Below are 54,500 nucleotides of genomic sequence, written 5' to 3'. Positions count from 1 at the left end.
ACATCGCGCGCAAACTGCGGATGTACGGACAACTGCTGCGGATCGGCTTCAAGGAGATCGAGGTCGGCTTTCCGGCGGCGTCGCAGGTGGAGTTCGATTTCGTGCGCCACCTGATCGACAAGGGCATGATTCCCGAGGATGTGACCATCCAGGTGATGACCCCAGCCAAGGAACCTTTGATACGCCGCACGATGGAGGCGGTGGCGGGTGCAAAGCGCGTCATCGTGCACCTCTACAACGCCACCTCGCCCTTGATGCGCGAAGTGGTCCTGGGCATGGATCCGGACCAGATCGTGGAGTTGGCCACCAGCCACGCGCGGCTGATCCAGGATCTGGCGCGTACCCAGCCCGACACCCAGTGGACTTTCCAGTATTCGCCCGAGCATTTCTCCGGCACCGAATTGGCGTTTTCCAGGCGCGTGGTCGATGCGGTCACCGAGGTATGGCAGCCCACGGCAGAACGTCCCTGCATCATCAACCTGCCGACCACGGTGGAGCATTCGACCCCCAACGTGTTCGCCGACATGATCGAGTGGATGCACCGCCACATTGCCAGGCGCGACGCGGTGGTGCTGTCGGTGCACCCGCACAATGATCGCGGGACCGGTGTGGCGGCGGCGGAGCTGGCCTTGATGGCCGGCGCGCAGCGGGTCGAAGGCTGCCTGTTTGGCAACGGTGAACGCACCGGCAACCTCGATATCGTCAATGTGGCACTCAACCTGTACACCCAGGGCGTGGCACCGAACCTTGACTTCTCCAACATCGACGAAATTCGCCGCACTGTGGAGCATTGCAACCAGTTGCCGGTGCACCCGCGCCATCCTTACGTCGGGGAATTGGTCTATACCTCGTTCTCCGGCACGCACCAGGATGCCATCAAGAAAGCCTTCGCCGTTCAACAAGAAGGCGCTGCCTGGGCCGTTCCCTACCTGCCCATCGACCCGAAAGACCTGGGACGCAGCTATGAGGCCGTGATTCGCGTCAACAGCCAGTCGGGCAAGGGCGGCATCGCGTATTTGCTGGAGAGCGAATACGGCCTTGAATTGCCGCGCCGGCTGCAGATCGAATTCAGCCAGGCGGTGCAGTCAGTGATGGACAGCGAAGGCAAGGAACTGACGGCGCAAGACCTGTGGCAGCTGTTTCAGGACGAATACGGCATGGCCGGCACCGCGGCGCCGCAGGTCCAGCAAAGCGTCTCGACGGACGGCGTGGCTTTGATGGCCCAGGTGCAAATCGCCGGCCAGACGTGGCAGATTGCGGGGCAGGGCGCCGGGCCTATCGAGGCCTTCGTCAACGGCTTGAACGCCGCACTGGGCACCACGGTGYGCGTGCTGGACTACCATGAACACGCCCTGGGCTCCGGCGCCGATGCCCGCGCCGTGGCCTACCTGGAATTGCGCGTCGACGAACGGCATACGGTGTTTGGCGTCGGCATGGACGCGAATATCGTCTCGGCGTCCTTGAAGGCCATCCTGTCAGGATGGCAGCGCGCGCAAATGCGCAAGGCTTCCGGCGAAAATACGTCTTGCGCCGATTTGGCCCCGTCTCACTAAGAATTCTTCAGGAGTCCCACCATGACCGACAAACTCATTATTTTCGACACCACCTTGCGCGACGGCGAGCAGTCGCCCGGCGCCTCCATGACCCGGGACGAAAAGCTGCGCATCGCCCGCCAGCTGGAACGCCTGAAGGTCGACGTGATCGAGGCCGGCTTTGCCGCCAGTTCCAACGGCGACTTCGAGTGCGTCAAGGCGATCGCGGAGGTCGTCAAGGACTCCACGGTCTGCTCGCTGGCGCGTGCCAACGACAGGGATATCTCCCGCGCCGCCGAGGCCTTGAAGCCGGCCGCCTCCGGTCGACTGCACCTGTTTCTGGCGACCAGTCCCCTGCATATGGAAAAGAAGCTGCGCATGACACCCGACCAGGTGTTCGAGCAAGCCAAACTCTCGGTGCGTTTTGCCAAGAACCTGATGGGCGACATCGAGTTCAGCCCCGAAGACGGTTATCGCTCTGAGCCTGACTTCCTCTGCCGTGTGCTGGAAGCCGTGATCAAGGAGGGTGCGACCACCATCAACGTGCCCGACACCGTGGGCTACGCCATCCCCGAGCTCTACGGCAACTTCATCAAGAACCTGCGCGAGCGCATTCCCAACAGCGACAAGGCCGTCTGGTCGGTCCACTGCCACAACGACCTGGGCATGGCGGTCGCCAATTCGCTCGCCGGCGTGAAAATCGGCGGCGCGCGGCAGGTGGAATGCACGATCAACGGCCTGGGCGAGCGCGCCGGCAATTGTTCGCTGGAAGAAGTGGTGATGGCCGTCAAGACCCGCAGGGATTATTTCGGCCTGGACCTGGGCATAGACACGCAGCACATTCTTGCGGCCAGCCGCATGGTGAGCCAGACCACCGGTTTTGTGGTGCAGCCGAACAAGGCGGTCGTCGGCGCCAACGCGTTTGCGCACGCTTCCGGCATCCACCAGGACGGCGTGCTCAAGGCGCGCGACACCTATGAAATCATGCGTGCCGAAGACGTGGGCTGGAGCGCCAACAAGATCGTGCTGGGCAAGCTGAGCGGGCGCAACGCCTTTAAGCAGCGCCTGCTCGAGCTCGGCGTTGCCATGGAGAGCGAAGCGGAGATCAACAACGCCTTTGCCAAATTCAAGGAACTCGCCGACCGCAAGAGTGAAATTTTCGACGAAGACATCCTGGCGCTGGCCAGCGATGAAAGCGCTTCCCACGACAACGAGCAGTACGGCTTTGTGTCCCTGTCGCAGCACAGTGAAACCGGCGAACGCCCCCAGGCCAGCGTCGTGTTCACGGTGGCCGGCAAGGAAGTCAAAGGCGAGTCGGACGGCAACGGCCCCGTGGACGCTTCCCTCAAGGCCATCGAATCACACGTCAAAAGCGGTGCCGAGATGGTGCTTTACTCCGTGAACGCCATCAGCGGGTCGACGGAAAGCCAGGGGGAAGTCACGGTGCGCTTGCAGAACAGCGGACGGGTTGTCAATGGGGTGGGCGCCGACCCGGACATCGTGGTGGCCTCGGCCAAGGCTTATCTGAGCGCCTTGAACAAACTCCAAAGTAAAGCTGACCGGGTGGCCGCGCAGGGTTGATGTAACAATTGGGAAAATAAAGTCGTTTAAATTCAACGACTTGGCGCGAAGTCTGGGTGCAAACCGGGAGGCGAAGCGGAAAAATCGCACGAATTGAGTGTATTTTTAGGAAAGTCACGCAAGTTTTTGATATTGCGTGACTTTTTCTATTTGTATACACTCCAGCCATCCCATCATTGCAATCCCACGCAGGCAATATTCACCATGTCTCATCAGATTTTCAATCGCGCATTAAAAATCGTTGGATTCGTGGCTCTGATAGCCGCCTTTGCAGTGCCCGCCGCCAATGCGGCGACCGCCAAAAATACCATTGTCAAAAAGCAGCACGCTTCTTCGAAGGCGTCGGCTTCCAAAAAAGTTGTCTCCACGCGCAAGAGCGTACGTTTTGTTGCAGGTACCAAGCGCCGCAGCATCATCCGCGCCTCGGTGCCGGCCAAACCGTCTTTCGGCCAGATCGCCGGCCTGCACAGCGCGCAGGATCCGCTGGAACTCAAGTCCAGCGTGGCGCTGGTGATTGACCAGGACACGCGCGAAGTGCTGTTCAGCAAGAACGACCATGCGGTGCTGCCTATCGCGTCCCTCACCAAGCTGATGACCGGTGTCATCATCAGCGGTGCCAAGCTGCCCATGGACGAGATGATCACCGTGACGCAGGATGACGTGGACACAGAAAAGGGCAGCAGCTCGCGCCTGAAGGTCGGCACCACACTGACTCGCGGCGAACTGCTGCACCTGGCCCTGATGTCCAGCGAAAACCGCGCGGCGCACGCGCTGGGCCGCACCTATCCCGGCGGTATGGCAACCTTCGTGAGCCTGATGAATGCCAAAGCCAAGATGCTGGGCATGACCGACACCAGCTATGTGGAGCCCACGGGCCTGTCCAGCCGCAACCAGTCAAGCGCGCAAGACCTCGCGACGCTGGTCAATGCCGCCCACGGCGATCCCATGCTGCGTGAACTGTCCACGTCCACCGGTTACCAGGTGGCAGTCGGCAGCCGCACGCTGCAGTACAACAACACCAACCGCCTCGTGAAGAACCCCGAGTGGGACATAGGCCTGCAGAAAACCGGCTACATCTCTGAAGCCGGCCAGTGCCTGGTCATGCAGACCAAAATTGCGGGCCGCAAGCTGATCATGGTGTTCCTGGATTCCGCCGGCAAGCTGAGCCGCCTGGGTGACGCCGAGCGCGTGCGCCGCTGGGTGGAGTCCAACCCGGTGACCGAGCCCAAGGTCAACGTCAGCGCTTCCGCCAAGCAAGCCAACGGCTGATTCAGCCATTGCTTGCGGCAGCTGGCACGGAAGGCCAGCGCCCCTTCTTCCTTTTTTTCTTCTTATTTCGGCCTGTAGCCCAGCGCCGCTGAAATTTCATTGGCCGTTGCCTGCAGCTTGGGCAGCCAATGTTCATCAAGCCGGTCCGCCGGCGCCGAAATCGACAAGCCCGCCACCAGCTTGTTCTGGTCGTCGTAAATGCCGGCGGCCATGCAGCGCACTCCCAGTTCCAGCTCCTCGTTGTCGCGCGCGATGCCGTACTGGCGCGCCTTGGAGAGCTCGCGCTCGAGCACCGGCAACTGGGTGATGCTGTTGCGCGTCTGCCCCGACAGCCCGGTGCGCGTCGCATAGGTGCGCAGGCGCTGGGGATCGTCAAAAGCCAGGAACAGCTTGCCCACGGAAGTCAGATGCAGCGGCGCGCGGCCGCCAATGGCACGAACCACCTGCATGCCGGAGCGCTCGCTGTAGGCGCGTTCCACGTACACGATTTCGTCGCCCTGGCGCATGCTCAGGTTCACCGGTTGCTGGGTGATCTTGTGCAGTTCTCGCATGGGGGTCAGTGCCGCCTCGCGCACATCCAGGCGGGCCTTCACGAGATTGCCCAGCTCCAGCAGCCGCATGCCCAACCGGTAGCTGCCCGCCGCGGGGCGGTCGACAAAACGCCCGGTGGCCAGGTCGTTCAGGATGCGGTGGGCCGTGGACGGGTGCAGGCCCGATTTTTCGCTGATTTCCTTGAGCGACAAGGCCTCTTCGCGGTTCGCCAGGATTTCAAGCAGCGTGAACATTCTCTCGAGGACCTGGACGGTCGGTGTGGCGGAAGGGGCGGAGTCGGGCTTTTTCATGTGCAGGCTTTCTGCTGCAAATTTTACCCTGTGAAATGCAAATGCGTCTGCTGATGCAGGCTGAGAGGGGGTCAAGCCGGGTCTGAAAGACTGTTGGAGCCGGCGCCGGAGACAGAAGGCTTTGCGGAAAGAACCCATCTGCCATCCAGCAGCACTTCATTGGGGCTGAATCCAGCCTTGTAATTCATCTTCGGGCTCTCGGCTATCCAGTAACCCAGGTAGACATAAGGCAGCTCCAGGCGCCGCGCCTGCTCGATCTGCCAGAGTACGCTGTAGTTGCCGTAGCTGGCACGGGTGTCCGGCTCATAGAAGGTGTACACCGCCGAAATGCCGTCCTCCAGCACGTCAAGGATGGAGACCATCTTGAGCGCTCCCGGTTCACCATTGGGAAGGGTTTCACGGAACTCCACCAGCCGTGAGTTGACGCGGCTTTGCAGCAGGAACTGGGTGTACTGGTCGATGCTGTCGTGGTCCATTCCGCCGCCCGCGTGGCGGCCGTTCTGGTAGCGCAGGTAGAGCTGGTAGTGCTCCGGCATGAAGCAGAGCTTGAGAATGCGGGCGTGCAGGGTGCGATGCCGGTTCCAGGCGCGGCGCTGGCTGCGGTCCGGCCTGAAAAGTTCGACCGGCACCCGCAGCGGCACGCAAGCCTGGCAGCCGTCGCAGTAGGGGCGGTAGGTGAACATGCCGCTGCGGCGAAAGCCGTTGGTCACCAGCTCCGAATAGGCGTCGTTGTGGATCAGATGGCTGGGCGTTGCGACCTGCGAGCGGGCCTGCTTTCCCGGCAGGTAGCTGCAGGGGTAGGGTGCCGTTGCATAGAACTGCAAGGTTTGCAGGGGCAGGTCTTTGAGGTGCGTCACGGTAGGTCTGTCATTCCCGTCGTCAGAAGCTGATTCCAGTATACGGGTTTGAATTCCCAGAGGGGTGCGGTTTTGTTCACGTTTGCGGCGAGATGAGAGACAAATTGCGCGCGGGTGATTTCACCGGCCCCCAGCGATGCCAGATGCCGTGTGTTTTGCTGGCAGTCGATCATGGCCATTTCGTGTGCGCGGCAAAAAGCCACCAGCGCCGCCAGCGCGATCTTCGAGGCGTCGCTCTGGTGGGCGAACATCGATTCACCGAACACCATGCGGCCCAGGTTGACGCAGTACAGGCCGCCAACCAGTTCGCCATCTACCCAGGTTTCCACGCTATGGGCATGGCCGGCCCGGTGCAGGCTGGTGTAGGCCTGCACCATGTCCGGAACAATCCATGTGCCCGGCTGGCCCGCGCGCGGCTTGTCGGCGCAGGCATTGATGACGCGCTCGAAGGCGCTGTCGAAGCGGAGTTCACAACCGGGCTTAGCCTGGAAATGAGCCAGGGTTTTGCGCAGCGAACGGTGCAGCTTGAAATCATGCGTCTGCAAAACCATGCGCGGATCGGGGCTCCACCACAGCGGTGGCTGGCCCAGGCTGAACCATGGAAAAATCCCGCGCGAATAAGCCAAAACCAGCGTGGGCACATCCAGTGCTGCGCCGGCTGCGAGCAACCCCGGGGCAGGGTCGTGATGACTCCAGGCTTCTTCAAGCGGCGGAAAGCTCTCGCCGGCGGCAAGCCAGGGAACAGGGCGGGGAAGTTTTCCCATGCTTAAAAGCGCATCGGCATGAAACGGTGAGAGCGATGAAAGCGGCAAGCCGGGGAGGGCATGCACACATGGTAGCCGAGTGGATTCATTGACGGATTAAGTCATAGTGTTCGATGACCTTGGCAGGGGCGCTATGGATTTGATAGCTGCATGCATCTGTCGAGCGAGGGGTTTAGCGTACCGCTCTCAGCGTGACGTATTTGGTGAAGCCGCCTCCCTGGTCCCGTCCGCGGAAAACTGCCCAATGAAATTCGGCGAGCTTAAAAAGTGCAGAAATTGACGCTATAATCTAAGGCTGTATTCCTCAATAGCTCAGTTGGTAGAGCGCCGGACTGTTAATCCGTAGGTCCCTGGTTCGAGCCCAGGTTGAGGAGCCAAGAACAAGCCGAAAGGCAATCAAAGCCCGCTACCTGATTCAGGTTGCGGGCTTTTTTTTCGGGTGCGTCTTATGCTGGAGTCCCCGGCTGGCCGCGAGCGTGTTTCGCAATAGTCGATCGATGATCTTCGTCACCGAGACCCCGACTAACGCAGTGTTGTCCGCAACCGTTTGCCGAATTGTGCATTCAACCTGGTGATCATGGCCTCCGCACGCTGGGCTATGTGGGACACTGCCGAAGGTATGGGGGAAACGAATGTCCGATCAAGATTTTGACCACGAATATCCCCGCGTGCTGAGCATCGCGGGTTCCGACAGCGGTGGCGGGGCCGGCATCCAGGCCGACCTCAAAACCTTCGCCGCGCTGGGCTGCTACGGCATGACGGCCATCACCGCGCTGACGGCGCAGAACACGCGTGGGGTACGCGCCATCCACGGCGTGCCGCCGCAGATGCTGCGCGACCAGATTGACGCCGTGATCGAAGACATGGGCACGGACGCGGTGAAGATAGGCATGCTGCACGCACCCGACATCGTGCAGACCGTGGCCCAGGCGATTGACCGCCACGCGCTGCGCAACGTGGTGCTGGATCCTGTCATGGTTGCTACCAGCGGCGCGGTGCTGATCGACAACCCCGCCATCGCGATACTGGTGAGCGAGCTGTTTCCGCGCGCCATCCTGGTCACGCCCAACCTCGACGAGGCCTCGCTGCTGGTCGGCCGGCCGCTGGCCGACGAAGAAGCCATGCAGGCCGCCGCAGAGGAGCTTCTGGCCAAAGGCGCTCGCGCCGTGCTGCTCAAGGGCGGGCATCTGCCCGGCGACGTGGTGAGCGACCTGCTGGCCACCCAAGGCGGCGAGTTGCACTGGATGCGCGGGCCGCGCATTGCCAGCCCCAACACCCACGGGACCGGTTGCACCTTGTCGTCCGCGATCGCGGCACATCTGGCCCTGGGCCAACCCTTGCTGGCGGCGGTGCAGCTGGCGCGCGGCTATGTGCGCGGCGCGCTGCAGGCCGGCGCCCGGGTGCGTACGGGCGAGGGTAGCGGGCCGCTGAACCACGGCCACGCGCCCCTTGCGATGCGGCTCAGGCCGCTGCGCTGAGGGGCTGGCGGCCGGGGCGAGTCAGGCGCGCCAGCACAAAGGTCAAGGCCAGCGTCGGCAACGCCGCGCCCCAGTCGGGCGCGAGCTTGGCACACAGGTGGTAGCAGGCAATGCCCAGCAGCCAGACGGCGACGGCGCTCGGGTTTACCTTGCGTGCGGCCACCAGCGAAGCGATATGGGGCGTGCCGGCCAGCCGCGCCAGGATCACACCGTACAAGGGCACAAACACCGAACTGAGCATCAGCAAAAACGGCTCCAGGCTGTGCATGGGCAGCACCAGCGCCAGCGCGGTGCACAGCAGGGTCAGGCCCACGCCCCAGCGGCGCACGCTCCAGGCCGGCTTCAGGCTGTGGCCGGCCACCGAGCCCGAATAGAGGTCGCCGTAGGCGTTGTCGACCTCGTCGATCAGGATCAACCCCAACGCGATCAGCCCGCCCTGCGCCAGCAGCAGCGCGGCGACCAGGTCGGTGCTGGGTGTTGTGATGGCGACCAGCACACCCAGCGCGTAGCACCAGATATTGGCCACCGCATAGCCCAGCCATGTGCCGCGCAAAGCGCTGTTGCCGTCACGCCCGTGGCGCGCGAAATCGGCCACCAGCGGCAGCCAGGAAACCGGCATGGCGATCACCAGGTCCAGCGCCGACAGCGTGCTCATGCCGCCTTCACCGGGGCGGTTCCACAGCGCGGCCAGGCCCTGGCTGTTGGCCTTGGCCAGGAACTGCCAGGTCAACCACAGCAGCGAGGCGATGACCAGCGGCAAGCCGTAGCGTCCTATGAATTTGCGCACCAGCCTGACCATGGAACCCGACAGCAGTGCCAGCAGCACCGCGCCCCAGAGCAGCGTGGCCAGCAAGGGCCACATAGCGCCCGCAAAGCCCCCAGACTGGCGCGCGATGGCAACAGTGCCGTCGCGCATCACCACCAGCTCGAAGGTGGTCCAGCCTATCAGTTGCACGATGTTCAGCAGCACGGGCAGGCGTGCGAAGCCGCTGCCATAGGTCGCATGCATCAGCCCAGCGCTCGAAAGCCCGCTGTCGCAGCCGATCTTGGCCGTCCAGGCCAGCAGGCCCGCGCCCAGGATGGAGCCGCAGACGATCACCGCCAACGCCGTTTGTGTGCCCAGGGCCGGCACCAGGTAGGCGCCTATCTGCATGACCAGCAGGCCCACGCCCAGGCTAAGCCAGAGCGCGGCATGGTCGCTCCAGCCGAACAGGCGCTCGCCCGCGGGCAGTGGTGTGAGAGCCGTGTTGCCGGCGGCGGAGGTTGAGGGCGTGGTCATCAGCAGTTCCGATCTTCAATGCCAGGTCGGCCTGCCTGAAGCCCGCAAGAACAGCGGACCTGTGGAACATGCTTCCCTGCGCGAGGATTACCTCAAATCAGGTTCAAAGGGACTTTCTCAGCCGCCGCCGTTCGGAATCACGAACCGCGGCAACACCCCCAGCGAAAGCGCCCTTGCGGGCACTGCACAAATTGTAGGGTGGATTCAGGCTTGATTCGAGCCGCAGCAAAAAGCCCGCGCATGGCGGGCTTTTGAAAAGAGCGGGGCCTGCGCCGGCTAGTCGTCAAACACCGGCGACTCGACGCCCAGCACCTTGTGCAGTTTCGGGCTGGTCGTGGTGTATTGCAGGTGAATTTTCTTGTCGGGGAAGATGAAGGGTGCAGCGCCAAAGGCGGCCAGCGCGCATTCATGGAAACCGCTGAGGATCAGCTTCTTCTTGCCCGGGTAGGTGTTGATGTCACCCACCGCGAAGATGCCGGGGACATTGGTGGAGAATTTTTCGGTGTCCACCTTGAGTTGCTTGCGCTCGATGTCCAGGCCCCAATCGGCGATCGGCCCCAGCTTGGGTGACAGGCCGAAGAACACCAGCAGCACGTCCAGCGGCACCACGCGCGTGATGCCATCAGATCCGGTGACCTTGGCACCCGTCAGCCGGCCTTGTTTTTCCTCGTAGCCGGTGACCTGGCCCACGACGAACTGCATCTCGTAGGCATCGCAGAGCTCACGCATTTTGGCCACGCTGGCGGGCGCCGCCTGGAAGCCGTCGCGCCGGTGGACCAGGATCACGCTTTCGGCCTTGTTCGGGCCCTCGGCTGCGAAGTTCAGCGCCCAGTCGAGCGCGGAGTCGCCGCCGCCTACGATCACCAGGTTTTTGCCGGCAAAGTCGGCCGGGTTTTTCACGCGGTAGAACAGCTGGCTGTCGTCGAATTGCTCCAGGCCGTCGACGCGCAGCAGCTTGGGCTGGAAAGCGCCTACGCCCGCCGCGATAAAAATCGTCTTGGTCAGGAAGCGCGTGCCCTTGGAAGTTTCGACAAAAAAGCGGCCGTCCTGCTGCCGTTCGACCGTGCTGACTTCCTGGCCGAAATGAAAGGTCGCGCCGAAAGGCTCGATCTGCCTGAGCAAGTTGTCGGTCAGTTCTTTGCCGGTGCACATGGGCACGGCGGGAATGTCGTAAATCGGCTTGTCGGGGTAGAGCTCTATGCACTGGCCGCCCGGATAGGCCAGCGAGTCGATCACATGCGCCTTGATCTCCAGCAGGCCCAGCTCGAACACCTGGAACAGTCCCACAGGCCCGGCGCCGACGATCACCGCATCGGTTTCGATGGGGCCGTCGTGCTCGGCTGCGGTGTTGATCACTTCTTGGTTCAGTTGGGGTTCCATGGTTCCTGGGGCGCCGGGCGGCCGCAAGGGCCTGGGGCCGGCGGCCCCGGGTCAGCTTAGCGGATCAATTCGGACAGTTTGCCCGTCTTGTCTTTCCATTCCTCGGCRTCGGGCAAAGCATCCTTGCGCTTGGTGATGCTTTTCCAGCCCTCGGCACGGCTCAATTCCACATTGAGCTTGATGAAGGCAATCTGGTCGGCCGGCACGTCTTCCTCGGCATAGATGGCGTTCACGGGGCATTCCGGAATGCAGACGGCGCAGTCAATGCACTCGTCCGGATCGATCACCAGCATGTTGGGGCCTTCGCGGAAGCAGTCCACGGGGCAGACATCCACACAGTCGGTGTATTTGCAGCGGATGCAGGATTCGGAGACGATGTGGGTCATGTTTTTTCTAGGCTGGTCGGTGGAAACCCTTGATTTTAAGAGGTTTCCGCCAACAGGGTTATCAAAGACGCAAAGCGCTGTGCGCCTCGCGTGAAGGCCGGCTTAAAGGACCAGCGCCGCACCTGAGGTTCTGTGCGAGGCCGTATCCACCAGCACCAGCGAGCCCAGSATGCGCGAACGCGCATAGGGCAGGGTGGCCAACGGCTCCTGCAGGCTCAGCTCGATATGGCCGATGGCATTGGGCGGCAGCTCGCTGGCGTCTTCCTCGGCCAGGGTGTTCACGTCGAGCTTGTGCACGATGCGCTTGACCTTGGCCTTGACCCAGCGGTGGCCGTGCAGCGTCCAGTAGACGCGGCCGGCGACCAGCGGCTCGTCGTCCATCCACGCCACGGTGGCCGAGATTTCGCGTGAGGGCTCGAAGCTGTCCACGGCCAGCAGCCAGTCGCCGCGCGACACGTCGACTTCGCGGTCCAGCACGATGCCCGCACTGTGGCCGGCCAATATGGTCTTGGGCTGGCGGATGTGATCAAGCACCTGGGCCACCACCGCAGTCTTGCCGCTGGGCAGGATGGTCACGCTCTGGCCCGGCTGTACACCGCCGGTAGCGACACGCCCCCAGAAGACGCGGCGGCCTTGCGAAGTGTCGGACGATGACGAGAATTTTTCGACCCACTGCACCGGAAATGCAAACGCTTCGGTGCTCTCCGCGGCCGTCACGGGCAGGTGCTCCAGCAACTGCAGCAGCGACAGGCCTTCATACCCGCACCAGCCGGGCTTGCCGTCGACCACGTTGTAGCCCTTGAGGGCCGACACCGGTACCGTCGCCTTCACAGGGATGCGCGCGGCCTTGGCGAAGGCGGCCAGCGCCGCGTCAATATTCTTGAACGCAAGCGCCGGGTCTTCTACCGCGTCGAGTTTGTTGACAGCGAACACGATGGACGGCACGCGCAGCAGGTTGACCAGCAGCGAATGGCGGCGGGTTTGCTGCAGCAGTTCCAGCGATGGGTTTTTCCAGTCGAGCTTGGTGGCATCGACCAGCACCACGGCGGCGTCGGCGCTGGAGGCGGCCGTCACCATGTTGCGGGTGTATTGCTCGTGGCCGGGTGCATCGCCGATGATGAACTTGCGGCTTTCGGTGGCGAAGTAGCGGTAGGCCACATCGATGGTGATGCCCTGTTCGCGTTCGGCCGACAGGCCATCGGTCAGAAGGGCCAGGTCGGTCTCGCCGCCGCGCTGCACGCCGGCCAGGTGGTCTTGCAGCACCGCACGGCTGTCCACCAGCAGGCGGCCGATGAGGGTGCTTTTGCCATCGTCAACCGAGCCGCAGGTGATGAATTTCAGCGCCGGCTTCAGGTCGTTCTGTCCCGGTACGGCTTCCAGTTGGGCGGTACCCGCTATCAAATCAGTCGTGCTCATCAGAAATACCCGTCTTTCTTGCGCTTTTCCATGGAGGCGTCGGAAGTCTTGTCGTCCATGCGTGTGGCGCCGCGCTCGCTCACGTCGGCGGCGAGCGTTTCAATCACGATCTCGGCGGCCGTGGCGGCCGGGCTGTCCACCGGGCAGGTGCAGGTGATGTCGCCCACGGTGCGAAAGCGCACGGTTTTTTCAACGATTTGTTCGCCGTCGCGCGCGGGGGTCAGGTCGGTCACCGGCACCAGCAGGCCCTTGCGCTCGACCACCTTGCGCTGGTGTGCGTAGTAGAGCGAGGGCAGCGCGATTTTTTCGCGTTCGATGTACTGCCACACGTCGAGTTCGGTCCAGTTGGAAATCGGGAACACGCGGAAGTGTTCGCCGGGCTGCAGCCGGGTATTGAACAGCGTCCAGAGTTCGGGGCGCTGCGCCTTGGGCTGCCACTGGCCGAAGCTGTCGCGGTGCGAAAAAATGCGCTCCTTGGCGCGGGCCTTTTCCTCGTCGCGGCGGGCGCCGCCTATCAGCGCGTCAAAGCGGAATTCGTCAATCGCCTCCAGCAGCGTGACCGATTGGTGCACATTGCGCGACTCGCCCGGATGGGCCAGGCGCACGGTGCCGCGTTTCATGGAGTCTTCGACATTGCGCACAATGAGTTCGGCGCCCAGTTCCTTGGCACGGAAGTCGCGGAAGTCGGTTACTTCGTGGAAGTTGTGGCCGGTGTCGATCATCAGCAGCGGGTAGGGGATGCGGCCCACGCCAAAGGCCTTTTCGGCGCACTTGAGCATCACCAGCGAATCCTTGCCACCCGAAAACAGCAGGGCAGGGCGCTCAAAGGCGGCGGCTACTTCGCGCAGGATGAAGATGGTTTCCTCTTCCAGCGCATCGAGGTGGGAGTTGGACAGCCGCGCGATGGAGTTCGCCGGGTCGGCTGGCAGCAGGTGGGAGGGTGAGCGGGCGTTCATAGGTCGGTCAGTGCGCAAGGTGCAGGCCGCATTCGCGGTTGTCTTCGCCCTTGGTAGGGTCTACATAGTCGAAGTTGTTGGGCAGGCGGTTGATTTCGCAGTACTGGTAGAGGTCCTTCGACGACCAGTGCAGCAGCGGCGCAACCTTGATCAGGCCGTCGGGGTTGACGCTGACCGGGTCCATCTGGGCGCGGACCGCGGTATCAGTGGCGCGCAGGGCCGTGAACCAGACCTGGGGCGCGGTTTCACGCAGGGCACGGGCAAATGGCTCGAGTTTCACTTCTTCCGTGAAAGCCGCATGGCGCGGGGCGTCCAGCGCCGGGGTCGGGCCTTCGACGGCCTCGCGGTGCGCACGGGAGCGGCGCGGCAGGTAAATATGCAGGTCCAGCTTGAGCAGCTTCGTCACTTCATCGGCGAAGCGGTAAGTGGCCTCGGTGTTGTAGCCGTTGTCCATCCAGACCACGGGAACGCGGGGATTGGCACGCGTCACCATGTGCAGGATCACCGCTTCGAAGGGGCGGAAATTGGTGGTGACGATGGCGGGCCGGCCCAATCCCACGGCCCAGTCCACCAGGCCTTGCGCATTGCGGCCGAGTTCCGCGTTGATTTTTTCAAGGTTGAGGCTCATGGTGTTCAGGCGGCAGCCGCTTCCTTGAAGTGGGGTTGCACGTCTACCGCATCACCCTGGTATTTGCCGGCGGCGTAACCCGGGTAGCTGCCCAGCACGCGCTGGGCAACGGCCATGTCCTGGTCTGCGCGCAGCACCGCGGTGTCAAAACCGCTGCGCTCCATCTGCGCCAGCTGGTCCACCAGCACGTCGCCGGTGGCGCGGATTTCACCCTTGAATTCGCGGCGGCGACGCAGCAAAAAAGCCTGGCTGTAGGCGCGGCCGTCGGTGAACTTCGGAAAGTGCAGGTCAATGCGCGTGACACCGGCCAGCGACACCTCAAAGGGATTGGCGTCGTTCGCGATGGCCAGCACGCCGGCTTGCTCGGTGCCACTGTGTTCGTTGAAAGGCAGTAGTTTCATCGTCATTTCTTTCAGTGCGCGACGGTGTTGGGGGCAAAGCGCGCGGCCTTGGCGGCGGCCTTGTAGGGATCCATGCCGACGCGGCGCAAGGTCGCGATGAAGGTTTCCCCGTCTTCGCGCAGCTGGCGGTAGGTGTCGAGCACGGCCTCGATGACTTCAGGCACTTCGGCGCCCGTGAACGAGGGGCCGACAACCTTGCCCGGCACCGAGGCGCCGCTCAGCGCGGAGCCGTCCGAGCCGCCCAGCGAGACCTGGTACCACTCCAGGCCGTCCTTGTCGACGCCCAGGATGCCGATGTGGCCGCTGTGGTGGTGGCCGCAGGAGTTGATGCAGCCGCTGATGTGCAGGTCGATTTCGCCCAGGTCGTGCAGCTCGTCCATGTCCTGGTAGCGCTCGGTGATGGCTTCGGCGATGGGGATGGAGCGCGCATTGGCCAGCGAGCAGAAATCGCCGCCGGGGCAGGCGATCATGTCGGTCAGCAGACGGACGTTGGGCTTGGCAAAACCGGCCTTGCGGGCGGCGCGCCAGAGTTCAGGCAGCTCGTCGCAGCGCACCCAGGGCAGCAGCAGGTTCTGGTCGTGCGTGACGCGCACCTCGCCGGCGCTGAACTGGTCGGCCAGGTCGGCGGCGATGTCGAGCTGGTCGGCCGTCGCGTCGCCGGGGGCCTGGCCCAGGCGCTTGAAGGACAGCGTCACGGCGCGCAGGTCGGGATTCTGGTGCGGCGCCACGTTGCGTTGCAGCCAGCGGCCGAACTCGATGTCGTCCTCTGCAGCGGCGCGCAGGATGTTGGCGATCTTCACGTCGGCGCTCTTGCGGTCGCACTTGAGCGTGGGCGGCACGAATGAGGCCGTCACGCGGTCCAGTTCTTCCTGGGTGATGGTGTGCGGCGCACCGTCGTGTTCGATGATCTGCTTGTACTCGGCCTCGACCTCGTCGATGTAGCGCTGGCCTTCAGCCTTCACGAGGATCTTGATGCGGGCCTTGTAAATGTTGTCGCGGCGGCCGTAGCGGTTGTACACGCGCACCACGGCTTCCAGGTAATTCATGATCTGGTTCCAGGGCAGGAACTCGCGTATCACTGTGCCTATGACCGGCGTGCGGCCCATGCCGCCGCCCACCAGCACCTTGAAGCCCAGCTCGCCTTCGGCATTGCGCACCAGGTGCAGGCCCACGTCGTGCCAGGCCGTGGCGGCGCGGTCTTCACGGGCGCCGCTGATGGCGATCTTGAACTTGCGCGGCAGGAAGGCGAACTCGGGGTGCAGCGTGCTCCACTGGCGCAGGATTTCGCCGAAGGGCCGCGGGTCGGCGATCTCGTCGACGGCGATGCCGGCGCGTTCGTCGCTGGTGATGTTGCGTATGCAGTTGCCGCTGGTCTGGATGCCGTGCATGTTGACGCTGGCCAGAAGGTCCATCACGTCGGCCGACTTGTCCAGCGGAATCCAGTTGTACTGCACGTTCTGGCGCGTCGTGAAGTGGGCATAGCCGGTTGTCAGCTTGGAGCTGACCGACAGGCCGCTTTTGAGGTTGACGGGGCCCAGCTTGTCCTGCTTGGCCTGGGCGTCGTTGAAGAGCGCCGCATTGGGCTGGTCGTATTCGCGGGCAATTTTGGCCAGCACGCGCACCTGTGCGCTCGACAGCTCGCCGTAGGGCACGGCCACGCGCAGCATGGGCGCGTAGCGCTGCACATACCAGCCGTTTTGCAGGCGCAGAGGGCGAAATTCGTCTTCCGGCAGCTTGCCGGCCTGCCAGCGGCTCAGCTGGTCGCGGTACTGGTTGGCGCGGGCCTGGACGAACTCGCGGTCAAATTCTGTGTATTGGTACATGGCTGTCGGGGTTCAACGTGAGATTTTTATTGAAGGAAAGCGGATTCAGCGGACCAAAGCGGCCTGGCGGATCAGATCGAGATCAGTTTCACGCCGGCATAGGCCAGCAGCACCGAGAGCAGCGAACGGATCACGCGGTCCGGCGTCTTGTGCACCAGGTGCGAGCCCAGCCAGATGCCGGGCAGGGAGCCTGCCAGCAGCTTGATGAGCAGCGACCAGTCGACCGAACCGATGGAGGCGTGGCCAAGGCCGGCGACCAGCGTCAGCGGCACGGCGTGGGCGATGTCGGCCGCCACGATGCGCGGCAGCGGCAGGGTGGGGTATAGCAGCATCAGCACGATCACGCCGATGGCGCCCGCGCCGACGGACGTCAGGGTGACCAACGTGCCGATGACCGCGCCGAACAGCAGCGGCAGCGCCCAGTGGCGCGAGCGCGTGGCCTGGCCGATTTCTTCGGCGGTGATGGTGACCGGGGCGGCCTTTCCGCGCAGCGCCTTGTAGAGGGTGGCGCCGGCCRTCAGCAGCAGCGCAATCCCCAGCGTGGTCGTCATGATGGTCTGCGTGGCTGGATTGGCGGGGCCCAGGCGTTGCAACATATAGAGAGTTGCCAGCGAGGCCGGGATGCTGCCGGCCGCGGTCTGGCCGACGATTTTCCAGTCGACCGCGCGGGCGCGGGCCAGGCTGACGGTGCCGCCCATCTTGGTGAAGGCGGCGAACAGCAGGTCGGTGCCAATGGCCAGGTGCGGCTTGATGCCGAAAAAGAAGATCAACAGCGGCGTCATCAGCGAGCCGCCGCCCACACCGGTCAGGCCCACCACCAGACCCACGGCAAAGCCGGCAAATACGAAGGCAAATTCATGCATGGCGGAAAATGTAAGTGCCCGGCTTATAAAAACAAACTACACATTTGTTCTGCCGTTATCCGGATAAGCTTATTCGCAAGTATTTATGCGGGTTTCCTGCGAGTTTGAGGGGCGAATCGTTTAAGAATTTCCACGCTTGTCCCCAAGGCACTCCCCGGCATTCACAATGCGCTGGTACAGTCCCTGCTTTTCCCGGCTGGCTACCCCGTTGTGCCGGCTTGATGGAACGCATCGCATACTTTTTGGAGAACACCGTGAAATTTACAAAATCCGCCTTGCTGGGTGGCTTGGTGCTGGCGTCCGCGGCCACCCTGGCGCTGGCACAGGGCGGCTCTAAGCCCACCATCAAGATCGGCGAAATCAACAGTTATTCGACCATTCCGCAGTTCACCCAGCCCTACCGCCAGGGCTGGCAACTTGCCGTCGAAGAGGTCAACGTCACCGGCGGCCTGCTGGGCCGCAAGGTCGAGGTCATCGCCCGCGACGACGCCGGCAAGCCCGAAGAGGCCCTGCGCCATGCGATCGAGCTGACTTCCAAGGAAAAGGTCGATGTGCTGGCCGGCGGCTTCCTCTCCAACGTCGGCCTGGCGCTGGCCGACCATGCGCAGAAGAACAAGAAGGTGTTCATCGCCAGCGAGCCGCTGACCGATGCCCTGATCTGGGACAAAGGCAACCGCTACACCTTCCGCCTGCGCCCCGGTACCTATATGCAGGCCGCCATGCTGGTCGAAGAGGCCGCCAAGCTGCCGGCCAAGCGCTGGGCTGTGATTGCCCCCAACTATGAATACGGCACCAGCGCAGTGGCGGCCTTCAAGGAGCTACTCAAGGCCAAACGCCCCGACGTGGAATTCGTCGGCGAGCAGTGGCCGGCGCTCGGCAAGCTCGATGCCGGCACCACGCTGCAGGCCACCATGCAGAGCAAACCCGATGCCATCTTCAACGTGACCTTTGGCGCCGACCTGGCCAAACTGGTGCGGGAAGGCAACCAGCGCGGCATCTTCCCAAGGGTGCCGGTGGTGTCGCTGCTCTCGGGCGAGCCCGAATACCTGGACGTGCTGAAAGACGAAACACCCAAGGGCTGGATCGTGACCGGCTACCCCTGGGACCAGATCGACTCGCGCGAGCACGCCAGCTTCGCCGCCAATTACTACCGCCGTTTCAACGAATATCCCAAGGTCGGCTCGGTGGTCGGCTATGCCACCATGCAGGCCATCTTCGCGGCCATTCGCAAAGCCAATTCCACCGACAGCGAAAAGCTGGTGGCGGCGCTGCGCGGGCTGAAGTTCTCCACCCCCTTCGGCCCGGCTGAATTCCGCGCCATCGATCACCAGTCCACCATGGGCGCCTACGTCGGCAAGCTGGACCTGCGCGGCAACAAGGGCACCATGGTGCAGTGGCGCTATGCCGACGGCAAGGCTTACCTGCCACCAGATGACTATGTCAAGGCCCGCCGTCCGGCCGCGGCCATGAAGTGACCTTTTGGCAACGCGTGCGCCGATTTCAGGGGCATGATGAAAAGGGCCACGCCGAATCCCCCATAATCGATCCACATGACGAATACGGGTGGTGAGGCTGTCAAGCGGATATTTGTAAAAGTGTTTGGGTTTGATGACGTAGAGCGTCACGCCCTGAACACCGTATTCCGCCTTTCCGAAACCCGACCCGTCGCCTATGCGCTGTGGACCGCCACCGCGCCCGACGAGGCCGACCTGGCTCTGGTAGACGGCGACAGCTGGGAAGCCGCGATCGAATTGGCCAATCCCGCGCACGACGATCTCAAACTGGTCTGGATCGGCGACAACGCCCCGCAGCGGGCCCATCTTGTGGTCAAGCGCCCGCTGCAATGGGCGGCCGTGATCGAGGGCATGGACGCGCTGCTTGCGGCCGAGCAGGCCCAAGCCGCCGACAAAGGGGCGAACACCGACCTCGACCTGGACCTGCTGTCCGAATCCAGCGCCATGCTGGACCTGGACCTCGACTTTGATTCCGAAGCCCCCACCGCGCCATCGCCGCTCGAGGCGCCCGCGCCCGAAGCCCAGCAGGCCGAGGTGCTGGTGGTGGATGCCGACCGCGATGCGCGCCTGTACCTGCGCGCCAGGCTGGCGATGGCCGGCCACACGCTGGTGGACGAAGCCGCCAGCGGCACCGAGGCTCTCAAGCTCCTGGATACGCGACTTTACAAATTGGTCGTCCTCGATATGGACCTGCCCGACATCGAAGGCTGGGAGATGGTCAAACGCGTCGAGGCCTCACGCCCGCCCGTCGAGTTCCTGATCCTGACCGGCAACAACCTGACGCCCGTCGACGCGGTGCGCGGCTGGTTTGCCGGTGCACGCGGCAGCCTGCGCAAACCCCTGCATCCCGGAAAACTCAAGTACCTGCTGCGCAGTTCGCGCCAAACCTAAGCGGGCGGCGTGCGCTGCGGCGCGAGTGCATCGGCCAGGCGCTGCTCCACGGGCAGCGGCTCTGCATGCAGCCTGGCTGCCAGCAATTCCCCACACAGCGCCGCAAAGCTCAGCCCGCGCGAGCCCATGCCGCTGCACACCCACAACGCCGATTCCAGTTCCCCCAACGCCGGCATACGGCTGGGTGTGGCGCAGCGCACGCCGGCCCAGCTCTGCACCTGGCCGGTTTCAAACTGTGCGGCCAGCGCGCGCGCCGTTTGCGGCAGCAGCGTTTGCAGCCGGCTGAAGTTGTGCAGGTCGTCCTCGGGCCGCGTCTGCGCGCGCGGGTTGTCGCGTTCAAAGCTGGAGCCCATGACCCAGGCCAGGCTACCGGCCTCGCCCGGCAAGGGCACGGCGGGCGCCAGGCTGCCGTGGCCGTTCACCGGGAAAGGGGGCAGGGCGCCCGCCGCGCCAGGCTCATGCCGGCCCCAGCTGACCTGGCCGCGTATGGCTTGCAGCGCGAGTTCGCCGCCGGCCTTGCCCGTCCCGGTATCGGCGCTGGCAGCCAGCGCGCGGCTCGCATAGCCCGATGCCAGTACCACCAGCTCGGCGCGGGCCAGTTCCCGGCCTTGCGCGTCAAACACCCGCCATTGGCCCGAGGCCTGGCTCAGGCGGCTCACTGCCGACCGGSCGTACAACTGCACCCCCGGCGTGGCCAGCCACGCGTCGACCAGGGCCGCCGGGCGGATCCAGCCGCCCCGTGCGTGCCACAGCGCGGGCGTGTCGGCCGGCAGGCCGCATTGCGACAGTTGCGCGGCATCCGCCGGGCGGCTCCAGTCGCCAGCGGCCTCGGCCCAATCCGCCGCCTGCCAGGCTTCAGGCCGCTTGCGCGGATGTTCGACCGCATGCTCCAGCACGCCGGTAGGGGCCCAGTCGCTATCCCCCAGCAAGACCCCAGCCTGCTGCAGCGTGGCACGAATGCCATGGCGCGACAGGCGAGAGAGCGGGCTGTCGTCGGGCGACACATGCGGCGCCAGCAAGCCGGCGGGCAGGCCCGACGCGCCGGCAGCGGCTTCTTCCGCCGCATCCAGCACCGTCACTTGCCAGCCGCGTCGCGCCAGGCTCGCTGCCACCGCCGCGCCGGCCAGGCCTGCCCCGATAACGACGCAGCTTGACGGTGCGCGCCGCCGGGGGGCAGGCTGCGCTTTTTTGGGCTCCCAGGCCGGGTTGAATTCGCCCTGCAGGTTGTCGCGCTTGGGCGGTATGCCCGGCACTTTTTTCACCACAAAGCCGCACTGCGCGAGCGCATCGCGCACGCTGCGCGCAATCGTCCAGGTGGCCACGCGCGTGCCGCGCCGGCAGCAGCGTGCCACCGCCTTGAAGGTGTGCACATCCCAGATGTCGGGGTTGCGCTGCGGGCTGAAGCCGTCCAGGTAAACCGAATCGGCCTCAAAAGATTGTTCGCGCAGCATGGCCTTGGCGTCGCCTATGCACAGCGTCAGCAAGACCCGGCCGCCATCGAAAACCAGGCGGTGAAAGCCAGGCAGCAAACCCCAGAGCTGGGCTCGCAATTGCTCGGCAAAGGGGATCAGTTCAGGATGGGTCTGGGCGCTGCGCAGCACGTCGGCCGCGCTGGCGGGAAAGGCCTCGGTCGAGACGAAATGCAGCAGGCGGGGGCGGTTCGGGTCGGCTTTCCAGGCGGCCCAGGTCACCAGAAAATTCAGGCCCAGGCCGAAACCGGTTTCCAGCACCGTCCATTGCGGCTGGCCGGCCCAGGCCCCGGGCAGGCCGCAGCCTTTGAGGAAAACTTCTTTAGCCTGGTCCAGCCCGCCGAGTTCGCTGCGGTAGCGGTCGCCGAAACGCGGGCTGAACGGGCTGCCGCCGGCGGTGCCGTCGTCCAGCCACTCGATCACCTCAGCCATGGCCAACAAGCGCGGGACTTCGGACCCAGACTAGCCGGGGCCGCGGAACCGGCTTTGCCGGGCCGCAGGCGCAGCGCCCCCTCGGGGGGCAGCGTAGTACGCGAAGCGACAAGCGTGGGGGCCTTATGGATTTGGCGGTACGTAACCCTGGACGGCGTCTGCGCCCTCGCCAAAGAAGTGCTTTTCCATCTGGCGCGCCAGGTACTGGCGGGCACGGGCATCGGCCAGGTTCAGGCGGTTTTCATTGACCAGCATGGTCTGCTGCTTCATCCAGTCCGCCCAGGCCTGCTTGCTGACTTCTTCCCAGATGCGCTTGCCCAGGGGACCGGGGTAAGGCGGAAAGTCCAGGCCTTCGGCTTCTTGGCCGAGCTTGATGCATTTGACGAGGCGTGCCATGGCGAGGGTTCTTTCGTGTAGCTAGTGGGGGATCAAAGGGGGCAAAAAAACGATCCGAGGATGTCCAAGGATGTTTACGGAATAAAGAACTGAGTTTTTATTCGTTCCAGTTTTTTAAGGCTGCTTCCAGAATCCATTTTGTTCGCATTTGACATGCATTTCCTGGAAAAGAGAGCAACCATGACTTCACGCCGCAACTTTATCAATGTTTCCACCCGCACCGCCGCCGCCCTGGGTTTGGGTTTGACGCTGGCAGGGTCACTGCTGACGGCCCAGGCCCAGCAGCCGCCCGTGACCCTGCTCAACGTGTCCTACGACCCGACACGCGAGCTCTATGTCGAATACAACGCGGCTTTCAGCAAATACTGGAAAGCCAAGACCGGCCAGGACGTGACCATCAAGCAATCGCACGGCGGCTCCGGCAAGCAGGCGCGCTCCATCATTGACGGCCTGGATGCCGACGTCGCCACCCTGGCCCTGGCCGGCGACACCGACGCACTGGTCAAAAACGGCGGCTGGCTGTCGGCCGACTGGCAGAAAAAGCTGCCGCACAATTCCTCGCCCTATACCTCCACCATCGTGCTGGCGGTTCGCCAGGGTAATCCCAAGGGCATCAAGGACTGGGACGACCTGATCAAACCCGGCATCAATGTGATCACGCCCAACCCCAAGACCTCGGGCGGTGCCCGCTGGAACTACCTGGCGGCCTGGGAATTCGCCAAGCGCAAATACGGCAGCGACGCCAAGGCCAAGGAGTTTGTCGCCAAGCTGTACGGCAACGTCTCGGTACTGGACACCGGCGCCCGCGGCTCCACCATCACCTTTGCCCAGCGTGCCCAGGGCGACGTGCTGATCGCTTGGGAGAACGAGGCCTATTTGCTTGAAAAGGAATTCGGCGCCAAGTTCGACGTGGTCGCACCTTCGCTCAGCATCCTGGCCGAGCCCGCCGTCGCCGTCGTCGACAAGAACGTGGACAAAAAAGGCACGCGCGCCGTGGCCGAGGAATACCTGAAGTACCTGTACTCGGAAGAAGGCCAGGACATCGCCGGCAAGAATTTCTACCGCCCGGCCGTTTCGCAAAAGGCCATTGCCAAGTACGCCAAGCAGTTCCCCAAGCTGAACCTGTTCACCATCGACCAGGCTTTCGGCGGCTGGACCAAGGCGGATAAGGAACACTTTGCCGACGGCGGCTCCTTCGACCAGATCTACACGAGAAAGTAACCCCCCGAAGCGGCCTCTGGCCGCCTCCCCCCAGGGGGCGCCCGCTGCGGCCCGGCTGAGCCGGTTCCGCGCCGGCACTGGAATAAGAGAACTGTCACACCGCGCTTGGTTGCCCAAGGCACTTCAGGGAAAACTTTTACTAATGTCTTCGCAACAATCCGTCCTGCTGATCGCCGGTAGCCCGTCCGAGCAGTCGCGCTCCTCAGCACTGCTCGATTCGGTCAACCACAGGCTGGCCCTGCGCGGCGGGCTGGTGGTCGAGCGCCTCAACATCCGTGAGCTGCCGGCCGAGGCGCTGCTGCTGGCTGAATGGGGCCATCCGGCCATCGTCAAGGCGATAGCGCAGATCGCCAGGGCGCGCGCCGTTGTCGTGGCCACGCCGGTCTACAAGGCGGCCTACAGCGGGCTGCTCAAGGTGCTGCTGGATTTGCTGCCGCAGACCGCGCTGAAAGAAAAAACCGTGCTGCCGCTGGCCACAGGCGGTAGCCCGCACCACATGCTGGCGCTGGACTATGCCTTGCGCCCGGTGCTGCAGGCGCTGGCCGCGCGCCACATCCTGCCCGGTGTTTACGCCACCGATTCCCAGGTGCCGCAATCGGCCGACAAGCGCTACGAGGTCGGCCCCGACATCGCCGTGCGCCTCGACGACGCGGTGCTGTCCCTGCTGGCGGAAAGCTTTCGCCAGCCGGCCACGGCCGGCTTTGAGCCGGTGCACTTTTCCCGGGTGCGATGTAGCGTTTGAACTCCTCACCGGGGCGCGCGGGCTGATCGTTCAGCCGCCGCCCTGAACCCTCGACGCCAATTTTGAAACCGCCAGGCAGGCGGCCGGGCGTAGCTTTGCCTCTCGCCGGTCGCGCACCCGGAAAAGACCACTGAAAAGGACATCCCATGAGCACCCCCTCCGCCGGCACACCCGGCACTTCCCAACAGCCCCCCAGGGCACGCACCTGGCTCGACTTCAGCCTGGGCCTGCTGCTGGCCGCCGCGATCGCGGGCGTCATCACCTTGCTGAGCCTGCCCGTGGCCCATGCGCAAGGAAACGCCGAAAAGGTCGAGCTGCGCATCGGCTACCAGAAAGCCGCCAGCCTGTTTGTGCTGCAAAAAGCCCAAGGCACGCTCGAAAAACGTTTGCAGCCGCTCAATGCCACGGTCAAGTGGGTGGAGTTCCCGGCCGGCCCGCAACTGCTCGAAGGCCTGAACCTCGGCTCCGTGGACGTGGGCTATGTGGGTGAAGCACCCCCCATCTTCGCCCAGGCGGCAGGCGCCAAATTCGCTTACATCGGCTATGACCCGGCCGCGCCTGAAGCCGAGGCCATCGTCGTGCCCAAAGACTCCGCCATCAAGTCCGTGGCCGAACTCAAGGGAAAGAAGGTCGCCCTCAACAAGGGCAGCAATGTCCACTACCTGCTGGTCAAGCTGCTCGAGAAAAACCACCTCAAGCTCAGCGACATCCAGCCCGTCTACCTGCCACCCGCCGATGCACGCGCCGCTTTCGAAAGCAAAAGCGTGGATGCCTGGGTGATCTGGGACCCCTTCACCGCGGCCGCGGAAAAAGCCATAGGCGCGCGCGTTCTGGCCGACGGCAAGGGCGTGGTCAACAACTACCAGTACTACCTGGCCGAGCGCGGTTTCGTCGCCAAAAACCCCAAGGTCATCCAGGCCCTGTTTGACGATTCGGTGGAGCGGGGCGTCTGGCTCAAGGCCAACCTCAAAAAGGCGGCCGAGCTGATCGCGCCGCTGCAAGGCCTGCCGGTCGACGTGGTTGAGACCAGCCTCAAGCGCTATGAGTTCAAGGTCCAGCCCGTGCCGGCCAGCGTGATCGCCGACCAGCAAAAACTGGCCGACACCTTCTTCGAGCTCAAGCTGATTCCCAAGGCCATCAATGTCAGTGATGCCGCCTACAAGCCCGCCCCGTGATCGGCTGCAAGGACCTCACCATGAACACCCTCACACCGCTACAACTGCGACGACGCTTCCTGCAGATCTTCGCCACCACGGCTTCGCTGTGGGGACTGGGGCTTCAGGGCGCCAAGGCCCAGCCGGCCGCCGCCAAGGCTGAAAAAGCGCCGGAGCAACTGCGCATCGGCTACCAGAAGTCCGCCGTCAACCTGGTCATCCTCAAGCAGAAAGGCGTGCTCGAAAAGCGCTTTCCGAACACCAAAATCACCTGGGCCGAATTCCCCGCCGGGCCGCAGCTGCTGGAAGCGCTGTCGGTGGGCAGCCTGGAGTTCGGCCTGACCGGTGATTCGCCGCCCGTGTTCGCCCAGGCCGCCGGCAAGGAGCTGGTCTATGTCGGCGTCGAGCCGCCCAAGCCCGACAGTTCGGCCGTCCTGGTGCTCGGCGATTCGCCCATACGCAACCTGGCCGGCCTCAAGGGCAAAAAGATCGCTCTGCAAAAAGGCTCCAGCGCCCACTACCTGCTGGTGCGCGCGGTCGACAAGGCCGGCCTCAAGTGGGACGACATCCAGCCGATCTACCTGGCACCCGCCGACGCGCGTGCCGCCTTCGAGCGCAAAAGCGTGGACGCCTGGGCCATCTGGGATCCGTTTTACGCCGCGATAGAACTCGCCATCAAGCCGCGCGTGCTGGCCACGGGGCGTGAGCTGTCGAGCAACAACTCCTTCTACCTGGCCTCGCGCCCCTTTGCCAGCCAGCATGCGCAGACTCTCTCGGCGCTGTTTGAAGAACTGAGCCGCGCCGATGCGCTGGTGCAAAGCAATCGTACGGAGGCCATCAAGCTGGTGTCCGAGTTCAGCGGGCTGGACGCCGGCGTGGTGAGCCTGTTTATCCAGCGCCGTCCGGTGTCGCCCGTGGGGCCGCTCAATGCCGCCGCGATTGCCGACCAGCAGCGTGTGGCCGATGCCTTTTTGCGGCTTGGCTTGATCCCTCGTCCAGTGAAGGTGGCCGACATCGTCTGGCGGCCTGAAGCCACCCAAGTCGCGCGCAAATAAGCGCAGTGCAAACCACCCCGTATTCAAGGAGTTTTTCCATGCAGGTTTTCTGGTTCATTCCCACCCACGGCGACAGCCGCTACCTGGGCACGGGCGAAGGCGCGCGCGAGGTCAACCACGATTACCTCAAGCAGGTCGCCACCGCCGCCGACACCCTGGGCTATGAAGGTGTGCTGATTCCCACCGGCCGCTCCTGCGAAGACCCCTGGGTGGTGGCCGCCAGCCTCTTGCCCGTCACCAAAAACCTCAAGTTCCTGGTGGCGGTGCGCCCCGGCCTGCACCAGCCCAGCCTGGCCGCGCGCATGGCCGCCACCTTTGACCGGCTCTCGGGCGGGCGCTTGCTGATCAATCTGGTCACAGGCGGCGACCAGGCTGAACTCGAAGGCGATGGCGTCTACCTGGACCACACGCAGCGCTATGAGCAGTCGGCCGAATTCATCCGCATCTGGCGCGAGATCCTCGCGCGCAGCCACGCCGGCGAAAGTTTTGATTTCCAGGGCGAACACCTGAGCGTCAAAGGCGCCAAGCTGCTGTATCCGCCGGTGCAAAAGCCGCATCCGCCCGTGTATTTCGGCGGCTCTTCTGCGCCGGCCCATGCGCTGGCCGCCGAACAGGTCGACACCTACCTGACCTGGGGCGAGCCGCCGGCCGAAGTCTCCAAAAAAGTCGCCGACGTGCGGACCCGCGCCGAGAGGCTGGGCCGCAAGGTCGAGTTCGGCATACGCCTGCACGTCATCGTGCGCGAGACCGAGGACGAAGCCTGGCGCGCCGCCGAGAGCCTGATCAGCCGGCTCGACGACGACACCGTGGGCCGCGCGCAGGCAGCGTTTTCGCGCATGGATTCCGAAGGCCAGCGCCGCATGGCTGCCTTGCATGCGGGCGGTGGCAAGCGCACGCGCGCCGAGCTCGAAATCAGCCCCAACCTCTGGGCCGGTGTGGGCCTGGTGCGTGGCGGCGCCGGCACCGCCCTGGTGGGCGACCCGAAAACCGTGGCCGCGCGCATCGAGGAATACGCGGCCCTGGGTCTGGACACCTTTGTGCTCTCGGGCTATCCGCACCTGGAGGAGGCCTACCGCTTTGCCGAACTGGTCTTCCCGCTGCTGCCGCGCAGGCTGCGCCAGAAGCTGCCCGGCCAGGTGCTTAACGGGCCCTTCGGCGAAGTCGTGGCCAATGACTACCTGCCGCGCGTGTCGCAAAGCTGAACCCGGAACACCGCCATGACAGATTCTCTTCGTGAACTCCAGGTGACCCCGGTGCCCGACACCGTGGACGCTCCCGGCCTGGGCTTTTTGCCGCTGGGCCCGGGTGTCTCGCTGCCGCGTATTCAGTTTGCCGCCATCCTGCGCGACCTCGGCCAACGCCTGCTGCCCTGGGTGGTGCCTGTGGGTCTGATCGCGCTGTGGCAGATCGCCTCTTCGCTGGGCTGGCTGTCCACCCGCGTGTTGCCGGCGCCGTCCGAAGTGCTCAAGGCCGCCTGGACGCTGTCGGCCTCGGGCGAGCTGTGGACCCATGTGAAAGTCAGTGCGGGCAGGGCGCTCGCGGGCCTGGCCGTGGGCGGCGGGCTGGGCCTGGCCGTCGGCCTGCTGACCGGCTCGGTGAAGTTTTTCGAAACCCTGCTCGACTCGACCATACAGATGGTGCGCAACATCCCGGCGCTGGCGCTGATCCCGCTGGTGATCCTGTGGTTCGGCATCGACGAAACCGCCAAACTGTTCCTGATCGCGGTGTCGGTCTTCTTCCCGATTTACATCAACACCTTCCACGGCATACGCAATGTGGACCCGGGCCTGATCGAGATGGGCCGCACCTATGGCCTCACGCGCTGGCAGCTGTACCGCGAAGTCATCCTGCCCGGCGCGCTGTCGTCCATCCTGGTGGGCTTGCGTTTTTCGCTGGGCCTGATGTGGGTGATCCTGATCGTGGCCGAAACCATTTCGGCGCAGGCCGGCATCGGCTACCTGACCATGAACGCCCGGGAATTTTTGCAGACCGACGTGGTGCTGGTCGGCATCCTGCTGTATGCCTTGCTGGGCAAGCTGGCCGACATGTTCGCACGCGGGCTGGAGCGCTACTGGCTGCGCTGGCATCCCGGCTACCAGTCGGTTGCGGCTTGAGGAACGAACATGTCCACAGAAATCCATGTTCCTCGCACCAGGTTTTCCTCCGTTCGTCCTGAGCTTGTCGAAGGACTTTCCCCGGCTTCGACCCTTCGTCCCCTTCGACCGAGCTCAGGACAGGCAGCTCAGGACAGGCCAAGCTCAGCCCGAACGGAGGGGGGCGAACCCAATCGCGGCGTGCGCCTGGAAATCCGCGGGCTCTCGAAACGCTATGGCAAACGCCAGGTGCTGCAGCACACCGAACTCGTGATTGAGCCCGGCGAGTTTGTCGCCATCGTGGGCCGCAGCGGCTGCGGCAAGTCCACTTTGCTGCGCCTGGTGGCCGGGCTGGAGGCCGCCACGCAAGGCAGCATACGCCTGGACGGCCAGGACGTGACTGGCCTGCGCGAAGACACCCGCATCATGTTCCAGGATTCACGCTTGCTGCCCTGGCGCCGCGTGATTGACAACGTGGCACTGGGCCTGCCGCCCGGCGGCCATGCGGCCGCGGCCGACGTGCTGGCCCAGGTGGGCCTCGCCGACCGCCAGCCCGACTGGCCGGCGCGCCTGTCGGGCGGCCAGCGCCAGCGCGTCTCGCTGGCCCGGGCCCTGGTGCACAACCCGCGCCTGCTGCTGCTCGACGAGCCGCTGGGCGCGCTGGACGCGCTGACCCGCATCGAAATGCACCAGCTCATCGAAGGACTGTGGCAGCGCAACGGCTTTACCGCCTTGCTGGTTACGCACGACGTGCAGGAGGCCGTGGCGCTGGCCGACCGCGTGATCCTGATCGAGGACGGCCGCATTGCGCTCGACGAGCGCGTGCGCATCAGCCGCCCGCGTGAACGCAGCGACCCGCTGTTCGGCCAGATCGAGAAAAAGATCCTGGACCGCGTGCTGCAGCAACCCGGCGAGGCGATTTCACCCAGCGAGCCGCGATGGCCTAACACGCCGGTGCACGGCGTGCGCTGGGCGGTTTGAACTTTACTTATTCAACGATTCTTTAACCAAGTTCCAGGAGAACCTCTTCATGTCCATCCAAGCTATCAATGTCCGCAACCAGTTCCGCGGCAAGGTCAAGGAAATCATCCGCGGCGACGTGGTGTCCGAAATCGACGTCGAAACCCCCTGGGGCATCGTCACCTCGGTGATCACCACGCGTTCGGTGGACCAGCTTGAACTGGCCGTCGGCAGCGAGGTCGTGGCACTGGTCAAGTCGACCGAGGTGTCTATCGCAAAGCTGTAGACAAACTGCCCAGGCTTCAGGCGATCCTTGCACAACCGTGCGCTTGCCGCGCAGCATTGCAATCGGGGACGGCGATGCTCAAGCTGCGAGCGTTGGATAGTCCGTGTAGCCCTTGGCTCCCGGCGTATAGAAAGTGTCCGGGACAGGAGCGTTCAAGGGCGCGTCCTGGCGCATGCGCTCGACCAGGTCGGGGTTGGCGATGAAAGGCCTGCCTATGGCGATCAGGTCCGCGCGGCCTTCGCTCAGTGCCTGTTGTGCGCTGGCTTTGTCCTGTCCGCCGGCGAGGATGAAGGGGCCGTCGAACGCCGCCTTCAAATCGGCCTTCAGCTTTGCCGGGACGGGCGGGGCGCCCATGGCCGAATGGTCCAGGACGTGAATGTACATAAGGCCGAGCGCGGAGAGCTGTTTCACCAGCGCCAGGTACTGCTCGTCCACGCCGTCGAAGCTGCCGGTGCTGTTCACCACGCCATGAGGCGACAGGCGGATGCCGACCCGCTCGGCGCCGATCTCCTTCACGGCAGCGCGGGCGACCTCGAGCACCAGCCGGTTGCGCCCTTCGGCCGTGCCGCCGTAGCGGTCAGTGCGGCGGTTGACGTTGGCGTTCAGGAATTGCTCTAGCAGGTAACCGTTGGCCGCGTGCAGTTCGATGCCGTCGAAACCGGCCTTGATGGCAAGGCGCGCGGCCGTTGTGTACTCGCCGATCACGGCCTGGATGTCGGCCTCCGTCATGGCGCGAGGTGGTGTGTGCGGCTGGCTGCCTTGGGTATCGGTCCACATCTCGCCAGGGCAGGCTTCGGATGAAGGTCCAAGCACCTCGGCGCCGGCCGGCAGGTTGGCCTGGTGGGACACGCGGCCGGTGTGCATGAGCTGCACGACGATCTTGCCGCCTTTGGCGTGCACCGCATCGGTCACCAGCTTCCAGCCTTGCACCTGGGCGTCATTGAAGAGGCCCGGGATCCGGGCATAGCCCAGGCCGTTGGGCGAGGGCGAGGTTCCTTCCGTGATGATGAGGCCGGCGCTTGCGCGCTGGGCGTAGTAGGTGGCCATCAGGCTGTTGGGCGTGTTGCTGTCGCTCGCGCGGCTGCGCGTGAGCGGCGACATCACGGTACGGTTCTTGAGCGGGGTGGCACGTAGGGAGAAGGCATCGAAAAGCATGTGCTGTCCTTGGGGAAATGGAAAATGGAAAACGAAAGGAAAGGGGCGGGAGGGGGAGAAAAGGAAGGGCCGTAACGTTCAGTGGGCTCGACTCAGAGGATGTTGTAGCGAGGCGCCGGCGCTCCGACCTGGGTGTTCGCGAACAGCTCTGAGCGGGCTGCCTCGTACTTTTCCCACAGGCTGGCATCGGCCACCGACGGCCAGGTGATCGTCTCGCCCTGGTCCAGGCCGGCGAGCGCCGCATCGACCATGTGCTCGGTCGTCATCAAGGCATCCTTGTTGAGGGCCGCCAGGGGTACGCCCGACAGATCCCAGATCTCGGTGGCCGTCGATGCCGGAAGGACCAGCTGAACCTTCACCGCGGTTTCGGCAAGCTCTTGCTGCAGGCCCCTGCTGTACTGCAGTACGAAGGCCTTGGTACCGCTGTAGACAGCACTGATGGGCATCGAATGGATGGCCAGGACAGAAGCGATGTTGATGAGCACGCCCTGGTTTCTGCCGATGAATGCGGGTACCACCGCCTGAGTCAGGCGTGTCAATGCTGTGATGTTGAGGGCAATCTGCGACAGAGCGTCGTCCGCGGATCTTTGGGCAAGCGGTCCCAGCCGCGCAATGCCGGCGTTGTTGACCAGGACGCGCAGGTCCTTGTGGGTGGACAGAATCGTCTCGATCCGCACCAAATCCTGGTCTTTGGTCAGATCGGCCACGACTGCTTCGGCTTCGATGCCGTGCGCCTTTGAGACTTGCGCGCAGAGGGTTTGCAGGCGCTCTGCGCGCCGGGCGACCAGAATAAGATCGTATCCACGTGCGGCGAGGCGATCCGCATAGACGGCGCCTATGCCGGAAGATGCCCCTGTGACAAGAGCGACTTTCCGGGAACTGGGAGTTGTCATTGAGAGTTTTCCAATAAAATTGAGGGCTCAACTAATAAGTTGAGGGCTCAAATATAAGACCGATTGCGCGTAAACCATAAATAGTGCAGTACTAAACCATTTTGTAAATATGGGAATTACCAAAGACCTTGTTGATACGGAATCCGGCCCGGATCAGCCTGCCGCAGATGAGCAGGACATCCTGGCCGGACGGGCCTGCGTGGTCACGCCACTGCGCCTGGCGGCTCGCAGGCTGGAGCAGCTGTATGACGAAGCACTGGCGCCCTTGGACCTCAAAGCCACGCAGCTCGCGCTCATCGCAGGAATCCACATGCTCACGGGCGCCGATCAACAGGGACCGACGCTACAGGACCTGGCGGCCCGGCTCGCCATTCAGCTTTCGGCCCTTACCCATGCGCTAAGGCCTCTGGTGCGCGACGGAATTGTGGAGTTGCGTCAGGACGCCCATGACCGCCGGACCAAACACAGCGTTCTCACTTCGCTTGGCAAGACACGGCTTTCGGAAGGCATGGTGCACTGGGCAGCAACAAACGACCGCGTGGAGCTTGTTCTGGGTCCTGCCTCGGCTGCGAGCCTGAGGGCGCTGGCCGACCAGGTAGCTTCCGACGCGTTTTTGCTTGCCTTTAAGGCGGACGACCAAGCGCCGGCCCCAGCGGGTATCCCCAGTTCCGGGCAAGCTGGGAAGAGCGTCTGAGCACAGCGGACGGAGAGCCGCTGCTGAAGCATATGCATCAGCCCATCTCTTCCCGCTTATCCAGCCGGTGTCGACAGGCTACACGCTGCAGGCGGGTCTCACTGCAGTTCAACGCCGGCTTTTTTCACCAGCCTGGCGTACTTCACCATTTCGCTGCGAAAGAACTGCGCAGCCGCTTCGGGCGTGCCGGGGCTGATGGTGTTGCCCTGTTTGGCCATGGCTTCCTTGACCTCGGGCGTTGCGTAGGCGGCGGCCACGGCAGCCTGGATGCGCCTGGCTTCGGCCATCGGCAGTTTGGCCGGGCCGACCACGGCAAACCAGCCTTCGATGTTGTAGTTGGGCAGGCCTTGTTCGGCAATCGTCGGGATCTCCGGCGCGGCCGCCACGCGCGCCGCGCTGCCCACGCCTATGGCGCGCAGCGCGCCGCTCTTGAGGTGGGCCTGCACCGCGGGCAGGGCCAGCACGCCGATCTCGACCTGGCCGCCTATCAAGTCGGTCACCATGGGGCCCACGCCCTTGTAGGGAATGTGCTTGACCTTGACCTGGGCTTCGTCCATGAACATCTCGGCCGCCAGGTGCAATATGGTGCCGTTGCCCGATGAGGCGTAGTTGTAGGCCTCGGGTTTGGCCTTGAGCAAGGCCACCAGTTCTTTCACATTCGTTGCCGCCACCTTGGCCGGGTTGACCACCAGCACAAACGGCGTGCTGCCCAGTACGCAGATGGGCGTGATGTCGTTGATAGGGTCAAAAGGCAGCGACTTGTAGACGCTGGGGTAGACCACGTGGTTGTTGGACACCACGCCCAGCGTCATGCCGTCGGGCGCCGCCTTGACCAGCGCCGAGGTGCCGACGATGCCGCCCGCACCGGGCTGGTTTTCAATCACCACCGGATGGCCCAGGGTCTTGCCCAGGGCCGCGGTGGCGGCGCGGACGATGGTGTCCACGCCCGAGCCCGCGCCCACCGGCAGGATAAAACGCACGGCGCGTTCGGTGGCTTGCGCCAGCACGCGGCGCGGCGCCCAGGCCAGGCCGCCGCCCAGCAGCAGGGCGCCCAGTCCTTGCAGCGTGTGGCGGCGATTCATGGTGATGAGGCTTTCTGTGGTCTTCGTTATTTTTGTGGTGTTGCGCATGTCTTGTCTCCTTTGTCGTGAATCGTGGGGTGTTAGCGCGTCATGACACCGCTGCCTTTTGGTGCAGCCGTTCAATCTCGCCCTCGCCATAACCGAGGCCGGCGAGCAGCTCGCGTGTGTGCTCGCCGAGCGTGGGCGGGTTCAGCCGGACCTTCAGCCGCTCGCCATCCATGGTCAGCGGCAGCAGCGTGGTCTTGGCGGTCTGGCCGGCGCGTTCGCCGTCGGGCAGTGTGATGTCGGCCAGCCCGCCCGTGGCCAGCAGGTGTTCATCGTCATACAGCTCCTCGGGCCGGCGTATCGGCGCAAAGGGCAGGCCGGCCGCCTCAAACAGCGCCACCAGCTCGCTGGCGCTGCGCAGCGCCAGGCGTTCGCGCAGCAGCGGCAGCAGGGTGGGGCGCTCGGTGACGCGCTGGTTGTTGCCGGCGTAGCGCGCGTCGGCCTTGAGGTCGGCAAAACCCAGCGCGTCGCAAAACACGGCCCATTGCGCGTCGCTGACGGCCGCCAGGAAGATCTGCTCGCCGTCCTTGACGCTGAACACGTCGTACACCCCCCAGGCCGAGATGCGATCCGGCATGGGCGCGGCCGGCTGGCCGGTGATGGCGTACTGCAGCATGTGCTGGCCGACCAGGAAGACGTTGTTCTCGAACAGGGCCGACTGCACCTCCATGCCTTTGCCGCTGATGCCGCGCTGTATCAGCGCGCCCAGCACGCCGATGGCGCCGAACATGCCGCCCATGATGTCGTTCACGCTGCTGCCGGCGCGCAGCGGGTCGCCGGGCCGGCCGGTCATATAGGCCAGGCCGCCCATCATCTGCACGACTTCGTCGAGCGCGGTGCGGTGGTCATACGGGCCGGGCAAAAAGCCCTTGTGGCTGGCGTAAATCAGCCGTGGGTTGGCCGCGCTCAGTGCGGCATAGTCCAGGCCGTACTTGGCCATAGTGCCGGGCTTGAAGTTCTCGGCCACCACGTCGGCGCTGGCGCACAGCTTGCGCGCCACCTCGGCCCCGGCGGGGTCGCGCAGGTCTATGCCTATGCTTTTCTTGTTGCGGTTGAACAGCGGGAAAAAGCCCGAGCCCGCGCCCAGCAGGTGGCGTGTGCGGTCGCCGTCTATGGGCTCGACCTTGATGACCTCGGCGCCCATGTCGGCCAGCAGCATGCCGCAGGTCGGGCCCATGACCATGTGGGTGAACTCCACGACGCGAAGGCCGGCCAGCGGCTGGGGTGGGGTGGAAGAAGCGGTGTTTTGCATGCGGGTGCCAGGGAAAAAAAGAAGCGGCGCTGGGAGAGCTTGCCAGCGAAGAGTTTAGGCCGTTGGCGAGGCGACTTGAGCCGGCCGCATGGTTTTGGGCAGGCCCGCGCGCCACAGCGTGCCGTGAAGGGTTTCGCCCTCCAGCCAGCCCGCCACCTGGCCGCGCAAAGCCATGAGTTTGTCGAAGTCGATGCCGGTTTCAATGCCCACGCTCGCAAACATATAGGCCAGGTCTTCGCTGGCCACATTGCCGCTGGCACCGGGCGCGTGCGGGCAGCCGCCTATGCCGGCCAGGCAGGCGTCAAAGCGCGTCATGCCGGTCTGCAGCGCGGCATACACATTGGCCATGCCCAGACCGCGTGTGTCGTGGAAATGGCCGCAGGCCAGCTTGTCGCCCACCAGGGCAAAAGCGGCCTCGAACAGACTGTGCACCATGGCCGGGTCGGCATAGCCCACGGTGTCGGCCAGGCTCACGCGGTCTGCGCCGGCATCCAGCACGGCCTGCAGGAGGCGTAGCACCTCGGCCGGTTCAACCCGGCCCTGTAGCGTGCAGCCAAAAGCCGTGCTCATGCCTACCTCCAGCACGATGCGCGAACCCGAAGCGTCACGCGCCGCGCGTATGCGGCCAATCTCTTCAACGACCTCATCAGGCGTCTTGCGCAAATTGGCCAGGCTGTGGGCATGGCTGGCAGACAGCGGCAGCAGCATCAGGTCGGCGCCCGATTCGATGGCGCGCTCCGCGCCCTTGAGGTTGGGCACCAGCACCGAGGTCGTGAGGCCGGGCAGCGTTTTCGCAAAAGCCACCAGTTCGGCGGTGTCGGCCAGTTGCGGCAGCAGCCGCGCGGGCACAAAAGAGCCGACCTCGATTTCGCGCTGGCCGGCGTCGTAGGCTTGCCGGATCCACTGCAGTTTGTGCGCGGTGGGCATGACGGCGGCAATGCTTTGCAGCCCGTCGCGCAGGCCGACTTCGCGAATGATGGCCCGGGCGGGCAGGGGAGATGCGTGGGTCACGGGGCTTGTCTCCAAAAAAGGGTCTGTCGTTGCCCCAGTTTAGAATTTCCTGAATCGTCTGGTTTGTCAATTTTGGAAGCTTTGGTGTTCCCATTTGGAACATCAAAAATCCACGGACACCGGCAAGGAGGCAAGCATGAGAGACCTGGACCTGACCACGCTGCGGCTGTTTGCCGCCGTCTGCGATGCGCGCAGCATTGCCCGCGCGGCCGAGCAGGCCAACATCGTCGGCTCGGCCGTCAGCAAGCGCCTGGCCCAGCTGGAAGACACCGTCGGCACGCAGCTGCTGGTGCGCAGGCGGCGCGGCGTCGAGCCCACGCCCGCGGGCGAAAGCCTGCTGGAGCACGCGCGCACCATGCTGGCCAGCGCCGAGCAGATAGAGCGCGAGATGGGCGACTACGCGTTGGGTGTGCGCGGTCAGGTGCGCATCCTGGCCACCGCCTCGGTCATGGCCGAGTCGCTGGCCGACGACGTCGCCGGTTTTCTGCAACTGCCGGCCCACCACGACATCCGCATCAGCATGGAAGAGCGCGTCAGCCCCGAGGTGATACGCGGCATCAAGGAGGGCGTGGCCTCCGTCGGCATCTGCTGGGATGCGGCCGATCTTTCAGGCCTGCAGTCCTGCGGCTACCGGCACGACCACCTGGCCATCGTCACCCATCCCTCGCACCCGCTGGCGGCGCACGAGACCTTGCGCTTTGAGCAGACGCTGGGCCATGAACATGTGAGCCTGCCGGCGCAAAGCGCGGTGCAGGTGCTGCTGCAGCGCGCCGCCGCGCTCCAGGGCAAGGCCATCGTGCACCGGGTCATCGTCTCCAACTTCGAGGCCGCGCTGCGCGTGGTGCGCGCCAACCTGGCCATCAGCGTCGTGCCGCGCGAGGTGGCGGACCCCTATGCCCGCACCTTCGGCCTGCGCGTCATTGCGCTGAACGATGCCTGGGCCAAACGCCGTTTTGCGATCTGTTTTCGGGACGAGGCGGGCCTTTCGGCCGCGGCGAGGCTGCTTGTCAGGCACCTCACGGGGATCCCGCCCGCCTGAGGCGGCGCAGCCTGGCGCGCGCCCCTAAAACCCCCCTGCCGGGCACGGTGAAAGCGGCCGCCGGCCTTTTGCGTTAAAATAAGCCTCCAACCCACGGCAGACAAGCGTCATCAGCTATAGAAAATATAGCGTACAGGGCTGATCCAGGCTGGGCTCTTTCGGGGCCGGCAGCCGCCGCAAGGCGGGTATCCTGGCCAGTCACGGCGCTTGATTTTGGGGAAGGAACCCCCAGATTCACTGCATGAACGCCACCCACACCCACCCCCTCAAAACCGACCTCACGGTCACCCATGTGCTGGCCGAGTTGCTGGAGCGCCTGGAGCACAGCGCGGAGCCCGTAGGCCCCGAGCAATACCGCTCCGTTGTGCTGCACCTGCTCGACGAGCTGGGCGAGGTGGAGCAGGGCGTGGCACTGGGCGCGTTGCTGGATACCCATCCGGCCGCCGCCGAGCTGTATGAAAACGTGAACTACCAGTACGCGGGCCTTTGCCGGTCCGCGCTGGACGCTTCGCTCGCCGCCGAGCAACTGGCCAAAGAGGCCCTGAACCGCGCGATGGGCAAAGCCGTGAACCCGCAAAACCCCCCAACCAAGGAAGATCCAAACCATGGCAAGAGCTGACGCCAAAACCGCTGTCCTCGCAGACGGCCTGCGATACAAGTCCAAGGTCTCGGGCTCCCCGTTCGCCGCCACCACTTCCTTCGGTGCGGCCACCATGTCCTGCTTTATGTGCGGAAAGCACCGCGCCCGTTCATTGATGGGCACGCGCAAGGTGCTGGGCAAATCCCAGGCCGTGTGCTCCCCCTCGTGCAAGGCGCTGGACGAAGCCCTCGCCAACGCCGCCAACCAGGGCTGATTACACAGACTGTTTCATCGCTTCCCGCGCCCTGGCCCTCGTATCGTCTTGATCACGTCACGGGCCAGGGCGCATACTGTCCCAATCCAGCATTGAACAGTTAAAGAAGAAAGGTGAATTCATGGCCTCCCAGCCCACGCCGGACCCGCTTCTGGAACCCGACGAAGCCATAGACCACATACGCGGCCGCTCGTCCGCCCCGGTCACCCTCGTCGAATACGGCGACTTCGAGTGCCCCTCCTGCTTCCAGGCCTACGGCGCTTTGAAAGTCATGCTGCCGCACTTCGGCCAGCAACTGCGTTTTGTCTACCGGCACTTCCCGCTGCGCGAGGTGCACCCCCATGCCGAACTCGCCGCCGAAGCGGCCGAGGCCGCCGGCGCCCAGGGCAAGTTCTGGCCCATGCACGAGCTGCTGTTCACCCACCAGCAGCACCTCAAAGAGAAGCAATTGCTCGAATACGCCGCCCAGGTCGGCCTGGACATGGCGCGCTACCAGAATGAAATGAGCGACCACGTCTACCTGCAGCGCGTGCAGGAGCACATGCAAAGCGGCCGCCACCTGGGCGTACGCTCAACACCCACCTTCTACGTCAACGGCGTGTTTTGCGACGTGTCTTTCGGGCTTCAGCATTTGCACGAAGCCATCGACAAGGCGCTGGCGCAATCGGGCCAGGCCTAAAACAGCTCTTAACCGTCCACAGGCTGCAAGGGCGTCACCAGCGTCTTCTGCAAAAACGCCACGTCCAGCCAGCGGCCGAACTTGAAGCCCGCTTGTTTGACGGTGCCGCAGTGCTCAAAACCCAGGCGCTTGTGCAGCTCCATGCTTGCGCTGTTGTCCAGATCGATCGCGCCCACCACCACGTGCATGCCGCGCTCCTCGGCCTGGGCGACGATGGCTTCCAGCAGCGCGCGCCCCAGGCCCCGGCCGCGGCTGCCTTTCTCGACGTAGACCGAATGCTCCACCGTGTACTTGTAGGCCGGAAACGCGCGGAAGGTGCCATAGCTCGCAAAACCCAGCAGCTTGCCGCCATCGTCTTCCAGCCCTATCACCGGAAACCCATTCGCCCGCTTGGTGGCAAACCAGGTCACCATGCTCTCGGGCGTGCGTGGCTTGTAGTCATACAGCGCCGTTGAATTGGCAATCGCCTCGTTCAAGATGGCCAGGATCTGGCCGGCATGGCGTTCTTCGGTGCAGAGCACGGGATGCATGGGACTCCTTGTTTTTTACCTGTGTAAATCTGCGAAATCTGCGGATGATTCTCTTTGTTGGCGAGCGCCTCAAGCCGCGGCAGACCCCGGCAGCGGCACCGCCTGCGCCGCATGGCGCGCGCGTATGCGCCTCACCTGCAGCGCCGCGCCAATGAGGTAAAGCAGCAGCAACACACCCGTGGCCGCCTTGAGCTCGGGCGCATCGGCATTGGGCAGCAGCGGCGCACCCAGCGGCAGGCGCGTGGAGGTTTCAGTGATCGCCGGGATCATATGGAACAAGAAGGTGATCGAATAGCTCAGCGTCTCGACATACGCCGAAGCGCGGCCCAGCACCTTGGTGTTGCCCGCCACCCAGGCAATGCCCAGCACCAGCAAGGTGATGACGCCCAGCGCATGCGGCTTGCCGAAACCGCCATGCTGGAAGATGCCGAAACCCGTGAGGCAGGTCAGCACGGTGGTCCAGATATAGACCCGGCCCAGGGTAGAGGCCGCGATAATTTCCTTGTCACGGAAGAAGGCGATCAGCGCCGCCGCGACGGCCACCAGGCTGATGAGGGTGTGGGCCACGCCCAGGTAAGTGAGACCATAAATCATCGGAATCTCCTTGAGGTTTGGAAGGGACGATGTGGGGCTGCATTCGTTGGCGTGTGGATACAAGCAAACGCCATGCCGCGCAGATTGTGGCGTTCGCTGCGGCCTTTGCCTATGGTTTTGCGGGGCAATCTGGCCGCGGCCCGATAATCGGTAGCATCCCGTGGCCGCAACAGGCTATTCACTGACACCAAAGTACTCATGAAGAAAACATTCCAGCTCAAAATCGAAGGCAAAAACCGCGAGCGCCTGCTCGAAGCCGCCAAACACGACATCCGCAAATACTTCAAACGTGAGCGTGCCAAGGCCCTGCCCAAGGGCGTGGACTTCTGGGACTTTGATTGCAGGTCAGGCTACAGCGAAGCCTCGGCCGCTACCGTCTCCGAGGCCGACCTCATCAAGTCGATTGACGAAATCGTCAAGGACGGCGGCGAGCAGTTTTATGTCGAGGTGCTGGCCAAGCCTGGTATCAAGGTGGCGCGGGTGAGGAATGAGGGTGAGGATGATTGGGCTGAGGGGGAATAACGAATCTCCGACGCTCTCAGGCTTTTTGCCACCATCATCAAAAAGACGACCAGCGTAGTGCGCTGAATTCGGTCGAAGTTCAGTTCGGGTATCAACAACAATCGAGAGGGAGATGATGATTTCACGCCATGCTTTTCTGGCTGTGCTTGCAGCAGCGCTGCTGGCAGGTTGCGCACCCCGTGCCACCTACATGCCAATCAATCCAGTCAACAACGAAAAACTCAAAAACGCACGAGTTGTATTTGAACGGCTGCCGTCCATCCCCCTCGTATACCGGGTTCGCCCGAGTGCGTCTGCTGACTCGACTGCGGCTGCGCAGAAGAGGGCCCGGGAGTCCATTGAGCCCGTGCTGGAAACATTGCAGAAGAACTCATCCTCCTTGGTCGCGCAGGCATTGGCTCAACGTGGCATTCAGCCGGGAGCCGATACGACCATATTTCTTCGGCCAGTCAGCGGTGATATCGGGGACCGTGGTGCGCTTGTGTTCCTCGAAGTGACCGTTCAGCACAAAGATGCGTCGAAGGCTTCATGGATCTGCAAGATCCCGGACAGCCCGTCAGTGGGCGAGGACGATAAAGCAGTGGCCGCGAAGTTTTCCAGTCGCGTCATAGAGGAGTTGGAAAAAGCCGGTTTTATCCCCAAGCTGTGAGCTTGATAGCCGGTGACCCTGGATATATGGATAGAGATATAGCCTCCCCTCAAGGCTCATTCCCCGACACCTTCAAGCAGGGCGACATATTCTGGATGGAGCCCGATCCCTCACGCGGCTCCATCCCGGGCTCCCCGCATCCCCATGTCATCGTGCAGGACGACGTCTTTAACCGCTCCCGCATCAGCACCGTGGTTGTGTGCGCGCTGACCTCCAACCTGAACCGCGCGACCGAGCCGGGCAATGTCTTGCTGGAGCCCGGCGAGGGGAATCTGCAGAAGCAAAGCGTGGTCGTCGTGTCGCAGGTCTCTTCGGTTTACAAGACGCGCCTCGGTGAACACATAGGGCGCTTGTCGGGTGAACGGGTTCAGCAGATACTGGCGGGCATGCGATTTTTGCAGGCGTCGTTTCTCAATCGATAGCGGAATACCTTCAATGACACTTCCTCTCACGTACCCCGATGGAGTGCCAGTGCGCGATGGCGACAAAGTACTCACGGAACACGGTAGCTCTTCCGGGACCGTGCTCGAGGTGGCGCTCGAAGAAGCGCGTAAGGAAGATCGCGGCATGCAAGGGAGAGGTGTTGTCGTAGACGTCCACCCGCGAGGGTTGATCTTTCTCTCCGAAACCTACCTCGATAAAGAACCATTGCAGTTCGTTGCGCGTGGGCCGGATGCCTCAACAAGGTTTGGTGCTGCAGCGGTCCTCGGAATGGCGGCAATCGCTCTTATCCCGGCACTGATTTCCTTGTGCAGTGCAATTTTTCATGCTTGGTCGACCGGACAAGTGATGGTGGTCAGTCTGGGTAGAACGGAAACCAAGACGGAATATGTCCCCTGGGTAACAGGATGGGCCAGGTTCGCCGGCCCCATTGTGCTCATATGTTCGCTTGGTGTTTATGTTGGTGCGCGGTCTCTGTCGTGGCGATGGTGGATGGCCGCTGCCGGTTGTGCCATTGGCCTTTCCTTGCTGTGCTTTTCCCTGTGGTTCACTTCCTTACGAGGCACGCTCTGGTTCCTGACGGGCAATGCATTCGTCTTGGGGGTGCTTTATATCGGCAAGCAATTTATGCGACCGCATAAGAAGTGATCACTGCTCAAATTCTTGATCGGCTGCTAGATTGCTCCATACCAACCCTCAGCAACTCATGAAACTATTGTTAAGTGCGCTCTTTTGCTGGATGCAGTTTTCCGGGATGGTTGCCATTGCCGGTGGTTCATCTGATTCCACAACGCTCTCCTATCGCATCGCGCAGTACCACTTCGAGACAGCGTCTGAAAACAACCCGGGGCCGATTCATGTTGAGTTTGCTTATCCAGTTTTCCTGGGAGGAGACGCTGTCTCCACGAACCGGTTGAACGGATGGCTTAGGCGCACTGCATTGGCAACGTTCTTTATGGGTGATGAGGTGAGCCTGTCTCGTGCCGTGCAATTGACGGATCGCAAGTTGATTGAGTCTCTAGCTTCGAAGGGGACGGCAGACATGACTCAGTCGGTGTTGCGCCCTGATTCGGCCTCGGGGAATATCTTGACCTTTACGCTGCGTGTCGAATCGCAGGGTATTGCCCGGTCGCATCACGGCATCGCTGTGTATGCCTATGACACCAAAACTCGAGATTCTGTGACGGTGCAGTCGCTTTTCAAATCCGATGCGGAGCAAATCCTGGCGGACTACTTCCTGGAGGATATTCGAAAGGAGGCGCCAGGATGCCAAGCCATCGACTTTTCCTGGGACCATGTCACGCTGCGCGGACCCAGTGAAGCGTCTCTTTATTTTCCATTCAACCCAGCGCAACAGGAATGCGGCGATCTTGGGTACTTGAAAGGGAAAAAGGTCCGAGATTTGCTCAAGTCGCCAAGTCTGCTTTTACCCATTCGGAAACTCAAAGAAGTGACCTGAAGGCCGCCCACACCATGCCAGCGTCGAGTCCCTCCACCCTTACATTGCTTGTGCTTCTTCCGCTGGTCGCGTGGCGCGTCTATGCCCGCTTTCGCCGCATGGTGGGGCGCCAGCGCCTGTCGAGGATTCGTCCCTGGATCACGCTGATGATCTTTCCTGTCCTGATAGTCCTGCTTGGCTTTGCCGCGCGCGAGCACCTGGATCGGCTTTGCTGGCTTGCGGGCGGCGTGGGCCTGGGCGCCTGGCTGGGCGTCTTCGGGCTGGGCAAGACGCGCTTTGAGCCGACACCCCAAGGCCTGTTCTACACGCCCAATGCGCACCTGGGCATTGCACTGTCACTGCTGTTTGTCGCACGCATTGTGTATCGCGTGGTCGAGGTTTATGTCATCGCGCCGGGCATGCCGAACGGAGTCGGTGATTTCGCGCGCAGCCCGCTCACACTGGCTGTTTTTGGCCTGCTGGCGGGTTACTACATCAGCTATGCCGTTGGCCTTGTGCGCTGGCGCTTTCGTGTTCTGCGGGCGAAGAGGGAGCGTGAAGCGTTGGGGCGGGATACTTAAGATATTGCCATCTTTGTAGATTGGCTCGGACGTCACTTTTTGGCCGCGAAAGTCTCAGCAAAAAACCAATAGATGGGTGCAGCGAAAAGAAGATAGAAGACGTAAGCAAGGTCGGTGTCGCCACCTGACGTGCACAGGCGCATCGAAACGCAACCGGCAATAGCGAACCCGACGGCTACGACGACGCCAATCGTGACAAGAAAAGCGACCCCCCAAGCTCCGCTTTTTCCAGTGTTTCTTTTTTTCTGCCGGTTCATCCGGCCCATAAACGAAGCCATGGCAATGCCGATCAGTACCGCACACAAAACCAGGATGAATTTCATCATTTCGCGTCCATCTCAAAGACGTTAAGGTCCACGTAGCCGGCTTATCGGCGCAGCCGAGGCTGTCACGGCTGCGCTTGACCTGTCCCCGCATCCGAAACGGTCTGCTCCCGAAACACCACTTCGAATTTGAGCTCACGGCAATAGCCTTCGATCTGCTCAAGCACACTGGCACCCAATGCATTGGTCTTGGGTGGATGGTAGATAAGCACCCGAACCGGCCGTGAGTCGTCAATCTCCGGAAACTTTTTGCGCAGTTCGCCGCTTTTCACCACTGCGGCATAGAGGTTGAGCTTGCGGATGACGCGTCGCTTGGTCAGCCCGTCCTCAAGCGGAAGGTCTATGACCAGGAACAAGGTGGCCTGGCCCGTGGATTTTTCGACCACCACGCGGTCAATGCGGCCTAGGTCCGTGACAGCGGGCTTTGCCGTCGCAGCAAGGCTGCACAGCAGAAGCAGCGATGTCAACGCGAGCGTCCTTTGCAAACCTCGGCTCAGATGAATGAATCGCAACCAGGGAAAGAACATCATCTGGACAGATTGGCTCTATTTGCAAGCCACTCGCACCGAGACCGAGTCAACCCTGACCGCGGCCGTGGGTGGCGCCGGGACGGTAGTCTGTGGATTGGTAGTAATGAAGAGCCGCTCACCTTCGAGGCGGTATTGATAGTCGCGGGTTGCTCCCACAAGGTCCGGGCGGGAGCTGTGGGAGACCATGGTTGCGGTATACGTACCTGGCTTGGTGACGCGGTAGCTGTAGTCAATCTGGGCTTCACTGCCGGATACGGGGCAGCGCATGAGGATGTGGTCTGAAACGACCTGGAAAGAGCAATTGGCGGTCTGGGTTCTGCTGCTCCCGTCCTTGAGGTACTGGACAACACTTTCGCCCTGCCAGCAGCCCTGGAGATCCGGGCCCGCGGCGGACACCGATGGGCTTGCAAGCAGCGCAAGCACCATGCTGCAGAGCGCCAGAGGTATTTTGAAGGTTTGCACCATGTTCATGAGCTGTCCTTTGCGGCCGCAGCCCGCAACTTATCCTTCTTGCTAGGCCGCTTCCCCTTGATCCCACCGGTCCCCGCAGGGTCCACCGGGTTCACCGCAGCCACTTCCAACCGCTCAAAACCCGCGACCTGCTCACGCGGCACTTTCAGGCCCAGGCGCTTTTCAATGAGCTTGAAGTGGGCCTCGGTGTCCGCACTCACAAAACTCACAGCCACCCCCGATTCACCGGCGCGGCCGGTGCGGCCTATGCGGTGGGTGTAGTCGGTGACCGAGCGCGGCAGGTCGTAGTTGACGACGACGGGCAGCTGCGCGATGTCTATGCCGCGCGCGGCGACGTCGGTGGCGACGACCACTTGCACCGCCTTGATCTTGAAGTCCTGCAGCACTTGGGTGCGTTTGCCTTGGCTCAGTTCGCCGTGGAAGGGTTCGGCCTGGATGTCCACTTTTCGCAGCTTGTCGGCGACGATTTCGGCGGCATGTTTGGTGGCGACGAAGACGAGGACGCGTTCCCATTTCTCGGTTTGCACCAGGTGGCGCAGCAGCTGGGTGCGGCGGGGGGCATCGACTTCAATCGCGCGCTGGGCGATGTCGGGCACGGCTTGCACCACGGGCGCGACTTCGACGCGCAAAGGATTGCGCAGCAGGCTGGCGGCCAGGGCTTCAATCGCGGGCGGGAAGGTCGCTGAAAAGAACAAGGTCTGGCGCTTGGCCGGCAGCAGGGCCAGGATGCGATTGAGTTCTTCGCCAAAGCCCAGGTCCAGCAGGCGGTCGGCTTCGTCGAGCACCAGGCTGGTGGTGCCGGCCAGGGTCAGGGCGTTGTGGTCTATCAAGTCCAGCAGCCTGCCCGGTGTGGCGACCACGATGTCGGCGCCGCCGCGCAGGTTCATCATTTGCGGGTTGATGGAGACACCGCCGAATACCACGGCCACTTTCACGCGCTGCGGCAAGTACCTGGCGAAGCTGACGATGGCTTCACCGACCTGCGCGGCCAGCTCGCGTGTGGGCACCAGGATGAGCGCGCGCACGGGCCGGTGGCCGCTGGGCGTGGTAGTGGTTGCCAGGCGCTGCAGCAGCGGCAGCGCAAAGGCCGCGGTCTTGCCCGAGCCGGTCTGGGCCGAGGCCACCAGGTCGCGGCCTTCCAGGATGGCCGGGATAGCGGCCTGCTGGATGGGCGTGGGGGCGGTATAGCCTTTTTCGTCGAGGGCGCGCATGAGCAGGGGCAGCAGCGCGGGCGAAAAGCCCAGTGAGGAAAATGGCATGGAGTGGTGTGGAGGAGGGTGGGAGGACGCGGTATTGGCCGCGTGGAGCGAGCCCGGCAAGGCCGCCTGAAGCCTCAAGTTTAAGGCCGCGTGCTTTTAGCCCCGGCCGGCGCCAGAAACAGCAGCGCGCAGGCCGAGGCGCCCAGGGCGCACAGCACACAGCCCAGCACCACCCAGCGAAAGGCCGCCACCAGCAATTCGGGCGGGGCCGATTGCACTGGCCCCTGCAGCGCGGCGGCAAACACCACGCCCATCAGCGCCACGGCCAGCAGGCCGGCCACACGCGCGACGGCGTTGTTGATGCCCGAGGCAATGCCGGCATGGGCGGCGGGCACGGCGTTCATGACGGTGGTGGTCAGCGGCGCGACGGCAATCGTCATGCCCAGGCCCAGCACCACCATGGCCGGGAAAAAGCCGGCCCAGTAAGGCCAGCCCACGCCGGGCAGGGCCAGCAGCGCAAAACCCGCGGCGGCCACGGCCGGCCCGGCCATCAGCATGGCGCGCGCGCCAAAACGCTCGGTGAGTTTGGCGGTGGCCGGCGACAGAAAGCCCAGCAGCAGCGAGAAGGGCAGCAAGGTGGCGCCCGCGGCGGTGGCCGAGTATTTAAACGCGCCTATCAGCACAAAAGGCAAAAAGAACAGCGCGCCGCTGAGCGCGAAGTAGAGCAGCAGCGTGAGCAAATTGGTACCCACAAAATCACGCGACTTGAACAGGCCCAGCGGCATCATGGGTGCGCGCGTGCGGGCCTGCACAACCACAAAAGCCAGCAGCAGCGCCGCGCCCAGCGCAATGGGGCCCAGCACGACGGCCGCCTGCCAGCCGCGTTCGGGCGCCAGGGTCAGGCCGTAGGTCAGGCCGCCCAGGCCGCTGGCCGCCAGCAGCACGCCGGGCCAGTCGAGCTGCTTTGGCGCATCGGGGTCGCGGCTGTCGGGCACGGCGTACAGCGCCAGCCACACGGTGGCCACGGCCATGGGCACATTCAAAAAGAAGATGGAGCGCCACGACACCGCATCCACCAGCCAGCCGCCCAGCACAGGCCCGGCCGCACCGGTGATCGCCGCCCAGGCGGCCCAGGTGCCGATGGCTTTGCCGCGCGCCTCGCCTTCAAACACATTGCCGATGATGGCCAGGCTGGCCGGCACCAGCAGCGCCGCGCCCACGCCCTGCAGGGCGCGCGCGGCGATCAGCGCCAGCGGCCCGGGCGCGAAGCCGCAGGCGACGGAGGCGGCCGTAAAGATCGCGATGCCGATGATGAAGACCTTGCGCCGCCCAAAGCGGTCACCCAGCGAGCCGCCCACCAGCACCAGCGAGCCCAGCAAGAGCAGGTAGGCATTGATGACCCATTGCATCTCGGCCAGCCCGGAGGCCGAGCCGCCGGCCAGGTCGCGCTGGATGGCGGGCAGGGCGATATTGACGACCGAGCCGTCGATAAACGCCATGGAAGAACCGAGCACCGTGGCGGCCAGCGCCAGCTTGGGATGCGCCGCCCCGCCGCAGTCGCCGCCCTGGGCGCGGATGATGCCTTCGTCACAGGGGGCGTGCGGGTTGCCGGGCATGGAATTTCCTGGTGTTAAGCGGGGAGGGCTTGCAATGATGTTGACGCGTGCTGGACCGGTTGTTTGACAAATTGTCTAGTAATGGATAATATTTCCAAATGTCAAAAGCCGAACAAGCAACTCTGCAAGCATCGCAGCTCGCCCCTCATCCTGCCAGCTTAGAGAAAGAAGCGCATCAGGCCACATCGCCGGCTGATGCGCGGCTTCTGCTGCTTGACAAACACGCGGTCGAGTCCTTCCTGCTACCGGCCGATGTGCTGGAGGCCACACGCGAGGCCTTTGTGCTGCAAAGCCAGGGCGAGGGCCGCGTGTTCTCGCTGGTGCGTGAAAGGCTGGCCACCGGCGGCGTGTTCGGCATCAAGTCGGGTGACGTGGGCTCGCAGTCGCTGCTGGGCTTCAAGGCGGCGGGCTTCTGGCCCGGCAACCCGGCGCGCGGCGCTGACGCGCACCAGGCCACCATCATGCTGTTTGACCCGGCCACCGGCCGGCCTTCCTGCCTGATCGACGGCAATGCCGTGACCACCGAGCGCACCGGCGCCGCAGGCGGCCTGGGCCTGCAACTCGCCCGACCCGACAGCCGCACGGTGTGCGTGTTCGGCACCGGGGTGCAGGCGAAGGCGCAGCTGCGCTATGCCATCCGCCTGCTGCCCGGCTTGCGCCAGGTGTTTTACGCCACGGCTGACGGGCAGCCCAACCCAGGGTTCGAGGCGCTGTTTGCCGGCCAATGCGCCATCGCGCACGCGGCGGACGTGAATGCCGCTGTGGCCCGGAGCGATGTGCTGATTGCGGCTACCACCGGCAAGGGCCCGCTGTTCGAACTCGCGGCCGTGCAGCCCGGCACCCATATCAATGCAGTAGGCACCGACACCAAGGGCAAGCGCGAGCTGCCCGAAGGCCTGCTCGCCAGGGCGCGCGTGTTTGTGGACGATGCCGCGCAGTCGCGCGGCATTGGCGAGCTGCAGTGGGCGCCCGAAACCGCCTGCACGGAGATCGGCGATGTGCTCTCGGGCAAGGCGGCCTTTGCGCGCGACGTTAACGACATCACTGTGTTCGACATGACCGGCATCGCCTTGCAAGACCTTACGGTTGCGCGCATGCTGGAGCAGCACGCGCGCCTTGCGGGCAAGGGCCAAAGCATCAGCTGGCCCTGGTAACTGACTTGATTGATTCCCATACAGCCCCCGGAGATTCCCTTGACCGCCACCACCCAGTCCCACCCCCTGGCCGCCCTGGACACGCCCGCCGCCGTGATCGACCTGGCGCGCATGCAGCGCAACATAGCCCGCATGCAGCAGCGCATGAACGCGCTGGGCGTGCGCTTTCGCCCGCACGTCAAAACCAGCAAGTGCACACCGGTGGCGCGCGCGCAGGCCCGGGCCGGGGCCGAGGGCATTACCGTTTCCACGCTCAAGGAGGCCGCGCAGTTTTACGCCGATGGCTTTAACGACATTCTTTATGCCGTGGGCATGGTCGCGGCCAAGCTGCCGCAGGCGCTGGCGCTGCGGCGCCAGGGCTGTGATTTGAAAATCATCACCGACAGCGTGGCCTCGGCCGAAGCCATTGCCGCTTTCGGCCGCGAGCAGGGCGAAAAGTTCGAGGTCTGGATAGAAATCGACAGTGACGGCCACCGCTCCGGCATCAAGCCCGGCGAAGCCGCCTTGCTGGACGTGGCACGCGTGCTGCGCAACGGCGGCATGCTGCTGGGCGGCGTGATGACCCATGCCGGCTCCAGCTATGACCTGAACACGCCCGAGGCGCTGGCCGCCATGGCTGAACAGGAGCGCGCCGCCTGCGTGCAAGCCGCCGGGCGCCTGCGCGAAGCGGGCTTTGCCTGCGCGGTGGTCAGCGTGGGCTCCACGCCCACGGCGCTGTCGGCGGCGCAGCTGGACGGCGTGACGGAAGTGCGCGCCGGGGTCTATGTGTTCTTTGACCTGGTGATGCACAACATCGGCGTGTGCACGACGGACGACATCGCGCTCAGCGTGCTGACGACGGTGATTGGCCATCAGCCCGAGAAAGGCTGGGCGATTGTGGACGCCGGCTGGATGGCCATGAGCCGCGACCGCGGCACCCAAAAGCAGCAGCACGATTTCGGCTACGGCCAGGTCTGCGATGCCGAAGGCGAGGTGTTGGCCGGTTATGTGCTCAGCGGTGCCAACCAGGAGCACGGCATCCTCTCGCGCGAAGGCGCACCCGACACCGACATCGCCAAGCGCTTCCCCATCGGCACGCAGCTGCGCATACTGCCCAACCACGCCTGCGCCACCGGCGCGCAGCATCCTGAATACCATGCGCTGGCGGAGAATGGCGAGGTCGCCACCTGGCGGCGGCTTTACGGCTGGTGAAGGTTATTTCAGGGCTTTGAGTTCCGCTCCCTCTCCAGCGGGAGTGGGATAACGCGCGTGAGATTTCACTCCCTCTCCTTCTGGGGTAAAGCGCGCGTGAATTCACTCCCTCTCCCTCTGGGAGAGGGCAGGGGTGAGGGGCGCGGCCTGTGCATGACACGATGGCTTATCTGCCGCCGCTGCCCCTCACCCCTACCCTCTCCCAGAGGGAGAGGGGGTAAATCCGGGACTGCCTCGTGTTTTTCTCTGTCTTTTCTCGTTCCCTCTCCCTCTGAGAGAGGGGGTCAAACAACAGCGCCACATGCGCGGTATGTGATTCTTAACGGCACATGCTGTAGCCGCCGGTTTCCAGGTGAAAGTGATCCTGGTGTACCGCGTTGTAGTCGGGGCCCAGCACCCCCTTGAAGTATTTGCAGGCGCCCTCGTGCGCATCGCGCAGCAGCAGCGCTTCGGGGCCCGGCGGTGCGCTTGTGCCTTCAGGGGGCCAGTGCTTGAGCACCGTGACGCGCTGGCCGTTGGCAAGCGTCAAGGCTGAGATGTCCAGCGCATTGGCGGTCGCATGGCGGCTGCGCGCGCGGGCCGGCGCAAGGGACGACGCTCCTTCGCCGGTGTTCACGTTGCGGCAGGCGTAGCTGCCCAGGTGGTCCATGCCGGCCACGCGCTGGTCCATGCGGCGCTGCGCCGCGGGCTGCAGCGCATGCCTTTCCCACATGAAGAAAGACAGCGCCATCGGGCAGCTGAGCGCAAGCGGCGCGCCCAGGCGCACCGGCGCCTTGCGCAGCCGCACCGCGTTCTGGAAGCCGCAGCCTTCGCCGGTGCTGCGGTCGGGGAGGATGTCGTACTGCATGCCGGTGCCCGCCAGCGCGGCCAGGCAGCGTTCCGGGTCGTTGCGCGCGCGCGAAAGTTTGTAGCCGGTCAGCAGGCCCGGCTGCGCCATCACGTCCAGCGGCGCCCAGGGGTTGATTTGCGGGGGAATGTGGAGCATGCCGGCATACACGCCGTAGGCCCCTGCCGCAAGGGTGCTCCACAGCACCAACGCCAGCCCGCGGCCCCAGCGCAAGGGGGCTGCGGGCGGTTCCTCAGGCGCGGGGAGGGGATCCRGGGGCATGCCTGTTTATAGCCGAGCCGGGCAGGCGGGTTTGCCAGGCGCAAAAGTTTGTAGCAGCGGGGGCGCAGCCCGGCAGGCAGGGCTTTAATCCGGCATCATGCAGGCATGGGTGTTGCACGAGCAGCGCCTGCTTTTTTATCTTCATGCGCAACGGAGTTCCTGATGGCTGACGACTCAACCTCCACACCACCGCCGCTGGCCGAAAGCCGGCGCCACCAGATGTTCCCCGTGCTCAGCGCGGCGGAAATCGCGCGCATCCACCGCTTCGGCACGGTGCTGCATTTCCGCAAAGGCGACAGGCTGTTCGCCGCCGGTGAGCCCGGCCCCGGCATGTTTGTGATGCTCAAGGGCTCGGTCACCATCACGCAGCGCGACGGCCTGGGCCACGTGCAGCCCATCGTCACGCAGGGCCCGGGCCAGTTCCTGGCCGAAGTAGGCCAGCTCTCGGGCGCGCCGGCACTGGTCGACGGCCACGCCGAAGATGATGTAGACGCCCTGCTGGTGCCACCCGGCCAACTGCGCGCCCTCATCATTGCCGAGGCCGACCTGGGCGAGCGGGTGGTGCGCGCGCTGATTTTGCGGCGCGTGGCGCTGATCGAGGCCGGCGCCAGCGGCCCGGTGCTGATAGGCCGGCCGCAGTCGGCCGCGGTGGTGCGGCTGCAAAGTTTTTTGAACCGCAACGGTGAACCGCACCACGTGGTCGACATCGCGCAGGACACGGACGCCGCCGCGCTGATGGAGCAGTACGGCGCCGCCGCGGGTGACGTGCTGGCGGTCTGCCCCGACGGCTCGGTGCTGGTGAACCCCGGCGAAAACCAGCTGGCCCGCTGCATGGGCATGGTCGACACGGTGGAGCACCCCGAGCTCTTCGACGTCATTGTGGTGGGCGGCGGGCCCGCCGGCCTGGCGACCGCGGTGTATGCGGCCTCGGAAGGCCTGCAGGTGATGGTGCTGGATTGCAGGGCCTACGGCGGCCAGGCCGGCGCGAGCGCACGCATCGAGAACTACCTGGGTTTCCCGACCGGCATCTCGGGCCAGGCGCTGGCCGGCCGCGCTTATGTGCAAGCGCAAAAATTCGGCGTCGAGATGCTGATCCCCGCGCAGGCCCAGTCGCTGGACTGCACGGCCAAGGCCATCAAGGGCGAGCTGCATGTGAAGCTGACCGACGGCCGAACCCTGCGCGCCAAAACCGTGGTGGTGGCCAGCGGCGCGCGCTACCGCCGGCCCGAGGTGCCGCGCCTGGCCGAGTTTGAAGGCCGCGGCGTCTGGTACTGGGCTTCGGCGCTGGAGGCCAAGATGTGCAGCCAGACCGAGGTGGTGCTGGTCGGCGGCGGCAACTCAGCCGGCCAGGCGGCGGTGTTTTTGTCGCAGCACGCGGCCAAGGTCAATATGCTGGTGCGCGGCCCCAGCCTGGCGGCCAGCATGTCGCGCTACCTGATAGACCGCATAGGCGCCACGCCCAATATCGAGCTGCTGCCGCAGACCGAGGTGGTCAAGCTGCACGGCGACGGCAATGCCGGCCTGAGCGCCGTCACCTGGCGCAACCGCCAGCGCGGCACCGAGCATGACGCCGAGGTGCGCAACGTTTTCCTCTTCGTCGGCGCCGACCCGGAGACCGGCTGGCTGGACAGCTGCGGCGTGGCCCTTGACGCGCACGGTTTTGTGCGCACCGGCGAAAGCGTCACCTGCAAACATTCCGACTACAAACCCGCGCCGCTGGAAACCAACATCCCCGGCTTGTTCGCCGTGGGCGACGTGCGCAGCGGCTCCGTCAAGCGCGTGGGCGGCGCGATAGGCGAGGGCGCCGCGGCGGTCTCGATGATCCACCAGCACCTGGCGGCCATGGAGCGCGCTTCCGCTACCGCCTGACGATTGAAGGAACCATTCCATGCGAATCAAACCCTGCAGCCACGTCCCCGCCGAAATCCATTCGCCGAATGCCAAAGGCTGCGAAGAGTGCCTGAAGACGGGTGACACCTGGATGCATCTGCGTTTGTGCGTGCACTGCGGCCATATCGGCTGCTGCGACGATTCAAAGAACAAGCATGCGAGCAAGCACCATGCGGCGACCGGGCATGCGGTGATCCAGTCGTTTGAGCCCGGCGAAAGCTGGATGTGGTGCTATGACCACCAATTACAGGTAGGTTAGGGCGCGGCGGCAGCGGGCGGTGGTGCGACCTTGGTGGCCTTGGTGAACTCAGTCGTGGCCACCATTACCGGGCTCGATCTTGGGCTGCGCTGCCAGTGCTCGTCGGCGGCTTTCTGCACCGCGTCCTTGTCGTAGTGGCCTTTGGACAGATCGGCCCAGACATGCACATAGGTTTTGCACCAGGCATCCCGAGCCTCGTTGATCTTTTCCTCGGAAAGCTCGGGGGTGGTTTCCGGGGTGGGGGTGGGGTCGGAGGCCATACGTCATCCTAGCGGGCTGGGGCGCGCGAGTCCACTGCGGTAATTTCAGTTGGCCGCTATTTGCACCACTGCTTCTCGCAGGGAATGCCGTCGTTGTTTCCATCCATCTTGGTGCCGGGGCAATTTTTCAGGAAAAAGGTCGCCTCAGCGCATGAACTCATCTGTGAGCAGTAGGTCCGGCCGTCGCATTTGAACGGACTGGCCGCCACGGGTGACGCAGGCGCGCCGGGAAACACGGGGGCGGGCTGGGTGGCGACGGCGGGCGCCTGCTCTTTTGTCACGGTCAGGTGCTTCGCCTGATACCTGACGAAGCCTTGCCATCCCAGCAGACAGAGAAGAGCGATGACGAACAGGCGTTTCATGTGTCCGCCATGTTGCCGGATTTTCAGGGGTTCCGGTAGGTTTTGTCGCTGTGCGGCGCAGCCATGAACTCCGGCAATTGCTCGGCCCGCACCGAGAACTCGCGCAAGGCCGGGTAGTCCGCCGCGTTGACCACCTCGGGCAGCATGGCCTGCGTGAAGTGCCAGGCAATGCCCGCCGTCACGCCGTCCTGGCCCATGGTGTCGCTGCTCAGGGCCAGGGGTTTGCGCTGCAGTTCCGCCTCAAGTTCGCCGTAGGCCGCCAGCAGCTGGCCGGTTACGCGAGAGACCCAGGGCTGATGCAGTTTTTCGGCGGGGCGCAGGTGGCGCTCGTACACGATCTGCACGCTTTTCTCGCAGGCGGCCAGGGCCAGGCCGATCACGCGCAGCGCCTGCTGACGCTCGGCCAGCGTGGAGGGCATCAGGCTACGGCCTGCCGGTGCCTGCGCCGCCAGCGCTTCGGCGTAGTCGAGGATCAGCGTCGAATCCATCAGCACCGTGCCGTCGTCGCAGACCAGCGAGGGCGCTTTGACCACCGGGTTGATGGCMCGGAATTTTTCGAAGGTGCTGAACACCGAAATCGATTGATGCTCAAAGCGCAGGCCSAGGAGCTGCAGGGAAATGGCYACGCGGCGRACGTAGGGSGAGTCGAGCATTCCGATGAGTTTCATGGGGGTCCTTTGGTGCTGAAGGCTCTTGCTGGTTCGGGCTTGGGTTGATCGTATCAAGGGTTAGGGGGATTTGCCGGGTCTTGCGCCGGCCTTGCGCGCTCTTCCCTCTTCTTCCTCCTCTTTCCTCTTTTTGGTCTAGCTGGCCGGGACTCGCCCCGGCGGGCGACTTACTTTCTTTTGCTTCGCCAAAAGAACGTAAGCAAAGAAAAGGCGACCCGCAGTCTGGGTCCCTGCGCTTCGCTACGGGCAACCTGCGGTGCTCGAGCCAAGCGGGGTCAAAAACAACTCGCTTCGCTCAAACACGTTTTTGCCCTGATCCGCTTGTCTCTGCGCTCCTCGGCC

Annotated in this window: 59 protein-coding genes and 1 tRNA gene (1 of these 60 running past the window's edge); 30 read left to right on the top strand and 30 right to left on the bottom strand. The window is 64.0% G+C overall.

Features of this window, described 5'->3' with window-relative positions; all coding sequences use genetic code 11:
- The 3 genes from leuA to pbpG all read left to right on the top strand — a co-directional run.
- On the top strand, window positions 1-1,553 hold the 3' portion of the coding sequence (leuA, locus tag AC1DXS_RS13370; protein ID WP_477737976.1) for a 2-isopropylmalate synthase. 148 nt of this gene lie to the left of the window's left edge; only the last 1,553 of its 1,701 coding nucleotides appear in the window; its start codon lies beyond the left edge, outside the window; its stop codon occupies window positions 1,551-1,553.
- 21 nt (window positions 1,554-1,574) lie between these two features.
- A complete protein-coding gene (locus tag AC1DXS_RS13365; protein ID WP_477737975.1) occupies window positions 1,575-3,113 on the top strand; it encodes a 2-isopropylmalate synthase in 1,539 nt (512 codons plus the stop codon).
- Between the two features lie 204 nt (window positions 3,114-3,317).
- The gene (gene pbpG, locus AC1DXS_RS13360) at window positions 3,318-4,382 is read left to right on the top strand and encodes a D-alanyl-D-alanine endopeptidase (protein ID WP_477737974.1); all 1,065 of its coding nucleotides are present in this window, start codon (window positions 3,318-3,320) and stop codon (window positions 4,380-4,382) included.
- Between the two features lie 62 nt (window positions 4,383-4,444).
- Here the strand turns inward: pbpG and AC1DXS_RS13355 are convergent, their stop codons facing one another.
- The 3 genes from AC1DXS_RS13355 to aat all read right to left on the bottom strand — a co-directional run bounded on the left by AC1DXS_RS13355 (window position 4,445) and on the right by aat (window position 6,845).
- Window positions 4,445-5,224 carry an IclR family transcriptional regulator gene (locus AC1DXS_RS13355; protein ID WP_477737973.1) on the bottom strand — a complete coding sequence of 260 codons (780 nt, stop codon included), beginning with the start codon at window positions 5,222-5,224 and terminating at the stop codon, window positions 4,445-4,447.
- 71 nt (window positions 5,225-5,295) lie between these two features.
- Window positions 5,296-6,081 (bottom strand): arginyltransferase, encoded by a 786-nt coding sequence (locus AC1DXS_RS13350; protein WP_477737972.1) that lies wholly within the window; start codon window positions 6,079-6,081, stop codon window positions 5,296-5,298.
- Window positions 6,078-6,845 (bottom strand): leucyl/phenylalanyl-tRNA--protein transferase, encoded by a 768-nt coding sequence (gene aat / locus AC1DXS_RS13345; RefSeq protein WP_477737971.1) that lies wholly within the window; start codon window positions 6,843-6,845, stop codon window positions 6,078-6,080. Before aat ends, AC1DXS_RS13350 begins: the two co-directional genes overlap by 4 nt.
- A gap of 301 nt (window positions 6,846-7,146) precedes the next feature.
- On the opposite strand from aat, the gene AC1DXS_RS13340 reads away from it, so the two are divergent.
- Together AC1DXS_RS13340 and thiD are read left to right on the top strand one after the other, a co-directional pair.
- Window positions 7,147-7,222: transfer RNA gene (locus AC1DXS_RS13340), tRNA-Asn, on the top strand.
- A gap of 255 nt (window positions 7,223-7,477) precedes the next feature.
- Window positions 7,478-8,323, top strand: a complete 846-nt coding sequence (gene thiD, locus AC1DXS_RS13335; RefSeq protein WP_477737970.1) for a bifunctional hydroxymethylpyrimidine kinase/phosphomethylpyrimidine kinase — start codon at window positions 7,478-7,480, stop codon at window positions 8,321-8,323.
- On the opposite strand, the gene AC1DXS_RS13330 is transcribed toward thiD, so the two are convergent.
- The 9 genes from AC1DXS_RS13330 to AC1DXS_RS13290 form a co-directional block, all read right to left on the bottom strand.
- A complete protein-coding gene (locus tag AC1DXS_RS13330) occupies window positions 8,307-9,602 on the bottom strand; it encodes a purine-cytosine permease family protein (protein WP_477737969.1) in 1,296 nt (431 codons plus the stop codon). The genes thiD and AC1DXS_RS13330 overlap by 17 nt on opposite strands.
- 276 nt (window positions 9,603-9,878) lie before the next feature.
- Entirely contained in the window at window positions 9,879-10,982 is a 1,104-nt protein-coding gene (locus AC1DXS_RS13325; protein WP_477737968.1) for an NAD(P)/FAD-dependent oxidoreductase, read from the bottom strand.
- Window positions 10,983-11,038: 56 nt separating this feature from the next.
- On the bottom strand, window positions 11,039-11,368 hold the full coding sequence (fdxA, locus tag AC1DXS_RS13320) for a ferredoxin FdxA (protein ID WP_007869720.1): 330 nt from the start codon (window positions 11,366-11,368) through the stop codon (window positions 11,039-11,041).
- Window positions 11,369-11,470: 102 nt separating this feature from the next.
- Window positions 11,471-12,784: a sulfate adenylyltransferase subunit 1 gene (locus AC1DXS_RS13315; RefSeq protein WP_477737967.1), complete on the bottom strand. Its 1,314-nt coding sequence runs from the start codon at window positions 12,782-12,784 to the stop codon at window positions 11,471-11,473.
- The gene (cysD, locus tag AC1DXS_RS13310; RefSeq protein ID WP_477737966.1) at window positions 12,784-13,740 is read right to left on the bottom strand and encodes a sulfate adenylyltransferase subunit CysD; all 957 of its coding nucleotides are present in this window, start codon (window positions 13,738-13,740) and stop codon (window positions 12,784-12,786) included. The genes AC1DXS_RS13315 and cysD overlap by 1 nt, the downstream gene beginning before the upstream one ends.
- A 7-nt stretch (window positions 13,741-13,747) precedes the next feature.
- Entirely contained in the window at window positions 13,748-14,368 is a 621-nt protein-coding gene (locus AC1DXS_RS13305) for a phosphoadenosine phosphosulfate reductase domain-containing protein (protein ID WP_477737965.1), read from the bottom strand.
- A 5-nt stretch (window positions 14,369-14,373) separates the two neighbouring features.
- Window positions 14,374-14,769, bottom strand: a complete 396-nt coding sequence (locus AC1DXS_RS13300) for a DUF934 domain-containing protein (RefSeq protein ID WP_477737964.1) — start codon at window positions 14,767-14,769, stop codon at window positions 14,374-14,376.
- An 11-nt stretch (window positions 14,770-14,780) separates the two neighbouring features.
- Window positions 14,781-16,592, bottom strand: a complete 1,812-nt coding sequence (locus tag AC1DXS_RS13295; RefSeq protein WP_477737963.1) for a nitrite/sulfite reductase — start codon at window positions 16,590-16,592, stop codon at window positions 14,781-14,783.
- A gap of 71 nt (window positions 16,593-16,663) precedes the next feature.
- Window positions 16,664-17,455 carry a sulfite exporter TauE/SafE family protein gene (locus tag AC1DXS_RS13290; RefSeq protein ID WP_477737962.1) on the bottom strand — a complete coding sequence of 264 codons (792 nt, stop codon included), beginning with the start codon at window positions 17,453-17,455 and terminating at the stop codon, window positions 16,664-16,666.
- Window positions 17,456-17,676: 221 nt separating this feature from the next.
- On the opposite strand from AC1DXS_RS13290, the gene AC1DXS_RS13285 reads away from it, so the two are divergent.
- Complete coding sequence (locus AC1DXS_RS13285; RefSeq protein WP_477737961.1) at window positions 17,677-18,930, top strand: ABC transporter substrate-binding protein; 1,254 nt, start codon at window positions 17,677-17,679, stop codon at window positions 18,928-18,930.
- A 120-nt stretch (window positions 18,931-19,050) separates the two neighbouring features.
- Window positions 19,051-19,860, top strand: coding sequence for a response regulator (locus tag AC1DXS_RS13280; RefSeq protein ID WP_477737960.1), 810 nt, complete (start codon window positions 19,051-19,053; stop codon window positions 19,858-19,860).
- Here AC1DXS_RS13280 and mnmC read toward each other — a convergent pair.
- A complete protein-coding gene (gene mnmC, locus AC1DXS_RS13275) occupies window positions 19,857-21,761 on the bottom strand; it encodes a bifunctional tRNA (5-methylaminomethyl-2-thiouridine)(34)-methyltransferase MnmC2/FAD-dependent 5-carboxymethylaminomethyl-2-thiouridine(34) oxidoreductase MnmC1 (protein WP_477738012.1) in 1,905 nt (634 codons plus the stop codon). The two genes, AC1DXS_RS13280 and mnmC, sit on opposite strands and share 4 nt — an antisense overlap.
- A 123-nt stretch (window positions 21,762-21,884) precedes the next feature.
- Complete coding sequence (locus AC1DXS_RS13270; RefSeq protein WP_477737959.1) at window positions 21,885-22,157, bottom strand: oxidative damage protection protein; 273 nt, start codon at window positions 22,155-22,157, stop codon at window positions 21,885-21,887.
- Window positions 22,158-22,337: 180 nt separating this feature from the next.
- Here AC1DXS_RS13270 and AC1DXS_RS13265 point away from each other — a divergent pair, with 180 nt between their 5' ends.
- The 8 genes from AC1DXS_RS13265 to AC1DXS_RS13230 all read left to right on the top strand — a co-directional run bounded on the left by AC1DXS_RS13265 (window position 22,338) and on the right by AC1DXS_RS13230 (window position 29,668).
- Complete coding sequence (locus AC1DXS_RS13265; protein WP_477737958.1) at window positions 22,338-23,378, top strand: sulfate ABC transporter substrate-binding protein; 1,041 nt, start codon at window positions 22,338-22,340, stop codon at window positions 23,376-23,378.
- Window positions 23,379-23,520: 142 nt separating this feature from the next.
- Entirely contained in the window at window positions 23,521-24,120 is a 600-nt protein-coding gene (gene ssuE, locus AC1DXS_RS13260; RefSeq protein ID WP_477737957.1) for an NADPH-dependent FMN reductase, read from the top strand.
- A 146-nt stretch (window positions 24,121-24,266) separates the two neighbouring features.
- Window positions 24,267-25,295, top strand: coding sequence for a sulfonate ABC transporter substrate-binding protein (locus AC1DXS_RS13255; RefSeq protein WP_477737956.1), 1,029 nt, complete (start codon window positions 24,267-24,269; stop codon window positions 25,293-25,295).
- A gap of 20 nt (window positions 25,296-25,315) precedes the next feature.
- Window positions 25,316-26,329: a sulfonate ABC transporter substrate-binding protein gene (locus tag AC1DXS_RS13250; protein WP_477737955.1), complete on the top strand. Its 1,014-nt coding sequence runs from the start codon at window positions 25,316-25,318 to the stop codon at window positions 26,327-26,329.
- A 38-nt stretch (window positions 26,330-26,367) separates the two neighbouring features.
- The gene (gene ssuD, locus AC1DXS_RS13245; RefSeq protein ID WP_477737954.1) at window positions 26,368-27,531 is read left to right on the top strand and encodes an FMNH2-dependent alkanesulfonate monooxygenase; all 1,164 of its coding nucleotides are present in this window, start codon (window positions 26,368-26,370) and stop codon (window positions 27,529-27,531) included.
- Between the two features lie 15 nt (window positions 27,532-27,546).
- Window positions 27,547-28,443, top strand: a complete 897-nt coding sequence (ssuC, locus tag AC1DXS_RS13240; RefSeq protein ID WP_477737953.1) for an aliphatic sulfonate ABC transporter permease SsuC — start codon at window positions 27,547-27,549, stop codon at window positions 28,441-28,443.
- Between the two features lie 180 nt (window positions 28,444-28,623).
- A complete protein-coding gene (locus AC1DXS_RS13235; protein ID WP_477737952.1) occupies window positions 28,624-29,403 on the top strand; it encodes an ATP-binding cassette domain-containing protein in 780 nt (259 codons plus the stop codon).
- 49 nt (window positions 29,404-29,452) lie between these two features.
- A complete protein-coding gene (locus AC1DXS_RS13230; RefSeq protein ID WP_007869745.1) occupies window positions 29,453-29,668 on the top strand; it encodes a TOBE domain-containing protein in 216 nt (71 codons plus the stop codon).
- Window positions 29,669-29,746: 78 nt separating this feature from the next.
- Here the strand turns inward: AC1DXS_RS13230 and AC1DXS_RS13225 are convergent, their stop codons facing one another.
- The gene (locus AC1DXS_RS13225; RefSeq protein WP_477737951.1) at window positions 29,747-30,823 is read right to left on the bottom strand and encodes an alkene reductase; all 1,077 of its coding nucleotides are present in this window, start codon (window positions 30,821-30,823) and stop codon (window positions 29,747-29,749) included.
- A gap of 92 nt (window positions 30,824-30,915) precedes the next feature.
- On the bottom strand, window positions 30,916-31,716 hold the full coding sequence (locus tag AC1DXS_RS13220; protein ID WP_477737950.1) for an SDR family NAD(P)-dependent oxidoreductase: 801 nt from the start codon (window positions 31,714-31,716) through the stop codon (window positions 30,916-30,918).
- 109 nt (window positions 31,717-31,825) lie between these two features.
- Here AC1DXS_RS13220 and AC1DXS_RS13215 point away from each other — a divergent pair, with 109 nt between their 5' ends.
- Window positions 31,826-32,410, top strand: coding sequence for a MarR family winged helix-turn-helix transcriptional regulator (locus AC1DXS_RS13215; protein WP_477737949.1), 585 nt, complete (start codon window positions 31,826-31,828; stop codon window positions 32,408-32,410).
- A gap of 98 nt (window positions 32,411-32,508) precedes the next feature.
- On the opposite strand, the gene AC1DXS_RS13210 is transcribed toward AC1DXS_RS13215, so the two are convergent.
- The 3 genes from AC1DXS_RS13210 to AC1DXS_RS13200 are packed head-to-tail and all read right to left on the bottom strand — an operon-like array spanning window position 32,509 to window position 35,800.
- Window positions 32,509-33,540 (bottom strand): tripartite tricarboxylate transporter substrate binding protein, encoded by a 1,032-nt coding sequence (locus tag AC1DXS_RS13210; protein WP_477737948.1) that lies wholly within the window; start codon window positions 33,538-33,540, stop codon window positions 32,509-32,511.
- Between the two features lie 40 nt (window positions 33,541-33,580).
- Window positions 33,581-34,789, bottom strand: a complete 1,209-nt coding sequence (locus AC1DXS_RS13205) for a CaiB/BaiF CoA transferase family protein (RefSeq protein ID WP_477737947.1) — start codon at window positions 34,787-34,789, stop codon at window positions 33,581-33,583.
- A 54-nt stretch (window positions 34,790-34,843) separates the two neighbouring features.
- A complete protein-coding gene (locus tag AC1DXS_RS13200) occupies window positions 34,844-35,800 on the bottom strand; it encodes a hydroxymethylglutaryl-CoA lyase (protein WP_477737946.1) in 957 nt (318 codons plus the stop codon).
- Between the two features lie 136 nt (window positions 35,801-35,936).
- Here AC1DXS_RS13200 and AC1DXS_RS13195 point away from each other — a divergent pair, with 136 nt between their 5' ends.
- The 4 genes from AC1DXS_RS13195 to AC1DXS_RS13180 all read left to right on the top strand — a co-directional run bounded on the left by AC1DXS_RS13195 (window position 35,937) and on the right by AC1DXS_RS13180 (window position 38,372).
- A complete protein-coding gene (locus AC1DXS_RS13195; RefSeq protein ID WP_477737945.1) occupies window positions 35,937-36,839 on the top strand; it encodes a LysR family transcriptional regulator in 903 nt (300 codons plus the stop codon).
- A 241-nt stretch (window positions 36,840-37,080) separates the two neighbouring features.
- Window positions 37,081-37,458, top strand: a complete 378-nt coding sequence (locus AC1DXS_RS13190) for a hypothetical protein (RefSeq protein ID WP_477737944.1) — start codon at window positions 37,081-37,083, stop codon at window positions 37,456-37,458.
- Window positions 37,445-37,693, top strand: a complete 249-nt coding sequence (locus AC1DXS_RS13185) for a hypothetical protein (RefSeq protein ID WP_477737943.1) — start codon at window positions 37,445-37,447, stop codon at window positions 37,691-37,693. Before AC1DXS_RS13190 ends, AC1DXS_RS13185 begins: the two co-directional genes overlap by 14 nt.
- 121 nt (window positions 37,694-37,814) lie before the next feature.
- A complete protein-coding gene (locus tag AC1DXS_RS13180) occupies window positions 37,815-38,372 on the top strand; it encodes a DsbA family protein (protein WP_477737942.1) in 558 nt (185 codons plus the stop codon).
- 8 nt (window positions 38,373-38,380) lie between these two features.
- On the opposite strand, the gene AC1DXS_RS13175 is transcribed toward AC1DXS_RS13180, so the two are convergent.
- Both AC1DXS_RS13175 and AC1DXS_RS13170 read right to left on the bottom strand, forming a co-directional pair.
- Window positions 38,381-38,902: an N-acetyltransferase family protein gene (locus AC1DXS_RS13175; RefSeq protein ID WP_477737941.1), complete on the bottom strand. Its 522-nt coding sequence runs from the start codon at window positions 38,900-38,902 to the stop codon at window positions 38,381-38,383.
- 69 nt (window positions 38,903-38,971) lie between these two features.
- Window positions 38,972-39,496: a hypothetical protein gene (locus AC1DXS_RS13170; RefSeq protein ID WP_477737940.1), complete on the bottom strand. Its 525-nt coding sequence runs from the start codon at window positions 39,494-39,496 to the stop codon at window positions 38,972-38,974.
- A gap of 198 nt (window positions 39,497-39,694) precedes the next feature.
- On the opposite strand from AC1DXS_RS13170, the gene AC1DXS_RS13165 reads away from it, so the two are divergent.
- From AC1DXS_RS13165 to AC1DXS_RS13140, 6 genes are all read left to right on the top strand, one after another.
- Window positions 39,695-40,018: a DUF6172 family protein gene (locus AC1DXS_RS13165; RefSeq protein ID WP_477737939.1), complete on the top strand. Its 324-nt coding sequence runs from the start codon at window positions 39,695-39,697 to the stop codon at window positions 40,016-40,018.
- Between the two features lie 112 nt (window positions 40,019-40,130).
- Entirely contained in the window at window positions 40,131-40,667 is a 537-nt protein-coding gene (locus AC1DXS_RS13160) for a hypothetical protein (protein WP_477737938.1), read from the top strand.
- Window positions 40,668-40,693: 26 nt separating this feature from the next.
- The gene (locus AC1DXS_RS13155) at window positions 40,694-41,089 is read left to right on the top strand and encodes a type II toxin-antitoxin system PemK/MazF family toxin (protein WP_477737937.1); all 396 of its coding nucleotides are present in this window, start codon (window positions 40,694-40,696) and stop codon (window positions 41,087-41,089) included.
- A 13-nt stretch (window positions 41,090-41,102) separates the two neighbouring features.
- Complete coding sequence (locus AC1DXS_RS13150; protein ID WP_477737936.1) at window positions 41,103-41,756, top strand: hypothetical protein; 654 nt, start codon at window positions 41,103-41,105, stop codon at window positions 41,754-41,756.
- Window positions 41,757-41,814: 58 nt separating this feature from the next.
- Window positions 41,815-42,567 (top strand): hypothetical protein, encoded by a 753-nt coding sequence (locus AC1DXS_RS13145; RefSeq protein WP_477737935.1) that lies wholly within the window; start codon window positions 41,815-41,817, stop codon window positions 42,565-42,567.
- Window positions 42,568-42,581: 14 nt separating this feature from the next.
- A complete protein-coding gene (locus tag AC1DXS_RS13140; RefSeq protein ID WP_477737934.1) occupies window positions 42,582-43,127 on the top strand; it encodes a CcdC protein domain-containing protein in 546 nt (181 codons plus the stop codon).
- Between the two features lie 32 nt (window positions 43,128-43,159).
- Here the strand turns inward: AC1DXS_RS13140 and AC1DXS_RS13135 are convergent, their stop codons facing one another.
- The 5 genes from AC1DXS_RS13135 to AC1DXS_RS13115 form a co-directional block, all read right to left on the bottom strand.
- On the bottom strand, window positions 43,160-43,453 hold the full coding sequence (locus AC1DXS_RS13135; RefSeq protein ID WP_477737933.1) for a hypothetical protein: 294 nt from the start codon (window positions 43,451-43,453) through the stop codon (window positions 43,160-43,162).
- A gap of 62 nt (window positions 43,454-43,515) precedes the next feature.
- A complete protein-coding gene (locus AC1DXS_RS13130; protein WP_477737932.1) occupies window positions 43,516-43,917 on the bottom strand; it encodes a hypothetical protein in 402 nt (133 codons plus the stop codon).
- Between the two features lie 78 nt (window positions 43,918-43,995).
- Window positions 43,996-44,451: a hypothetical protein gene (locus tag AC1DXS_RS13125; RefSeq protein WP_477737931.1), complete on the bottom strand. Its 456-nt coding sequence runs from the start codon at window positions 44,449-44,451 to the stop codon at window positions 43,996-43,998.
- On the bottom strand, window positions 44,448-45,710 hold the full coding sequence (locus AC1DXS_RS13120; RefSeq protein ID WP_477737930.1) for a DEAD/DEAH box helicase: 1,263 nt from the start codon (window positions 45,708-45,710) through the stop codon (window positions 44,448-44,450). The genes AC1DXS_RS13125 and AC1DXS_RS13120 overlap by 4 nt, the downstream gene beginning before the upstream one ends.
- Before the next feature lie 80 nt (window positions 45,711-45,790).
- Window positions 45,791-47,266, bottom strand: coding sequence for an MFS transporter (locus AC1DXS_RS13115; RefSeq protein ID WP_477737929.1), 1,476 nt, complete (start codon window positions 47,264-47,266; stop codon window positions 45,791-45,793).
- 98 nt (window positions 47,267-47,364) lie between these two features.
- Here AC1DXS_RS13115 and AC1DXS_RS13110 point away from each other — a divergent pair, with 98 nt between their 5' ends.
- Complete coding sequence (locus AC1DXS_RS13110) at window positions 47,365-48,420, top strand: ornithine cyclodeaminase family protein (RefSeq protein WP_477737928.1); 1,056 nt, start codon at window positions 47,365-47,367, stop codon at window positions 48,418-48,420.
- A gap of 39 nt (window positions 48,421-48,459) precedes the next feature.
- Window positions 48,460-49,611, top strand: coding sequence for a DSD1 family PLP-dependent enzyme (locus AC1DXS_RS13105; protein WP_477737927.1), 1,152 nt, complete (start codon window positions 48,460-48,462; stop codon window positions 49,609-49,611).
- A 319-nt stretch (window positions 49,612-49,930) separates the two neighbouring features.
- On the opposite strand, the gene AC1DXS_RS13100 is transcribed toward AC1DXS_RS13105, so the two are convergent.
- Window positions 49,931-50,719, bottom strand: coding sequence for an extensin-like domain-containing protein (locus AC1DXS_RS13100; RefSeq protein ID WP_477737926.1), 789 nt, complete (start codon window positions 50,717-50,719; stop codon window positions 49,931-49,933).
- A 162-nt stretch (window positions 50,720-50,881) separates the two neighbouring features.
- Between AC1DXS_RS13100 and AC1DXS_RS13095 the strand changes: the two genes are divergently transcribed.
- Together AC1DXS_RS13095 and AC1DXS_RS13090 are read left to right on the top strand one after the other, a co-directional pair.
- Window positions 50,882-52,588 (top strand): FAD-dependent oxidoreductase, encoded by a 1,707-nt coding sequence (locus AC1DXS_RS13095; protein ID WP_477737925.1) that lies wholly within the window; start codon window positions 50,882-50,884, stop codon window positions 52,586-52,588.
- 19 nt (window positions 52,589-52,607) lie between these two features.
- Complete coding sequence (locus AC1DXS_RS13090) at window positions 52,608-52,868, top strand: UBP-type zinc finger domain-containing protein (protein WP_477737924.1); 261 nt, start codon at window positions 52,608-52,610, stop codon at window positions 52,866-52,868.
- Here the strand turns inward: AC1DXS_RS13090 and AC1DXS_RS13085 are convergent.
- The 3 genes from AC1DXS_RS13085 to AC1DXS_RS13075 are packed head-to-tail and all read right to left on the bottom strand — an operon-like array spanning window position 52,865 to window position 54,158.
- A complete protein-coding gene (locus AC1DXS_RS13085) occupies window positions 52,865-53,128 on the bottom strand; it encodes a hypothetical protein (protein ID WP_477737923.1) in 264 nt (87 codons plus the stop codon). The genes AC1DXS_RS13090 and AC1DXS_RS13085 overlap by 4 nt on opposite strands.
- Window positions 53,129-53,184: 56 nt before the next feature.
- A complete protein-coding gene (locus tag AC1DXS_RS13080; RefSeq protein WP_477737922.1) occupies window positions 53,185-53,490 on the bottom strand; it encodes an excalibur calcium-binding domain-containing protein in 306 nt (101 codons plus the stop codon).
- A 23-nt stretch (window positions 53,491-53,513) separates the two neighbouring features.
- Complete coding sequence (locus AC1DXS_RS13075) at window positions 53,514-54,158, bottom strand: glutathione S-transferase (RefSeq protein ID WP_477737921.1); 645 nt, start codon at window positions 54,156-54,158, stop codon at window positions 53,514-53,516.
- Between the last annotated feature and the right edge of the window lie 342 nt (window positions 54,159-54,500).

The sequence above is a fragment of the Polaromonas sp. P3_B1 genome (assembly GCF_056402935.1).
Note: the sequence above shows the minus strand (reverse complement) of the source record. Positions and strands in the feature narration are given on the sequence as shown.

Coding starts and splice junctions, on each gene's coding strand:
- AC1DXS_RS13110 (WP_477737928.1), top strand. CDS start 47,365: ATGTCAAAAGCCGAACAAGCAACTCTGCAAGCATCGCAGCTCGCCCCT.
- AC1DXS_RS13355 (WP_477737973.1), bottom strand. CDS start 5,224: ATGAAAAAGCCCGACTCCGCCCCTTCCGCCACACCGACCGTCCAGGTC.
- AC1DXS_RS13120 (WP_477737930.1), bottom strand. CDS start 45,710: ATGCCATTTTCCTCACTGGGCTTTTCGCCCGCGCTGCTGCCCCTGCTC.
- AC1DXS_RS13325 (WP_477737968.1), bottom strand. CDS start 10,982: ATGGAACCCCAACTGAACCAAGAAGTGATCAACACCGCAGCCGAGCAC.
- AC1DXS_RS13090 (WP_477737924.1), top strand. CDS start 52,608: ATGCGAATCAAACCCTGCAGCCACGTCCCCGCCGAAATCCATTCGCCG.
- AC1DXS_RS13250 (WP_477737955.1), top strand. CDS start 25,316: ATGAACACCCTCACACCGCTACAACTGCGACGACGCTTCCTGCAGATC.
- AC1DXS_RS13150 (WP_477737936.1), top strand. CDS start 41,103: ATGACACTTCCTCTCACGTACCCCGATGGAGTGCCAGTGCGCGATGGC.
- aat (WP_477737971.1), bottom strand. CDS start 6,845: ATGGGAAAACTTCCCCGCCCTGTTCCCTGGCTTGCCGCCGGCGAGAGC.
- ssuC (WP_477737953.1), top strand. CDS start 27,547: ATGACAGATTCTCTTCGTGAACTCCAGGTGACCCCGGTGCCCGACACC.
- AC1DXS_RS13115 (WP_477737929.1), bottom strand. CDS start 47,266: ATGCCCGGCAACCCGCACGCCCCCTGTGACGAAGGCATCATCCGCGCC.
- AC1DXS_RS13190 (WP_477737944.1), top strand. CDS start 37,081: ATGAACGCCACCCACACCCACCCCCTCAAAACCGACCTCACGGTCACC.
- pbpG (WP_477737974.1), top strand. CDS start 3,318: ATGTCTCATCAGATTTTCAATCGCGCATTAAAAATCGTTGGATTCGTG.
- AC1DXS_RS13230 (WP_007869745.1), top strand. CDS start 29,453: ATGTCCATCCAAGCTATCAATGTCCGCAACCAGTTCCGCGGCAAGGTC.
- AC1DXS_RS13125 (WP_477737931.1), bottom strand. CDS start 44,451: ATGAACATGGTGCAAACCTTCAAAATACCTCTGGCGCTCTGCAGCATG.
- cysD (WP_477737966.1), bottom strand. CDS start 13,740: ATGAACGCCCGCTCACCCTCCCACCTGCTGCCAGCCGACCCGGCGAAC.
- AC1DXS_RS13170 (WP_477737940.1), bottom strand. CDS start 39,496: ATGATTTATGGTCTCACTTACCTGGGCGTGGCCCACACCCTCATCAGC.
- thiD (WP_477737970.1), top strand. CDS start 7,478: ATGTCCGATCAAGATTTTGACCACGAATATCCCCGCGTGCTGAGCATC.
- AC1DXS_RS13180 (WP_477737942.1), top strand. CDS start 37,815: ATGGCCTCCCAGCCCACGCCGGACCCGCTTCTGGAACCCGACGAAGCC.
- AC1DXS_RS13285 (WP_477737961.1), top strand. CDS start 17,677: ATGGAACGCATCGCATACTTTTTGGAGAACACCGTGAAATTTACAAAA.
- ssuD (WP_477737954.1), top strand. CDS start 26,368: ATGCAGGTTTTCTGGTTCATTCCCACCCACGGCGACAGCCGCTACCTG.
- AC1DXS_RS13220 (WP_477737950.1), bottom strand. CDS start 31,716: ATGACAACTCCCAGTTCCCGGAAAGTCGCTCTTGTCACAGGGGCATCT.
- AC1DXS_RS13225 (WP_477737951.1), bottom strand. CDS start 30,823: ATGCTTTTCGATGCCTTCTCCCTACGTGCCACCCCGCTCAAGAACCGT.
- AC1DXS_RS13305 (WP_477737965.1), bottom strand. CDS start 14,368: ATGAGCCTCAACCTTGAAAAAATCAACGCGGAACTCGGCCGCAATGCG.
- AC1DXS_RS13300 (WP_477737964.1), bottom strand. CDS start 14,769: ATGAAACTACTGCCTTTCAACGAACACAGTGGCACCGAGCAAGCCGGC.
- AC1DXS_RS13185 (WP_477737943.1), top strand. CDS start 37,445: ATGGCAAGAGCTGACGCCAAAACCGCTGTCCTCGCAGACGGCCTGCGA.
- AC1DXS_RS13085 (WP_477737923.1), bottom strand. CDS start 53,128: ATGGCCTCCGACCCCACCCCCACCCCGGAAACCACCCCCGAGCTTTCC.
- AC1DXS_RS13270 (WP_477737959.1), bottom strand. CDS start 22,157: ATGGCACGCCTCGTCAAATGCATCAAGCTCGGCCAAGAAGCCGAAGGC.
- AC1DXS_RS13175 (WP_477737941.1), bottom strand. CDS start 38,902: ATGCATCCCGTGCTCTGCACCGAAGAACGCCATGCCGGCCAGATCCTG.
- AC1DXS_RS13095 (WP_477737925.1), top strand. CDS start 50,882: ATGGCTGACGACTCAACCTCCACACCACCGCCGCTGGCCGAAAGCCGG.
- AC1DXS_RS13195 (WP_477737945.1), top strand. CDS start 35,937: ATGAGAGACCTGGACCTGACCACGCTGCGGCTGTTTGCCGCCGTCTGC.
- AC1DXS_RS13080 (WP_477737922.1), bottom strand. CDS start 53,490: ATGAAACGCCTGTTCGTCATCGCTCTTCTCTGTCTGCTGGGATGGCAA.
- AC1DXS_RS13330 (WP_477737969.1), bottom strand. CDS start 9,602: ATGACCACGCCCTCAACCTCCGCCGCCGGCAACACGGCTCTCACACCA.
- AC1DXS_RS13160 (WP_477737938.1), top strand. CDS start 40,131: ATGATGATTTCACGCCATGCTTTTCTGGCTGTGCTTGCAGCAGCGCTG.
- AC1DXS_RS13205 (WP_477737947.1), bottom strand. CDS start 34,789: ATGCAAAACACCGCTTCTTCCACCCCACCCCAGCCGCTGGCCGGCCTT.
- AC1DXS_RS13135 (WP_477737933.1), bottom strand. CDS start 43,453: ATGATGAAATTCATCCTGGTTTTGTGTGCGGTACTGATCGGCATTGCC.
- AC1DXS_RS13165 (WP_477737939.1), top strand. CDS start 39,695: ATGAAGAAAACATTCCAGCTCAAAATCGAAGGCAAAAACCGCGAGCGC.
- ssuE (WP_477737957.1), top strand. CDS start 23,521: ATGTCTTCGCAACAATCCGTCCTGCTGATCGCCGGTAGCCCGTCCGAG.
- AC1DXS_RS13295 (WP_477737963.1), bottom strand. CDS start 16,592: ATGTACCAATACACAGAATTTGACCGCGAGTTCGTCCAGGCCCGCGCC.
- AC1DXS_RS13140 (WP_477737934.1), top strand. CDS start 42,582: ATGCCAGCGTCGAGTCCCTCCACCCTTACATTGCTTGTGCTTCTTCCG.
- AC1DXS_RS13255 (WP_477737956.1), top strand. CDS start 24,267: ATGAGCACCCCCTCCGCCGGCACACCCGGCACTTCCCAACAGCCCCCC.
- AC1DXS_RS13210 (WP_477737948.1), bottom strand. CDS start 33,540: ATGCGCAACACCACAAAAATAACGAAGACCACAGAAAGCCTCATCACC.
- AC1DXS_RS13265 (WP_477737958.1), top strand. CDS start 22,338: ATGACTTCACGCCGCAACTTTATCAATGTTTCCACCCGCACCGCCGCC.
- AC1DXS_RS13215 (WP_477737949.1), top strand. CDS start 31,826: ATGGGAATTACCAAAGACCTTGTTGATACGGAATCCGGCCCGGATCAG.
- AC1DXS_RS13155 (WP_477737937.1), top strand. CDS start 40,694: ATGGATAGAGATATAGCCTCCCCTCAAGGCTCATTCCCCGACACCTTC.
- AC1DXS_RS13365 (WP_477737975.1), top strand. CDS start 1,575: ATGACCGACAAACTCATTATTTTCGACACCACCTTGCGCGACGGCGAG.
- AC1DXS_RS13145 (WP_477737935.1), top strand. CDS start 41,815: ATGAAACTATTGTTAAGTGCGCTCTTTTGCTGGATGCAGTTTTCCGGG.